The following is a 57,671-nucleotide window of genomic DNA, read 5'->3' on the forward strand; positions in this document are numbered from 1 at the left end:
ATCAAACTCTCCATAAAAGAATTTGAGTAAGCTCAAATTTGCTGGCATCATGTTTGATGTCCAAAATTTTGTTTCTTGTTCAGAAACATTTATTGTTAACGTTTTGCTTGTTCAGTTTTCAAAGTTCATTTTTAATTTGCTTCAACAGCAACCTTTATATCTTAACACTAACCTAAGTTTGTGTCAACAACTTTTTTTAAAAGTTTTTTGTCGTTATCTGCTTTCGATAGTGACTTTTAGTATCATACCATCGACTTTTTATGAAGTCAATGATTTTCTTTAAAACTTTCTTCATGTCTTAGCGACTTACTTATATTAGCACCACCTAATCATATTCGTCAACACTATTTCATAAGTTTTTTTGAGAAACTCATTTCTTTTTAAAATCTGCGCAAAAAAGGAGCATGCTAAACATGCGAAAAGTATTGATATTATTAGGTTTATTTACACTATCATTAGCTGCTTATTATTCTCTTCAAGATATTCGTATTCCCGTATTTTTAATGACAGAGGAGCCTAATGTAATTGTAAAAGGAAATAATGGACAGGTTCTGATAATAGAATTAGATTTTGAACATGATGGACTAGTAGAATTCATTACTTCCCCAAACAGTCGTAATACACTATTTTTGTTAGACGCTGATCTTATTGAACGAGCGGACCATCTTGTGGAGTTATTCAATACCTATCAACGTGCTACTGGATTATTAGGGGAGACGCTTGAAACAGTTGAGGAAGATATAGCTGTCTATGAAAATGCATTCGATAACAAGCCATTATGGTTTATGTTAAAAGGCTATATGTATGAAGACACATTAAAACGCACATTATTTGAACAGCAAATTAATATGATTGCCCCTTCTCTTGTTGTTCGCAACAATGTGTTACCTAAAAAATTGGAAAAAGGGACAATATTATCTTTGCCTGTATATAAGGAGACAAATGTAGATTTTACTCAATTTTCGGATTGGGTGGCTAAACAACAGTTTCTTTCTATAGAAGAAAGTCTATTTGGTTATTCACTTAAAACAAAACGTTATCCTTAAAAGAGACTGACCAGAAGTTGTGGTCAGTCTCTCTTCATTATTAGGATTGTTGCGCTGTTTGCTTTCGTGCTTTGCGGCGCTCCTCTAATTTTTTACGATCTTGCTCTGATTTTTCATTATACTTCGGTAACATTAATAACTGATACGCATTTACTGCGACAAGTGGGAATAATAATAGCGCAACATACATGTTAATATTGTCTTCACGCCCCATTAACGCAATAATCCATTCTAACGATGTAATGACAATCATAAAGAACATCGCTGAAATCAATACGTGTTTTTTGCCAGTCATGTTCACTTTTTTCATAGCAGTTGCAACTGCTGCGCCTACTAAAAATACTAATAAACCTATGTAGAATAGCCAATCTCCTACAGATTTAGCATCTGGTGCAAAGCGGAAAATCACTAAATCCACTAAGACAATGACAATTAAAAGTAATTGTACCCAGTTCCAGAGTGTTAACGTTTTAAAAACACCGACACCAATTTGATGCAGTGTGAGATAAGCAAAAAAACCAGCTTGCGCAATTACACTCATCGTAAAACCAAGTAAAATCATCCATGTAAAGGCAGCAATAAATTCGCCGAATTCACCTGCCACTAAATATGGTTGAAAGAAATTCCAGCGTATAAAAAGGCTTGCTACTGCTGTGACACCACCGCCAATTAGCATAGCTACTACAAAAAACTTAAACCAATTTCGTATCGTCACGACAAATTGTCCTCCGTTTATTCAATTTCCTCATCTTATTTTAACAATGCTTTTGTAAAAAAGCTAATGATGATGTGATTCCATACATATTATTCCCCGAAATGTGAACAATAATTGAAAGAGCGCTTTCACGGAAAGGAAGGGACTTATGCGGCGACTATTCATCTTATGTTGGGTAGCTTTAGTGTTAGTTAGTTGTTCAGGCGAAAATACGTCGACGCTATCTTATGAGGAAGTAAAGAAAATTATGGTAGACGCATTGCAAACAGAAGAAGGAAAAAAAGCGATACGACAATTACTTCAAGATCAAAGTTTTCGTGAACTACTTGTGCTTGAACACAGCGAAGTCGATACGGCGATGAAAAACACACTTCTCTCAAAAGAAGCGGAGGATTTTTGGAAAAAGACATTTGAAGACCCTAAGTTTAAAGAAACATTAGCCAAAAGCATGCAGGAACAGCAAGAAAAATTAATGAAAACTTTAATGAACGATGCCGAATATCAAAAAACATTAATCCAATTTTTTGATCAACCAGATATGCAAAAACAATTCGAGTCCATTTTAAAAGGGACCGAACTTCGAAAACAGATGGAGGACGTTGTAAAAGAAACGATTGAAAATCCATTAATGCAATCTAAATGGCAAGAGTTGATTCGGAAAAGTGGAGAGGAAGGTAGTTCTAAAGCAGGCGAATCTGGTGGCGGTAAAGATGGAAGTGGTGGAAAAGATGGTGGCAGTGGCGGTGGTTAAAACTACTGTATACAACACTTATAAAGTAAGCTGATGGCTGTTATTTACAACGAAGAAATCCCCCTCACTGAAAAATAGGTAGCGATTCTATTCATTAGAATCGCTACCTTTTATATGTAAAAAACTATCCACCCTTTATGGATGGATAGTGTTTAAATACAATTACTTTGTTAGCTTGTCAACGATACGTCCAGCGATTTCTAAATAGATTTTACCTGTTGGATGGTCTTCAGCATAAACAGACGGTGCAAAATCCTCATCTGCCCAGTCTGGTTGGCCTAAAGGAATTTGACCAAGTAAATCGGTACGTAACTCTTCGGCTAATTTTGGACCGCCACCTTGACCAAATACGTATTCACGTTCACCTGTTAGTTTGGACTCGAACCAAGCCATATTTTCGATTACACCAAGAATTTCATGGTTTGTTTGTAATGCCATCGCACCCGCGCGCGCTGCAACAAATGCTGCTGTTGGATGAGGTGTTGTGACAACGATTTCTTTTGAAGCTGGCAACATTTGATGTAAATCAAGCGCTACATCCCCTGTACCTGGTGGTAAATCTAATAATAAGTAGTCTAAATCGCCCCACTCTACATCACGGAAGAACTGATCTAACACTTTCCCTAACATTGGACCACGCCATACGATGGGTGCATTGTTTTCTACGAAGAAGCCCATCGAAATAACTTTTACACCCATGCGGTCGACAGGATAGATCCGGTCATTTTTTACAACCGGCATCTCTGTAATACCCATCATATCTGGTACGCTAAACCCATAAATATCGGCATCGATTAAACCGACTTTTTTACCTAGACGAGACAGCGCTACTGCCATATTGACTGACACCGTTGATTTCCCAACGCCACCTTTACCAGAGGCAATGGCAATAAATTGTACTTTAGATAATGGCGATAAAATATCTTGCGCCTCTGCTTCTGTCGCTTGGCCGCGGAATGCATCTAATACTTCTGGTGATAATTCTTCAAAGCGAATACCTACTGAAGCTGCACCATTTGCTTTTAATACCTCAACGATTTTCATTTGAAGTGTCATTTGTTCTGGTGTGTTTGTTTTTGCAATGGCAATTTTTACGCTAACAAATTGCTTGTCTTCCTTAATTGTTACGCTTAAAATGCCGCCCGTTTGCTCTAACGTTCTATGTAAAAAAGGATCTTCTAATTGTCCCAATAGTTCTCTGACTTGTTGTTCGTTCATCAAATTCATACACTCCCCCAAATTTTATATCCATTGCTAGTATATCACACTGCACTTCTAGTAGTACTGTGAGTTGCTTCACTCATACGACATATCAAAATAGTTTTCAATACCTTCAGCGATGGCGATGGCCATTTTTTCTTGATAGTTTTTATCTGCAAGTAACGCACTTTCTTCCGGGTTGCTCAAGAAGCCTGTCTCCACTAATACAGCAGGTACTTCCGTTTTTTTCAGTAAATATACTTGCTCAATCGCGAGTGCTTCCCTGTTTGTGTTTCCTAAGTCTTCTCGAATCGATGATTGAATCGCTTTAGCTAAGTATTGGCTTTGCTCATGTCCTGTTTTATGATAAAACACTTGCGCACCACGCCACTGACTATCTGGAATGGCATTAGCATGGACTGTGATAAATAAATCTGGTTGTGTGCTTGCAACAATCGATTGTCTTAGAAAGATATCTTGCTTTTTACGCTCTCGCAGTGTTGGATACTCTTCACCTGGTTTATGCTCGCTAATGACATCTCCATCTGTTGTACGTGTCATCACAACTTCCGCTCCAAGACGCGTTAACTGTCTTGCTAACTTTTGTGTAATTTCAAGTGTGACGTCCTTTTCGATGAGATCGCCATTTGTCGCCCCACCATCTATTCCGCCATGCCCAGCATCAAGCACGATTGTCACCCCACCTAGAGGCTCCGGTAAGAAAAAGCGCCTGTCCGATGCACTTGTTTCATACACAACGACGAGCATACAAGTACATAGTAATACAAGTACTGCTAACCAACGTCGCACATGTCCACTCTCCTTTTTCCATACTATACGTAAAAGAGAGTGAGTCTATGCATTATTCCATGGCGAGATGATTTTGTAATGTTGCGTAGAAACCACGTTGCTCCATTAATACATTGTGATTACCTGATTCTAAAATTTGCCCATCTTTTATCACCAGAATTGTGTCTGCATTTTCAATTGTTTTTAATCGGTGGGCAATCACGAAGCTTGTACGCCCCTTCATTAAGTTATTTAAGCCTTTTTGAATGTGTAATTCTGTCATCGTATCTACACTCGATGTCGCCTCATCAAGAATTAAAATATCGGGGTCTTCTAAAATGGCACGCGCAATCGCAATGAGCTGTCGTTGCCCTTGACTTAAATTCATACCACCGCTTGTTAGTAATGTGTCATATTGCTGTGGTAAATATTTAATAAAGTTATGGGCATACGCAATTTTCGCTGCCTGTTCTACTTCTTCATCTGTTGCATCCAGTTGACCGAACCGAATATTTTCACGTATCGTCCCAGAAAATAAGTATGTGTCTTGTAATACGACGCCGACATGGTCACGGACATTGGCCATTTTATAATGCGTAATCGGCTCACCATCCAACAAAATCCGTCCGCCTGTCGCATCATAAAAACGAGTAAGCAGTTGAATAATAGTTGTTTTGCCTGAGCCCGTTGGACCGACAATCGCTACCATTTCTCCCGCACTCACTGTGAAATCAATCCCACGTAGAATAGGTTTCCCTGTTTCATATTCGAATGCTACTTGTTCAAACTGGACATCCCCGTTAAAGCGATTCTTTTCTTTCGCATCTAGTTTGTCCGCCACTTCTTCTTGTTCGTCTAAAATTTCAAATACACGCTCAGAACCAGCAATGGCTGATTGGAATGTATTGAGTAAGTTGGATAACTGATTAATGGGCCGGAAAAATTGACGCGTATAGGTGACAACAGAAGCAATGATCCCAATTGTGACATCACCTTTCACAGCTAAAATGGCCCCTACACCAATGACGAATCCTGTACCCAAGTTATTCATAAAGTTATTCATCGGCCCCATAAAGCCGGAGATAATATCTGCACGCATAGCAGATGTTCGTAAGCGTTCATTCGCCACTGTAAACTCTGCTACCGTTTGCTTTTCTTTGCCAAACAATGTTGTAATATCAGAGTTTGAGATAGTTTCTTCTATATAACTATTTAACTGACCTAAATCACGTTGCCGCGCTATAAAATTAACACTACTACGCTTGATGATTTGTTTTGTTACCCAGACGATGAATGGAATCACTGTTAATGTCACAATGGCTAAAATCCAGTTCAAGTAGAAGAGTACAAAAGCCGTGCCAATAATCATTAATAAAGAAGAAATAATTTGTACAACGCTTTGCGATAATGCGGCATTTAAATTATCAATATCGTTTGTCATACGACTCATTAAATCGCCCTGCTTACGCTTGTCGAAAAATGATAACGGTAAGTTTTGCAGTTTTGAAAATAATTGTTGGCGTAATTGGCGAATTGTTTTCTGTGAAATACGAATCATTACATAGGATTGTAGCCATGTAAATAATGAATACACTGTGTATACAACCGCTAGAACGATGGACATGCGAATCGCACCGCTCACATCGAATGTTAAAATGTATTCATCCGTAATAACACCGACTAAATACGGACCGATTAAGCCAAGTAATGAACCCATCATAACGAGAAAGGTTGCTACAAACATCCCTATTTTTTGCTGGCGTAAATAGCTCCATATACGTAGCAAGGTCTGTTTTTGATTTTTAGGCTTTACGACAGGTCCGTTAAACCTTCCGCCAGGATGCCCCATTGGTGGTGGCGGTCCACCTGGTCGATTATTCACTTACCGTCCCCCCTTTCTCTATTTGTGTGCGTACGATTTCTTGATATAAATCACTTGTTTCGAGTAATGCCTCATGTGTTCCACTCGCAGTAATGCGCCCATCATCCATGACAAAAATTTGATTTGCATGACGAATGGAAGAAACTTTGGATGACACGATAAATTTCGTTGCCTCCGCAAACTCAGATTGAATTGCTTGTTGGATTGTCTTTTCTGAGATACTATCCACTGCACTTGTCACATCATCTAAAATAAGGATGGCCGGCTTCCGAATAAACGCACGTGCCATTGCCAGACGTTGTTTTTGTCCACCCGATAAATTAGTTGCCCCTTGTGTTAGTAGGTGCTCTATGCCTGCTGGTAGCTTCTCCACAAATTCTGTTGCACAAGCAGCTCGTATGCTGTCGGCAATTTGAGCATTTGTTGCAGCTTCCTCTCCGTAGCGGATATTGTCAGCAATCGTTTTGGAGAATAGGGTTGCCTTTTGCGGTGCAAACCCAATCGATTCACGAAGCTGCTGTAAATCGTATTGTTGGATGGGAATCCCGTCAATTTTAATCATTCCTTGATCGGTATCAAATAAACGAGGAATCATTTTTACAAGCGTTGATTTCCCACTACCGGTCATACCGATAATGCCGACTGTTTCTCCTGCTTGCACAGTAAAAGACAGTTCCTTTAGTACAGGTTCTGTTTCTTTACTATAAGAAAAACTTACATTTTCAAACACTACATCTCCACGTACTAAATGATGTACTGGTTGTTGAGGGCTCGTTACTTCTGTTGTTTCTTCTAATACTGAAACGATACGCTCTGCGCTAGGGATAGCACGGGCAAGCTGTACGAGTACCATTGAAGAACTCATTAGCCCATTCATCACCATCATCAAATAGTTTGTAAACGCTAAAATAACGCCAATTTGAATCGTATTATTTTCTATTTTAATAGCACCTAACCATAATGCAGCCACGATACCCATATTAATGACGAACATCGAGAACGGGGCTAAAATCCCAATGATTTGATCCGCATGAATAGTCCGTTTCATCAGCTGTCTATTGATAGTAGCAAACTGTTCCATTTGATGCTGTTTCCGGTTATATGCTTTCACTACACGGATGCCCGCTAAATTTTCTTGCACTTTTGTATTCACTTGATCGACAACCTTTTGGACACGATAAAATAGCTTACCTGATATCATCGTAAAGAAGTACACGCAAATCGCTAAAATCGGTACAACAACGAGTAGAATAGCAAAGAGCTCCCGTGCGGTGAAATATACCATGACAATCGCACCGATAAAGAGCATCGGGCCACGCACAAAAATCTTCAATAACATCGTAAGCGCACGCTGTAGCATTTCTACATCGCTCGTTAAATTTGTAATGAGTTTACCGAGCGTAAATTGATCCTTACTACGATTTGAAAAGTATGTAATCGTTTCATATAAATCATGTCGTATATCCGCAGCAAAATTGATAGCTGCACGTGATGCATAAATGGAACATCCGATACCGCCAATCAGCCCGACAATTGCGGCGCCAATCATGAAACCAAACATGGTCACAATATAAGCTGTATCACGTTGTGCAATGCCGTTATCAATAATTAACTGTAAGATGGTTGGCTGCACTAAATCCATCGAAACTTCTAAAAGCATCATAAGTGGTGCAATAATAGCAAAGACAACATAAGGTCTTAAATACTTTATTAGCTTTAAAACAGCTCGCAAAATGTTTCCCTCCTTTTCCCTTCAAAATGTTTCACGTGAAAAAATCCCTCAAACATCCGCCTGAGAGATTGGATTGTTACAAGTCACTTACTCCTCACTAGTACCTGTATCATCCATGTTACTCTTCTACTGTTTCCTCGATCATTTCAGCTAACGCAAATGCGGCTTTAAAATCGTTCATAATTGCTTCTGTCGCCTTCAATTCACCCGCAATAATTGGATGAATAGACTGTAATTCCACACATTCTAATTGTTTTTTTAATGTGTCCTGTTTTACCATTAACTGCTGATAGAAGGCAAGGGCTCTGCCACGTCGAAACGTTTGCGCACCATGATGCCCCCTTTTCCGCCTACCATGTCTATGTTCTTCTTTAACAAATCCTTCTTCATGTTCTTTTTGCATTACATCGCCTCCTGAATACAATTGTATACAAATGCATTCTTTTGTTCAATAATCCATGCCCTTCTAAGTAAACCTCTATATACAAAATTGCAAACATTCCATATTTAAAGAGCATTTTTGTTATATAGTAGAATTAGTAGATTATTTCACTATTCTTACTAGACTAATATAGAAATGGGGGGATTGCATGAATAGCAAATTAAAAGCCGTTGTGGATTCAATTGATATTTATCAAGCAACCTATCCTGAAGATGCTTGTGTACTCATTTTTGATACAGAAAAAGTCGTTGGGTATAAACGCGGGAAAATGGTCGATTTAAATATTAGAGTCGGGGAAACCATTGACATGCACAAAAACACAACAAGTGTCCGCGCAATGAAAAGCGGACAATTTCTCCGAGAAGAACGAGGGGCGGAACTATTTGGATTTGCCTATATCGCCTCTGCATGCCCTATTTATGATGAGGGCAAAATCGTTGGGGTCGTGACTGGGGTAATTTCGAATGACCGTGTCCATCATATGCGAATTGTCGCAACAGAGCTTTCAAGCGCCGTACAGCAAATGTCCGCTACAACAGAGGAATTAACACAAGCTAGTACCCATGTATCCAAGCGTATGGAAGACTTATCGGCATTTGCTCATACAATGAATAACGATATCCAGCAAATTAACAAAATCGTCAATACTGTGAAAGATATTTCAAGAAAATCACAAATTTTAGGATTAAATGCTTCTATTGAGGCTGCACGCTCAGGCATTCATGGTAAAGGCTTCGCCGTCGTCGCAGAGGAAATTCAAAAAATGGCGCAAAGTAGTACAGAAAGTGCCGAGAGCATTATGAAGGAACTCGAGAACATTACAAAATCGATGAGTTATGTAAATGAATCCACGACACAAATCGTCGCCTTTACACAGCAGTATACAGCAAGTATGCATGAAATGAATGAGGCGTACACAAATATGAACCGGATTGGTACTCAGTTAATGGATTTGAGCGAGGTGGATTAATACAATATAAACACACTACAGCTTATAGCAAAAATAAAGGAGCCATCCTCCACTGGCTTGGATAGCTCCTTTCAACTTATTCACTTCATACTTCGTAAATACCTAAAGAAACACTATTGTCAAACTCCCCTTTGTTTCTCCCCTCACCTAATTCCATCTTTCATACTTTTATAGAGAACCGGTCTTCATTTCTTTCCCAGCTGTTGCGTTCCTTTTTATTACTTTCGCGAGCATCATGCCCCCAACAGAAATAATCAAGCACACAGCAAGGATGCTGTATTGAAAACGAATCGTTGGGATTCCCGCAACCTTACTAATGGAGTCAAGGACGACAGGGGATAAAAATTGCCCGACATAAATCATACTCGATACAATGGAGATGACCCGGTCACTTAATGATGGATCGATACTGCTTAATACTTTGACATTGATTAGCGGGAAAGTGATACCTTGCCCAAAACCAATTAAGCAAACACTAATTAATATGACAGGGATAGAATGCGTAATCGATAAAATACCAAAGGCGACACCCATCGATAAAATCCCTGCTAACATTAAGAAGTTCTTAAATAGTACTTGCAAACGAATGAGAGTCAAGCTCGTAATCATCCCACCTACTGTCGTAAAAGCCATGACTAACCCTGCAGTCTGTGAACTTCCTAACTGGCTCTGTTGGAGGTACAATGCCATATTGGTAGCAATCGCATAGTAAGCGAGCATAATGCCGCATGCAGCAAAGGCTAGCCCAAATACAAATAACGGTATTTTCGCTTTCGCTTCCCCCTGCCTTTGCTCCAATGGCTTATTCTTCGGTAAATATAAGAAGACAAGAAGAAAAATGCCCAATCCCATCCAATACACATTGAACGGCACACGCCAGTTAAAGGACGCAAGATAGCCGGCTAAAAGCATCGTAATGATCCCACCTACATTACTAAACGCTGTGTTGTACCCCATCATTTTCGTTTGTTCTTTCCCTTGAAAATGATCACTGATTAACGTAAAGGAAAGCGGCATCACAAGTCCAACCCCAGCGCCTAATAACATCCGAAATGCCAGGAGTACTTCAATCGTATTTGAAAACTGCGCACCCACACCACTAACAACGTAAATCACAAGCCCTAATAAAACGATGGACCGTTTTGATATTTTCTTCGTTAAATAGCTTGAAAGAAACGAAAAAGGAATAATCATTAATGACGGTACTGTTAAAACAAGTTTAATCAGTATAGGGTCCGCCTCCGAAAAATGTGCAGCAATTAACCCAAGCGCTGGCGAAATGGCCGCTCCAGCCATGACAGTTGCCGTCGCAATAGAAATAATAGTCGGCTTCAACATTCGATTCATTAAATCAACCTCCTTCATTACATTATTTTACTTAACCACTAAATTAGTTAGTACCCTAATTAAATAGTAACCACAAAATAAAATCAAGTTCTTGATTTTATTTTATTTGACGATAAACAGATTCATTAATATAATTAGTACACTAACTAAAAGCAGGAGGCATCACTATGGTAGAAAGGGAGATTCGCGAATTACTACAAACAATCGCCATCCAAACTCGCAAAAGTTACTCCAGTCAACTTCGAGAATTAGGGTTATATATCGGACAAGAACTCGCACTATACCATTTATGGCAGCAGGACGGCATTACGCAATCCCAACTGAGAAATAAGTTAGGATCCGAAGCCTCCACTGTAAGCACCATGCTGAAAAAATTAGAACAGGATAATATCATCTATCGCGAGCATGATGCGACAGATTCTCGAATTAGCAAAGTGTATCTAACCGATAAGGGAAGACAGCTAAAAGAACCCATCACAGCAATCTGGGAAAAGCACGAACAGAAAATGTTAAACGGAATTTTACCAGAGGAGTTATTGCTTATGAGGCGAATTCTACAACAAATGGAAAACAACCTTTCGTCAGCAGAATAAAAAGCGGAAGCTATTGATTCCTTTCATTAAAAAATCACTGCCTTGTCTTGAATAAACATAATGAGGAATAAACCTTGGCATACTATAAAGCATCCGTTCAACTTAAAAATCCTTCTTCCAATTTGAAGAAGGATTTTTATATATAGAAAAAACCTCCCAAGACAAAAGCCTTGAGAGGTTGGAAGTTCTGTATGCGTAAAATTAACGTTTTGAGAACTGAGGTGCACGACGAGCGCCTTTAAGACCGTATTTTTTACGTTCTTTCATACGAGCGTCACGAGTAAGTAAACCAGCAGATTTTAACGCTGGGCGGAAATCTGGGTCAACTTGTAATAATGCACGTGCGATACCGTGACGGATTGCACCAGCTTGACCAGTGAAACCACCACCGTTTACGTTTACGTGGATATCATAGCTACCTAAAGTTTCAGTTGCTACTAATGGTTGTTTAATTACTTCACGTAATGTTGCGAATGGAACGTAATCTTCAACATCGCGTTTGTTGATAACAATTTTGCCTTCGCCTGGTACTAAACGTACGCGAGCTACTGAGCTTTTACGACGACCTGTGCCGATATATTGAACTTGTGCCAAGGGTATATCCTCCTCTTTATATTATATTATCCGCGAAGCGTATAGCTTTCCGGTTTTTGTGCAGCATGTGGGTGCTCTGCTCCAGCGTAAACGTTAAGTTTACCGAACATTTTGCGACCTAAAGAGTTTTTAGGAAGCATACCTTTAACTGCTAACTCAATCATTTGAGTTGGGTATTTTTCTTTCATTTCACCAGCAGTACGTTGTTTTAAACCGCCTGCGAATTGAGTGTGACGGTAGTAAATTTTACCTTCTAATTTGTTACCTGTTAACTCAATTTTGTCAGCGTTGATGATGATTACGTGATCACCAGTATCAACGTTTGGTGTGAAAGTTGGTTTATGTTTACCGCGTAAAATTGCAGCTACTTCAGAAGCTAAACGTCCAAGAGTTTGGCCTTCTGCGTCAACTACTAACCATTTACGCTCTACTTCGTGACCTTTAGCCATGAATGTTGTACGCATGAATATATCCTCCTAATCGATAGTTATTACCGTTATTTTTCATTAGTCTACACTATAAGTTTTCGGGGCTTATTTGTGGTTGGTAATGAAAATACCATACATCATCATATAACGTATTACATGATAAGTCAAGAGATTTAATTAAACACCTGGAGAAGTTGTACTAGCTCTCGTAGAATACCTTTTCGAGGTATAAACCGTGTGCTGGCGCGGTTTTACCTGCTTTGCCACGGTCCATACTGGCAATCGTCTCTTTAACATTTTCTGTATTTCTTTTACCAACACCGACTTCCCACAATGTACCAGCAATAATTCGTACCATATTGTATAAAAAGCCATTGCCTTCAATCGTCATATGCAGTTCCTCATCGTGCCAAGTAAGCTCTAAACAATAAACTGTACGCACTTTATCTATCACACTCGTATTCGCCGCGCAAAAAGCAGAAAAATCATGCGTACCGATTACTGCCTGCGCGGCTGCTTTCATTGCTTCCACATCCGGCTTGACACCGTTTGTTTCGACTGCATAAAAGCGGCGAAACGGACTTGGAATCGTTTCACAGTTCCAAATATAGCGATAACGCTTGCCACTTACACTATAGCGTGCATGGAACTCACTTGCTACTTCTTCTATCGCATGGACACGTATATCACGAGGCAACTGTACATTTAACGCCTTCCTATACTTATCACAAGGAATCCCAAGTGGTGTATCAAAGTGAATGACTTGTCCTGTCGCATGGACACGCGCATCCGTACGTCCACTTGCTGTGACCTTCACTTGCTCTCCCTTATGCATCACCGACAATACTTTCTCCAGCTCTAACTGTACGGTACGTTCCCCAGGTTGTACTTGATAACCTGCAAAGTTCGTGCCATCATAGCTAATTGTCGCCTTTAACCTTCTCATACAACACTCCTAGTTACGGAAATACACAAGTACTACGGCCATCACTACAAGTGATAATAATGCGAGTGTATCACCTGAATCCCATTTTAACTGGCGATAACGTGTACGTCCTTCGCCACCACGATAACCGCGCACTTCCATTGCTGTTGCTAAATCTTCTGCACGCTTAAATGCACTAACAAATAGCGGAACAAGCAATGGAACAATCGCCTTTAAGCGATCTTTTAACGGCCCTGCACTTAAATCGGAGCCACGTGCCATTTGTGCCTTCATAATTTTATCCGTTTCATCCATTAATGTCGGGATGAAACGAAGTGAAATCGACATCATCAATGCTAACTCATGTACAGGCAGCTTAATCTTCTTAAGCGGATTTAATAATGTCTCAATACCGTCCGTAATCGAAATCGGTGATGTTGTTAGTGTTAAAATAGACGTCACAAACACCAAGACTAAGAAACGAATTGAGATGAAAATCCCCTGCTTTAAGCCTTCCTCATAAATTTTAAGGAACCCTACATCGACAATGATATTCCCTTCACGCGTAAATAAAATATGCAGTAGGAAAGTAAAAATCATTAAAAGAATGACAGGCTTTAACCCATTAATTAAGAAATACAAGCGAATGCGGCTCATGAAAATCACAGCAGCCGTAAAGGCTAATAATAACCCATACGTCATGACGTTATTGGCTAAAAATACGATGACAATAAAAGCAAATACAAACATCAATTTTGAACGTGGATCTAAACGATGTACAAAGGAATCGCCCGGAATATAACGTCCAAAAATCATTTTTTCCATCATGAATGATCACGCTCCTTTACAACAAGCGCAATCTGTTGTGCTAGTTCCTCTTCTGTTAAGCATACTTTTGCTAGCTTTATATTCATCATTTTCTCGACACGTTGCTGGAACTTAACAATACGCGGTAATTCTAATCGGTACTCATTCAGTGTTTCCGCATCTGCAAATAGCTCTCGTGGCGTTCCTGTGAGTACACAACGCCCTTCATGCATAATAGCAAGCTGATCAGCGTAGCGTGCCGCATCCTCCATACTGTGCGTCACAAGTATCGTTGTTAAACCACGTTCTCTATGCAACTTGTAAAACATGTCCATAATTTCTTTTTGCCCACGTGGGTCAAGACCTGCAGTTGGTTCATCTAATACAATGACTTCCGGCTCCATGGCCAGTACCCCTGCAATCGCTACACGTCGCATTTGCCCACCGGATAAATCAAATGGCGATTTTTCAAGTACCATTTCTGGAAGACCTACAAGCTGAATGAGCTCTCGTGCACGACGCTCTGCTTCTTGTTCAGATACACCAAAATTCATCGGACCGAACATAATGTCTTTTAGTACGGTTTCTTCGAATAATTGATGCTCTGGAAATTGGAACACAATCCCGACCTTTTGACGAATCGGCTTTAATTCCTTTGCTTTTTTCCCTGCTTCAATCACACGGTCACCAATATGCACCGCTCCTGTAGAAGGCTTTAATAGCCCATTAAAGTGCTGTAGGATGGTAGATTTACCCGAGCCCGTATGACCGATAAGGGCTTGATATGTGCCTGAAGTAATCGCTAAATCGACATCGTAAAGTGCGTACTTTTCAAACGGTGTACCTTTAGAGTACGCATAGCCTACTTGTTGAAGTTTGATGTCCATAAGTCATTCACCAGCTCTTCTTCTGTCATATGTTGCCCTACAAGCTGTACACCTTGCGCTTGTAGTAGCTTCGTCATTTTCATCGCAAATGGTAAGTCTAACCCCAGTTCGACGAGTTGATCACCTAGCGCAAAAATTTCCGCTGGTGTTCCTTCGGCATATTTTTTCCCATCATTCATAAATAACACATGATCCGCAAGCATTGCTTCCTCTAAATCATGTGTAATCGATAGTACTGTTAAGCCAATTTTTGCGCGAAGTGCTTGTACCGTTTGTAATACTTCTTCACGCCCTTGTGGATCTAACATCGATGTTGCTTCATCTAAAATTAAGATTTTAGGATGCATCGCAAGTGCGCCTGCAATGGCTACACGTTGCTTTTGCCCACCTGATAAATGATGAGGCTCATGGTTCAGGAAGTTATCCATTTTCACTTGTTTTAACGACCCGTGTACACGCTCTACCATTTCCTGATAAGGTACCCCGTTATTCTCAAGGGAAAAGGCTACATCATCTTGTACCGTAGCACCTACAAATTGGTTATCTGGATTTTGAAACACCATACCTATATGAGAACGTATCTCCCATAAGTTTTCCTCCGTTAACACTTCACGCATAATGCGCACTTCTCCTGCTTGAGGAAATAACAGACCACTCACCAATTTAGCAAGCGTTGATTTTCCTGACCCATTATGCCCCACAATGGCAATCCATTCGCCTTCATTCACAGCAAATGTGACATCTTGTACTGCTTTGCGTGCATCAGGAACGTCAGGTGTATATGAAAACGTTACGTTATTAAACGATAAAATTTCTGTCATGTTCTCCGCTCCTTACTTCTCTGCTCTACTAATAAAATTACACTTTTTTATATATGTTTGCTACCTTTTTTCAGAAAACTATATCCCGGTACGGTTCATATATAAAAATAAAGCACGTTTGTCTAAAACGTACTTTATTTTTATATATGTATTAAGCTGCACTTTTTAAAGAATAAAAAAGCGCGCACCTCATTCAGAGAAATGCGCTTATCACTACATTAAATCGAACAAGACGGCTGCTCATTTCCGCTTATTCTTTGTGAATGAGGTGCGAGAGCTAGACGAGACGCCTGGAAAATCCACCGCTCATCGTAACGCTCAGCTTATTTATTGTCGTATAAATCTTTTATTTAAAAAAGGGAGTGCCGTTCAACAGGTGAACTAGGCACCCCCTAACCCAAGTTTACGATTAAACTAATTCAATCACAACTACAGGTGCGCCGTCTCCACGACGAGGACCTACTTTAAGGATGCGAGTATAGCCACCTTGACGCTCAGCGTAACGTGGAGCAACCTCATCAAATAACTTTTGAAGTGCGAATGAAGTTGTTTCGTTACCTTCTTCATCAGTTTTCGTTACTAACTCACGACGGATGAATGCAGCCGCTTGACGACGAGCATGTAAATCTCCGCGTTTACCTAAAGTAATCATTTTTTCAACAGCTTTACGAACTTCCTTCGCGCGAGCTTCAGTCGTTTCGATGCGCTCATTGATGATTAAGTCAGTAGCTAAGTCACGTAACATCGCTTTACGTTGAGAACTTGTACGGCCAAGTTTTCTGTAACCCATGGATGTTTCCCTCCTTTATAAATATCTCTGATCTAGCTTATATATTGTAAAATGTGCTTAGTCTTCTTTACGTAATCCTAAACCAAGCTCTTCTAACTTCGCTTTAACTTCTTCTAAAGACTTGCGACCAAGGTTGCGAACTTTCATCATGTCGTCTTCTGATTTATTAGCAAGCTCTAGTACCGTATTGATACCCGCACGCTTTAAACAGTTGTAAGAACGAACAGAAAGATCTAGTTCTTCGATAGTCATCTCTAAAACTTTTTCTTTTTGATCTTCTTCTTTTTCGACCATGATTTCAGCAGTTTGCGCTTCATTCGTCATGCCTACGAAAATGTTTAAATGCTCTGTTAAGATTTTCGCTCCAAGCGAAATCGCCTCTTTTGGACCGATGCTACCATCTGTCCACACATCAAGTGATAACTTATCGTAGTCAGAGTTCTGTCCAACGCGAGTGTTCTCCACTTGGAAGTTGACGCGTGAAACTGGAGTGTAAATAGAGTCGATCGGGATCACGCCGATAGGAAGATCCTCACGTTTGTTTTGATCAGCAGGAGTGTAACCACGACCTCGTTGCGCATACATACGCATACGTAGATGACCGTTTTTAGCAATTGTTGCAATATATAGATCTGGATTTAAAATTTCTACATCACTGTCATGTGTAATGTCAGCAGCAGTAACTACGCCTTCACCTTTTACATCAATCTCAATGACTTTTTCTTCGTCAGAGTAGATTTTTAAAGCAAGCTTTTTGATGTTTAAAATGATTGAAGCAACATCTTCTACTACACCTTCTACAGTAGAGAATTCGTGTAATACGCCATCAATTTGCACTGATGTTACAGCCGCCCCTGGTAATGAAGATAGAAGGATACGACGTAGTGAATTACCCAAAGTGTTTCCATATCCGCGTTCTAACGGTTCTACAACAAATTTACCATGCTTGGCATCATCGCTGATCGTTTCAATCTTTGGTTTTTCAATTTCGATCATTTCAATTTACCCTCCTTCAAAACATCGAATGTATAGGTTATACCATCATAGTATCCGGTCAAATACTGACCTTTCAAAATTGCACAAGACTTTTGCACAAGAAATGATGTTACCTAAGGAATATCCTTAAGTTGCACCCACTACACGCGACGACGTTTTGGCGGACGGCAACCGTTATGAGGAACTGGTGTAACGTCTTTAATTGCAGTTACTTCTAGACCAGCAGCTTGAAGTGCACGGATAGCAGCTTCACGACCTGCACCAGGACCTTTAACAGTTACTTCCAACGTTTTCAGACCATGTTCAAGGGATGCTTTCGCAGCAGTTTCTGCAGCCATTTGAGCAGCAAATGGAGTTGATTTACGTGAACCACGGAAACCAAGTGCACCAGCTGAAGACCAAGAAACAGCGTTACCTTGCATATCTGTAATCGTTACGATTGTATTGTTGAATGTAGAACGAATGTGTGCGATACCAGCTTCGATATTCTTTTTCACACGACGTTTACGAGTTTGTTGTTTACGAGCCATGTTAAGAAGGAACCTCCTTTACTTAATTATTTTTTCTTGTTCGCTACAGTCTTACGAGGACCTTTACGCGTACGCGCGTTGTTCTTCGTATTTTGACCACGAACTGGTAAACCACGACGGTGACGGATACCACGGAATGAAGCGATCTCCATTAAACGTTTGATGTTTAATGAAATTTCACGGCGTAAATCACCTTCAGTTTTATATGTGTCTAATTGTTCACGGATTTGGTTTAATTGATCTTCTGAAAGATCGCGTACGCGGATATTTTCGTCAATACCAGCTGCCGCTAATACTTTTTGAGAAGTCGTTTTACCAATACCGTAAATGTAAGTTAATGAAATTACCACGCGTTTGTCGCGAGGAATGTCAACACCAGCAATACGTGCCATGTACGTTGTGCACCTCCTTAAATATTACCCTTGTTTTTGTTTGTGTTTAGGATTTTCACAGATTACCATTACTTTACCGCGTCGGCGAATTACTTTACATTTTTCGCAGATCGGTTTCACAGATGGTCTCACTTTCATCTAACCTAACCTCCTTAATAGTCCGGAGTGCAAAAGATTATTTAAAACGGTATGTGATACGACCGCGAGTTAAATCATAAGGAGATAACTCAATAGTAACCTTATCTCCAGGTAGGATACGAATAAAGTGCATACGAATCTTTCCAGAAACGTGTGCAAGCACCGTGTGCCCATTTTCTAATTCTACCTTAAACATCGCGTTTGGCAAAGTCTCAACAACTGTCCCTTCGACTTCAATTACATCGTCTTTCGCCATCAACCCTTAGCTCCCTTCTATATGCAATTTCTGATTCCCCTGAGAATCAAAGCAACTGTTTTCTTCTAGTAAGAAGCAACCCATTAACATATGTCCGGATTGTATGAGAGATGTTTGAAAGACGCTCGTCTGGTTTCGCTTCACACAATCCACGGAATAGAACAGGTCCGGTTAAGGAACTGTCTTCCTTATGTTCATACGATAGCCGGAATGTCTAGGATGGACTACCCCCACCCATTTACACAGATGCTTCCACGAAACCCATTATACCTTTTTTCTGAAGTGTCCACACGCCGTAGCGCTCAATTTCGTCTATAAAGATATATACCGGGCACAATATGCTTTTGCAACTCTCAAAAAATTGTTTTCCTGTTGCCTCCGCTTTTGACCTTACGCAGAAGCGTATCTAGCGCCCGGTCAGGTATCAGCTGCGGATGCCCTGTAATAGAGCGTCAAGATCAGCGAATACTTTTTCAATATCCTGCTGTCCATCAATATTCGTTAAAACGCCTTTCGCTTGATAAAAATCAAGTAAAGGTTGTGCTTGATTCATATTTACTTCCAGACGGTTTGTTACCGTTTCAGGATTATCATCTGCACGTGTGTAAAGCTCACCGCCATCTTTATCACATTTTCCTTCCTCTTTTGGAGGATTGAAAACAAGGTGATAAGATGCACCACAAGATTTACAAATACGACGACCACTTAGGCGTGCTACTAGTTCATCTTTTTCTACTTGGATGTTGATTGTATGCTCAACCGGACGACCAAGCTCTTCTAAAATGTGATCTAGTGCTTCTGCTTGCGGAACTGTACGTGGGAATCCATCTAATAAGAATCCTTTTTCACAATCCGCTTGTGAAAGTCGCTCACGAACGATACCAATCGTTACTTCATCTGGAACTAATTGTCCTTGATCCATAAACGATTTAGCTTGTAAGCCTAGTTCTGTGCCTTCTTTAATTGCAGCACGAAACATATCGCCTGTAGAAATATGAGGGATTGCGTACTTCTCAACAATTTTCTCTGCCTGAGTACCTTTACCTGCACCAGGTAGACCCATTAAAACGATATTCATACGTAATTTCTCCCCCTGTAACAAAACTTATCTACTGTGATAGCTGGTTAAGGAAACAAAGACGTTTCCCTAAACCTGCATTATTTCATAAAGCCTTTATAATGACGTTTCACTAGTTGCGATTCTAGTTGTTTCATTGTCTCTAACGCTACACCAACTACGATAATTAAACTCGTACCACCAATCTGCACTGAAGCAGGAAGGTTCATAAAGTTAATAAATAGAATCGGAATAGCTGAGATGACAACAAGGAAAATTGCCCCTACGAAAGTTAAACGGTAAAGAACTTTTGTTAAATAAGTTTGCGTATCATTCCCTGGACGAATGCCTGGAATGTATGCGCCTTGTTTTTTCAAGTTGTCAGCCACATTTTCAGGATTCACTTGAATGAATGCATAGAAGTATGTGAATGCAATGATCAGCGTAACATAGACTATAAAACCAACAGGATGTGTATACTGCAGATTATTTGTAATCCAAGTCGTTACACTATTTTGACCAAAGAATGTAGCAAGCGTTTGAGGTGTTACAAGGAACGCTACTGAGAAGATTACCGGAATAACCCCTGCAGCATTTACTTTTAACGGTAAGTGCGTTTGTTGTCCACCAACCGCCTGACCACGACCGGCAACTCGTTTTGCATATTGAATCGGGATTTTACGTAATGCTTGTTGTACGTAAATGACCCCTACAATAATAGCTAATAGCACTAAAACTAAAAGAGCTAAAATGGCAATGTTAATGAATAACTGTTCACCAGCACCTTCAATTTGTTGTGCATATACTTGGTTCACTGCGTTTGGAATCGCGGCGGCAATACCAGCGAAGATAATAATGGAAATACCATTACCAACACCATACGCAGTAATTTGTTCAGCTAACCACAGAAGGAATGCTGTCCCAGCTGTCAGTACAATGGCAATTGTTAAATAAGATCCAATGCTTGTATCTGTAATCAATGATCCACCGTAGAATTGGTTGAAACCAAACGACATCGCAAATGATTGAATAAAGCCAAGCACGATCGTAAAGTAACGAGTGAATTGCGCGAGTTTACGTCGCCCTACTTCACCTTGCTTTGCCCACTCTGCAAACTTTGGTACAACGTCCATTTGCAATAACTGAACAATGATTGAGGCTGTAATGTACGGCATAATCCCCATCGCAAAGATAGAGAAGTTAGACAGTGCACCACCGCCAAATGTATTGAGGAAGCCAACAAGATTAAACTCGTCAGTCGCCTTTAATACATTTGCGTCAACGTTTGGTACCGGGATAAATGTCCCGATACGAAAAACGATTAACATTAAAAGTGTGAAGATGATTTTATTTCGTATATCTCGAACGCGCATAAAGTTAGAGATCGTCTGAAACATTAAATCACCTCAGTTGTTCCGCCAGCATTCTCGATTGCTTCTTTAGCAGAAGCTGAGAACTTGTGAGCTTTTACAGTAAGCTTCACATTTAAAGTTCCGTTACCTAAAACTTTAATGCCTGCTTTCTCGTTGCTCACTACACCAGTTTCTAATAATAATGCAGGTGTTACTTCTGCACCATCTTCGAAACGGTTTAATGCATCAAGGTTAACGATAGCATACTCTTTACGGTTGATGTTCGTAAAGCCGCGTTTCGGTAAACGACGGAAAAGTGGGTTTTGACCCCCCTCAAATCCTGGGCGAACGCCGCCGCCTGAACGAGCGTTTTGACCTTTATGACCTTTACCTGCAGTTTTACCGTTACCAGAACCGATACCACGACCAACACGGTTACGCTCTTTACGAGATCCTTCTGCTGGTTTTAACTCATGAAGTTTCATTATAGGTGGCACCTCCTTGTTCAATGTTGTTGAAATTAAATTTCTTTTACAGTAACTAAGTGAGCTACTTTTGTTAACATACCGCGAATAGCTGCATTGTCAGCTTGTTCAACAGTTTGGTTTGTTTTACGTAAGCCTAAAGCTTCAATCGTTTTACGCTGTGCCGGTTTAGAACCGATAACAGATTTAGTAAGGGTGATTTGTAATTTAGCCATTATAATTCCCCCCTTATCCTAATAATTCTTCCACTGATTTACCGCGTAGCTTTGCAACGTCCTCTGCGCGTTTTAATTCAGCTAAACCTGCTACAGTTGCACGCACCATATTGATTGGTGTGTTTGAACCTAGAGATTTTGAAAGAATATCAGTAATACCAGCAAGTTCTAGTACGGCACGTACTGGACCACCAGCGATAACTCCTGTACCAGGAGCTGCAGGTTTAATTAAGATTGAACCTGCACCGAAGCGACCTTGCACTAAGTGTGGAGTAGTTCCACCTACGCGTGGTACTTCGATTAAGTTTTTCTTCGCGTCTTCAACAGCTTTGCGGATTGCGTCTGGTACCTCTTGCGCTTTACCAGTACCGAAACCTACATGACCGTTTTTATCTCCAACTACAACTAATGCAGTGAAGCGGAAGCGACGACCACCTTTAACAACTTTAGCAACACGGTTAATTGTAACTACGCGTTCTTCAAGTTCTAATTTGTTTGCGTCAATGCGACTCATGAAGTATGTCCCTCCTTCTTATTAAAATTCTAAGCCGTTTTCACGTGCAGCTTCAGCTAAAGCTTTTACACGTCCATGATATAAGTAACCACCACGGTCAAATACCACAGTAGTAATATTTTTTTCAACAGCGCGTTTTGCGATGATTTCACCGATTTTCGCAGCTGCTTCTACGTTTGAACCAGCACCCTCGAATTCTTTTTCTTGAGTGTTAGCAGAAACTAAAGTTACGCCAGCTACGTCATCGATAAGTTGTGCATAAATGTTCTTGTTTGAACGGAATACGTTTAAACGAGGACGTACAGCAGTACCAGAGATTTTAGCACGAACACGCCCATGACGTTTCTTACGAACTTGATTTTTATCTTGTTTCGTAATCATAGAGGTCACTCCTTTCTAATGCTTATGCAGCATTATTTACCTGTTTTACCTTCTTTACGACGAACGAATTCGCCTTCGTAACGGATACCTTTACCTTTGTATGGCTCTGGTGGACGAACGTCACGAATGTTAGATGCTAATGCACCAACGCGTTCTTTAGAAATACCTTTTACGATAATTTTCGTGTTTGAAGGAACTTCGATCTCTAAGCCTTCTTCTGGTGTGAACTCTACTGGATGAGAGTAACCTACGTTCAGTACAAGCTTTTTACCTTGTAATTGAGCACGGTAACCAACACCGATAAGTTCTAGAGAGCGTGTGAAACCTTCAGAAACACCAGTTACCATGTTAGCTAGTAACGCACGAGTTGTACCGTGGTTTGTACGGTGTTCTTTAGACTCAGAAGGACGAACAACAGTAACGATGTTGCCTTCTTGCTCGATTTTCATATCTTGATGGAATTGACGAGTTAATTCGCCTTTAGGACCTTTCACTGTAACTGTGTTATCAGCAGCGACCGCAATAGTTACACCTGCAGGTACCTCGATAAGTTTTTTACCTACGCGAGACATTTAGTTGCACCTCCATTCTTTTTGTTGCTAATTACCAAACGTATGCTAAGATTTCTCCGCCAACTTTTTTAGCGCGAGCTTCTTTGTCAGTTAATAAACCTTGTGAAGTTGATACTAAAGCGATACCAAGACCGTTTAATACTTTTGGCACTTCATCAGTTTTAGCGTATACACGTAAACCTGGTTTAGAAATACGTTTTAAGCCAGTGATAACGCGCTCGTTATCCTTACCGTATTTTAAGAAGATACGGATGATACCTTGCTTGTTGTCTTCTACGTACTCTACGTCACGGATGAAACCTTCACGCTTTAAGATTTCAGCGATTTGTTTTTTAAGGTTAGAAGCCGGAACCTCTAACTTCTCGTGACGAACCATGTTCGCATTACGGATGCGAGTAAGCATATCTGCAATCGGATCAGTCATTGTCATGAAAATTTACCTCCTTCCCAAATTAGGGGATTACCAGCTGGCTTTTTTAACGCCAGGAATTTGTCCCTTATATGCAAGTTCACGGAAACAAATACGGCAAAGTTTAAATTTGCGGTATACAGAATGTGGACGACCACAGCGTTCACAGCGTGTATATTCTTGAACTTTAAACTTTTGCTTACGTTGTTGTTTAACGATCATTGATTTTTTAGCCACGTTTTCGCCCTCCTTGTTTTAATTACTTTTGGAACGGCATACCGAATTGTGTCAATAACTCGCGAGCTTCTTCATCAGAATTCGCAGTCGTTACGATCACGATGTCCATACCGCGTACTTTCGAAACTTTATCGTAATCGATTTCAGGGAAAATTAGTTGCTCTTTCACACCTAAAGTGTAGTTACCGCGACCATCGAATGCTTTTTTAGAAACACCACGGAAGTCACGTACACGTGGAAGTGCGATAGCGATTAATTTATCCAAGAATTCATACATACGCTCACCGCGTAATGTAACTTTAGCACCGATAGGCATACCTTCACGTAAACGGAAACCTGCGATCGATTTTTTCGCTTTAGTTACTACTGGTTTTTGACCAGTGATAATTGTTAATTCTTCAACAGCTGCATCTAGAGCTTTAGAGTTTTGAACTGCGTCACCAACACCCATGTTGATTACGATTTTCTCAACTTTTGGCAATTGCATAACTGATTTATAACCGAATTTGCTCATAAGAGCTGGAGAAACTTCATTTAAATATTTTTCTTTAAGGCGGCTCATGTAGTTTTACCTCCCTTCATGGTTTACTATTAGTCGATTACTACACCGGATTTTTTTGCAACACGAACTTTTTTGCCGTTTTCGATTTTGTAACCTACACGAGTCGGCTCGCCAGATTTTGGATCGATTAGCATTACGTTCGAAACGTGGATTGCAGCTTCTTGAGATACAATACCACCTTGTGGGTTAAGTTGGTTAGGTTTAACGTGTTTCTTAACGATGTTTACACCTTCAACAAGAACGCGGTCTTGTTTAGGATAAGCAGCTAAGATAACGCCCTCTTTACCTTTATCTTTACCAGTAATTACTTTTACTTTGTCGCCCTTTTTAACATGCATTATGTGTCGCACCTCCTTGATTGGTACTGTCATGAAATTAAAGAACTTCTGGAGCTAGAGAAACGATCTTCATGAAGTTGCTATCACGTAATTCACGTGCAACAGGTCCGAAAATACGAGTTCCGCGTGGAGACTTATCATCTTTGATGATTACGCAAGCGTTCTCGTCAAACTTGATATAAGTACCGTCTTTACGACGTACACCCGATTTTGTGCGAACGATAACAGCCTTAACAACGTCACCTTTCTTGACAACGCCACCTGGTGTTGCTTTCTTAACTGTACATACGACGATATCGCCGATGTTAGCAGTTTTACGTCCAGAACCACCAAGTACTTTAATTGTTAATACTTCACGTGCACCTGAGTTGTCAGCAACTTTCATACGACTTTCTTGTTGGATCACTTAGGTTACCTCCCTCCGGAATTTGGTTTATTTCCGAAATAGTTATTAGATAATAACCGCTTTTTCTACAACTTCCACTACGCGGAAACGTTTAGTAGCTGATAGCGGGCGAGTTTCCATGATACGTACGATATCACCGATTTTCGCTGTGTTTAACTCATCATGAGCTTTAAACTTTTTAGAGTACTTTACACGCTTACCGTATAATTTGTGCTTCTTATATGTTTCAACAAGAACAGTAACTGTTTTGTCCATTTTGTCAGAAACAACACGGCCAGTGTAAACTTTGCGTTGATTACGCTCAGTCATGCCTGAAAACCTCCTTTATCAGTTTTATTGTGCACTGATTTCTCTTTCACGAATCACAGTTTTCATACGCGCAATCGCTTTACGAACTTCACGAATGCGAGCTGTGTTTTCTAATTGACCAGTCGCCAATTGGAAGCGAAGGTTGAAAAGCTCTTCTTTCAGTGATTTCACTTTTAATTCAATTTCAGAAGTGGCAAGGTCACGGATTTCATTAGCTTTCATTAGATTCACCACCAGTTTCTTGACGTTTTACGATCTTACATTTAACAGGAAGTTTGTGTGATGCTAAACGAAGTGCTTCGCGTGCGATTTCTTCAGATACGCCAGCGATTTCGAACATTACTTTTCCTGGTTTTACTACTGCTACCCAGCCTTCAGGAGAACCTTTACCAGAACCCATGCGGACTTCTAGAGGCTTTTTAGTGTAAGGCTTATGCGGGAAGATTTTAATCCAAACTTTACCGCCACGTTTCATGTAACGTGTCATAGCAATACGGGCAGATTCGATTTGACGGTTTGTAATCCAAGATGCTGTAGTAGCTTGTAAGCCCCACTCACCGAAAACTACTTCTTTACCGCCTTTCGCTTCACCACGCATGTTACCACGGTGTTCACGACGATATTTAACGCGTTTAGGTAATAACATAATTATTTGCCTCCTTCCTCAGAGTTCTTCTTAGTCGGAAGGACTTCACCACGGTAGATCCATACTTTAACACCTAACTTACCATAAGTAGTATCAGCTTCAGCGTGTGCATAGTCGATGTCAGCACGTAAAGTATGAAGTGGAACAGTTCCTTCAGAATAGTGTTCAGCACGCGCGATATCAGCGCCACCTAAACGACCAGATACTTGAGTTTTGATACCTTTTGCACCAGCGCGCATTGAGCGTTGGATTGCTTGCTTTTGAGCACGGCGGAATGATACGCGGTTCTCAAGTTGACGAGCGATATTTTCAGCTACTAAACGAGCATCTAAATCCGCTTTTTTGATTTCAACGATGTTGATGTGTACACGCTTGCCAGTTAAATCAGATAAGTATTTACGTAAGTTTTCAACTTCCGTACCGCCTTTACCGATTACCATACCTGGTTTCGCAGTGTGAATTGTGATGTTTACGCGGTTTGCAGCGCGTTCGATTTCAACTTTAGATACAGATGCATCTTTCAGTGAAGTCTCGATATATTTACGAACTTTGATGTCTTCGTGTAAAAGATCAGCATAGTCTTTTTCAGCGTACCATTTTGACTCCCAGTCACGAATAACACCAACGCGTAGTCCTATTGGATGTACTTTTTGACCCACGGATTAAACCTCCTTCTTCTCAGATACCACTACAGTAATGTGGCTTGTGCGTTTGTTAATTGCGCTTGCACGTCCTTGAGCACGTGGACGGAAACGTTTTAATGTTGGACCTTCGTCAACAAAAACTTCAGAAACAACTAGGTTGTTAATATCTAACTCATAGTTGTGTTCGGCGTTAGCAACTGCAGATTTTAATACTTTCTCAACGACTGGAGACGCCGCTTTTGGAGTATGACGTAAAATTGCAACTGCTTCACCAACTTGCTTACCTCGGATTAAGTCTACAACTAGACGTACTTTACGAGGAGCGATACGAACTGTACGAGCGATAGCTTTAGCTTGTGTCATTAGGATTTACCTCCTCTCAAAATTAGCGTCTTGTTTTCTTGTCATCTGCACCGTGACCTTTATAAGCACGTGTCGGTGCGAACTCACCAAGCTTATGACCTACCATATCTTCAGTGATGTATACAGGTACGTGTTTACGTCCGTCGTATACAGCGATCGTTAAACCGATGAAGTTCGGGAAGATAGTAGAACGGCGAGACCAAGTTTTAATCACTTGTTTTTTCTCAGAAGCCTCTTGCGCTTCCACCTTTTTCATTAGGTGGTCATCGACAAAAGGTCCTTTCTTTAAGCTGCGACCCATTTAGGAACCTCCCTCCGTGATTCCACCACGGCTCTCCGTGCGAACCGTAGTTTAACCACATTATTTTTTACGACTACGAATAATAAACTTAGAAGTTTTATTTTTCTTTTTGCGTGTTTTATAACCAAGAGCTGGTTTACCCCATGGTGTCATTGGAGATTTACGTCCGATTGGAGAACGTCCTTCACCACCACCGTGTGGGTGATCGTTAGGGTTCATTACAGAACCACGTACAGTTGGGCGTTTACCTAACCAACGAGAGCGACCTGCTTTACCGATGTTAATAAGTTCGTGTTGCTCGTTACCAACTTGACCAATTGTAGCACGGCAAGTAGCTAATACTAAGCGAACTTCACCAGATTGAAGACGAACGATTACGTATTTACCTTCACGACCAAGTACTTGTGCAGAAGTACCAGCAGAACGTACTAATTGTCCACCTTTACCAGGTTTTAACTCGATGTTGTGTACTGTTGTACCCATTGGAATGTTTGCTAATGGTAATGCGTTACCTACTTTAATGTCAGCCTCTGGACCAGAGTAAATCGTTTGACCTACTTCAAGACCTTTCGGAGCTAAGATGTAACGTTTTTCACCGTCAGCGTAGTTAATTAATGCGATATTCGCAGAGCGGTTTGGATCATATTCGATAGTAGCAACGCGTCCTGGAATGCCGTCTTTAAGACGTTTGAAGTCAATTACGCGGTATTGCTTCTTATGACCACCACCATGATGACGAACAGTAATTTTACCTTGGTTGTTACGACCAGCTTTGCGTTTGATTGGTGCTAATAAAGACTTTTCAGGCTTATTAGTTGTAATTTCAGCAAAGTCAGATGACGTCATATTACGACGACCATTTGATGTTGGTTTATACTTTTTAATCGCCATGTGTTTTCCCTCCTTTTATATTGTGCAATGTAACCCGAACTGGATTAGATTTCGAATAATTCGATTTCTTTTGACTCAGCAGTTAATTTAACAATCGCTTTACGACGTTTGTTAGTGTAACCACCAAATTTACCAACGCGTTTGAATTTACCTTTGTAGTTCATGATGTTTACTTTCTCAACTTGAACGCCGAAGATTTCTTCAATTGCATCTTTAACTTGAGTTTTGTTAGCGCGAGTGTCTACTTCGAAAGTATACTTTTTCTCTGCCATAATTTCAGAAGAACGCTCAGTAATGACCGGACGTTTGATGATATCACGTGCTTCCATTATCCAAGCACCTCCTCAACTTTAGTTACTGCATCTTTAGTGAATACAACTTTTTCGTGACCTAAAAGATCAAGAACGTTGATTCCAGCTGCAGTTAAAACAGTAACACCAGGGATGTTACGTGCAGATAACGCTACGTTTTCGTTAAGCTCAGCTGTTACGAAAAGCGCTTTTTTGTTGATTTCTAATGCTTTTAAAATAGCAGCGAAATCTTTTGTTTTTGGTGCATCTAAGTTTAATGCATCAAGAACTAAGAAGTTTTGTTCTAACACTTTAGCTGATAAAGCTGATTTAAGAGCTAAGCGACGAACTTTCTTCGGTAATTTGTAAGAGTAGCTACGTGGAGTTGGACCGAATACGATACCACCACCGCGCCATTGTGGAGAGCGGATCGAACCTTGACGAGCACGACCAGTTCCTTTTTGACGCCATGGCTTACGACCACCACCAGCAACTTCAGAACGGTTTTTAACTTTGTGATTACCTTGACGTAGAGAAGCGCGTTGAGCGATTACTGCGTCGAATAATACTGCTTCGTTTGGCTCGATTCCGAAGATCGCATCGTTTAATTCGATTTCGCCAACTGAAGCACCTGTTTGACTAAGTACAGATACCTTTGTCATTCCTGTGTCCTCCTTTCTTCAGAGAATTATTTAGATTTTACTGCAGTTTTTACTGCAACAAGAGCTTTTTTAGAACCAGGAACATTACCTTTAACTAGTAATAAGTTGCGTTCAGCATCAACCTTAACGATTTCAAGGTTTTGGATTGTTACAACATTACCACCCATTTGACCAGGTAATTTCTTTTGTTTGAATACGCGGTTCGGAGCAACAGGACCCATTGAACCAACACGACGGTGGTAACGAGAACCGTGAGACATAGGACCACGAGATTGTCCGTGACGCTTGATAGCACCTTGGAAACCTTTACCTTTAGTCACACCTGTTACATCAACTACATCGCCTTCTGCGAAAATTTCTACTTTGACTTCTTGACCAACTTCGTATTCTGCCACGTTAACGTTGCGGAACTCACGAATGAAGCGCTTAGGAGCAGTATTTGCTTTAGCTACATGACCTTTTGCTGGTTTGTTAGCAAGCTTTTCGCGTTTGTCTTCGAAACCAACTTGAATTGCTTCGTAACCGTCAGTTTCAACAGTTTTCTTTTGAAGAACTACGTTTGCAGAAGCTTCGATTACTGTTACTGGGATTAAATCGCCGTTTTCAGCGAAAACTTGAGTCATGCCAATTTTTCTACCTAAGATTCCTTTAGCCATTCGTCACACCTCCTATAAATTTTGAAAAGTTATATTTGTTTTTACCATTAAAGTTTGATTTCGATATCAACGCCAGATGGTAAGTCAAGTTTCATTAACGCATCAACAGTTTGTGGTGTTGGGTTAACGATATCGATTAGACGTTTATGCGTACGCATTTCGAATTGCTCACGAGAATCTTTGTACTTGTGAACAGCACGTAGGATTGTGTACACAGACTTTTCAGTTGGTAACGGAATCGGACCTGACACGCTAGCACCTGAACGTTTAGCTGTTTCTACGATTTTTTCAGCAGATTGATCAAGGATACGGTGATCATACGCTTTTAAACGAATACGAATCTTTTGTTTTGCCATAATTTTCCCTCCTTCTCGCCTATTTTCTAGACATTCTCCACGAAAATTTCCCACACACTCGCCATGGCAAAGCGGCCGGGTGTGTCGGCAACCTCTCGCTTCATCGCAGTCAAAGACCAACATTCAACATTATATACAATAAAAAAGAAGTTCGCAAGTGTTTTAGCAAAATTCTTTTTTTATCATCTATAACATTATATCTTTATATGCATTCGCTCTTTTTGAGCCGTTACCTAGTATATAAGAGTATCAAAGCGAAAGCAACCCAAAAGGGAGCAAAGTGCTGTAGATAAAATATTCAGAATACTAAGCGTATATAAATTCTCTTTACTTTAAACAGAGACGTTTATATTAAATAGGAAGATTATATGGATGTATTCAACCGGATACTTTCCTTCCCACTAGAAAAACCGCCAATTTAAAAAATTGACGGCTTTTCTTTGCCTAGTAGGAAATCGTTTACTTATCTAAAAACAAAAAACCGGTTATCGCATCTAACCAGTTTTTTATTATGATTGCTTCGTTGTTTTGTCAAAGTCACATAAATCAATCCATTGTAAAATCGCCTGAATCACTCCATTGAACGCTAAGCCGTTGGGTGTTAGCTCATATTCCACTTTTTTAATAGAAGAGTCTATCAATTTTTTATTGACTAAACCTGTATCTACAAGCTCATTTAGACGTTCTGTTAATAAACGATCTGAAATTCCTGGGATCATGGCGTGAATTTCGTGGTACCTTTTGGGTCCTGGTAATAAGGTATATACAATCATGCCCATCCATCGTTTCCCTATAAATTCTATCGCTTGATGATAGCTACTACATTTATGTGTACAATTCGGTTGAGTCATCTAATAACCTCCCGTCTGTGATTGCAATTTCTCTTATTATAACATAGAAACTTTTTTTGTTTGACGCACTAACTTACTAATGGTAATATTCTATTCAACAACTTACCTTAAGTAAGTTTTAGGAGGAATTATTATGTTAACAACAACAGCATCAAATCTATATACAATCATGGAAGAAAGAAAATCTGTTCGTAAATACGACCCTGCTTTTAAAATGACACAAGCAGAACTGGCAGAAATTATTACGAAAGCAACTAGTGCACCATCTTCAAGTAATCTTCAACCATGGAGATTTCTTGTGATCCAAGATGAGGCTATAAAAAAAGAACTTCGCGAAATTGCTAACAATCAAGAGCAAATTGAAACATCTGCAGCAGTAATTGCCGTTTTAGGGGATGCTGACATGTATAAAAATGTTGAAAAGATTTACACACAAAATGTAGCTGAAGGTCATATGGGAGAAGAACAGAAAAATATGATGATTACGAATTCGCTCCGCATGTACCCTTCTGCACCATTCGAAATCAGAAAAAACATTGCAACTTTTGATGCAGGATTAATTTCAATGCAACTCATGCTGATTGCTAAAGAAAAAGGCCTTGATACAGTAACAATGGGCGGTTTTGATAAAGTAAAATTTGCTGAGCGTTTTGAATTACCTGAAAATCAATTTCCTATCGTACTCATCGCCATTGGTAAAGCGGCTGCACCAGCATATGGTTCTTCCCGTTTACCTTTAGAAGACATTGCCCGTTTTATCTAAAACAAAAACTCAGCCGACGTCCAAATGGAGTCTGCTGAGTTTTTCACTTTATTATGTGTAAATGATTTTTTCAATAAAAATCAAATGTATTTTTTAAGGGGAATACAGTTAGCCATCTCTAGGCTTTCGTTAAGCTATCTAGCTGCGAAAGTTGAGTTATTTATAAAGATTGCTTGATCACCTTTTTGTAATAACTGATGGATAATACAGCAAATAGAATATACATCGCTATATACAAGCTCATTGTAATCAGTAATGGAGCCACTAATTCTGAGCCGAATAAAAACCAACCTGACTTCACTGCAAAGTAGCTGTGCAGTAATCCAATGAACAGCGGTACACCGAAGTTAAACGCCTGTTTTGCATAAATGCCGCGCATAATGTCCTGCTGCGAGAAACCGATTTTACGCAAAATCGTATACGATGGTAGCTCCTCATCCGCCTCAGACATTTGCTTAAAGTATAAAATGCTACCTGTTGCAAGTAAGAAAGCTAAGCCAAGGAAGGCAGTAGTGAAAATGATGACCCCCATCGATTTAATCGTTGCACTACGAGCTTGTTCAAATGAAGGTTGGGAAATGGTTTCAACAACCATTTCATCACTTTCTTCATCAAGAACTTCCCTAGAAAGCTTGTTCAGATTCATTGCCTTGTAAAGTGATTCTGCACGTTCTTCATATTCTTCTGTTACCTCAACAGAAATTTGCTTTGCAAAAGGCATCGTTGCTACTGTTGGAATTTCCTCAAATTGTGTATCTGTTACAATAAAGACTGGGGCTCCACCACCAATAGCTAATCCGGCCAACAAATCTTCCCGTACTTCTGTAATACGCATTTCAAAAAGCTGCTCATCTGCCTGTACAGTTGGTACACTCTCTACTTTGATAGGAAGCATTTGTGCCAACATACCTACATGATTGGTCACTAACACGTCTCCCTCTACAAGAGTATACTCTGGTACGATTTGCTGAAAATCAGAAAGTGGTATGACAGTTGTTTCAGCATCTAAATTTATAAGCGGGCTATTTTTTAAATTGACATCTACTATTTCGCTCACATTGACCTTTACCTGCTTTAAGCGATAAGTTGTTGTTTCATAAGGAATATTATTCATTTCAAGCGCCGCTAAAAACTGATCCCCCTCCTCATCAAATACAGTAAAATCGGTAGGTGAAGTAACTCTAGCCTGACTAGCTGCCGAATAATAAGTGATATACGAAAGTGTTGTAATCGCTAGAGACACCGCTGTAAGTACTGTAATGAGCGTTAATGACTTTGCATTCCCCTTCATCCGATGCATAATTGGCGTCAAAGCCAGTACATCAGTCGACTTTAAATGCCCATTTTTCTTTAAACGTATTAAGTTTATAACAAACGAAACAGAAAAACGGAACACTAAAAACGTACCGCCAATGGTCATTACTAAAATGATGATCATATTTAAAAATAAATTGTTCGCACTTTCTAAATCAAATAGTTTTGTTGAAGCATAATAGCCATATACAATTAAACCAATTCCAATCGCTCCAACAACCATTTGTACTACACTAAAGCGCTTCACTCGCTCATCAGCCTGTTTAGACGCTGTGAATAATGATAGTAACGATACACGACGAATGATAAATGCCATTTGAATTAAAATGACGATTAATAAAACCCCAAAAATAAGTGCTGTTCGAACAATCGCTTCCGTACTAAATGTCATGCTGACGACTGCATCATAATCCAACACCTTTAATAAAATCATCGCAAAAATACGAGAGCTTAAAAACCCGACGCTCATTCCAATGACAACTGCTCCGACAAATAAAAGCATATTTTCTAATGCAATTAATCGAACAATTAGCCCTTTCGTCATCCCAATTAACTGATAAAGCCCGATTTCTTTACTGCGGCGCTTCATAAATAAATGATTGGCATATAACACGAAAAACGTCACGATAAAATACAGTAAATACGATGCCGCATCAAATCCAGCTGTAGCTGTACCGCTGTTTTCTGCGGCTTTTAATACAGAGTCATTAAATTGCAACGTAATAAATGAAAAATAGAGCGTGACACTAAAAATAAGCGCGAAAAAGTATAAATAATAATGCTTAATATTTTTTTGCATACTACGTAGGACAAGTTGGCTAAGCGTCATAGCCATCACCACCTAGCACACTTTGCGTATTTAAAATTTGTTGGAAAAATTCATTCCGTGATTTCTCGCCTTTATAAAGCTCCGTATAAATTTGCCCGTCCTTTAAAAATAGCACGCGACTGCAAAAGCTTGCGGCAACAGCATCATGTGTCACCATCATAATCGTTGCCTGCTTTTCTTTATTGATCTTCTCTAAATTTGCAAGTAGCGCCGTAGCCGATTTAGAGTCAAGTGCGCCAGTCGGTTCGTCCGCAAATATAATAGAAGGATTTGAAATGAGGGCACGTGCTGCAGACGTTCGCTGCTTTTGCCCTCCTGAAATTTCATTTGGATATTTACTAATAATATCTTCAATTCCTAAAATCTTCACAAGCTCTTTAAATCTAGCTTCTGCTGCTGCCTTTGGAATTTTACTGATTGACAAGGGAAGCAAAATATTTTCCTTTACCGTTAATGTATCGAGTAAATTATAATCTTGGAATATAAAGCCTAGTTGCTCGCGTCGGAAGTTGGCGAGTACTTTTTCTTTCATCCCTTGTAATTTTTGTCCGTTGATTTCCACTAGTCCTTCTGAAACAGCATCAATCGAACATAGCACATTTAATAACGTCGTTTTCCCCGACCCTGAAGGCCCCATAATGCCGACGAATTCCCCTTTGTTGACTTCTAAATCTATTCCCTTTAATACTTCCTGTTGTAATGCACGTTTACCATACGTTTTACGAATTTTCCTTGCGATTAAAATCGGCATCTCTCTCATCCTTTACTTCAACTTGTTGCTTTTATTTTATCTTGTTCATCTTTTCGTTTCGTTCGTTTTACATGACAAATAAAAACGGTACATGACATTTTCGTCACATACCGTACGATTTATGATATTCATTGTCCATTGGAAACTGCATGGTCACCGTTGTTCCTACATTGACTTGTGACGTCATCTGAAGGCGAATCCCTAATTTCTCGGCAGATTGCTTCGCTAAATAGAGGCCCATCCCTGTGGCAGTCATCGTTTCTCGGCCAATGGTACCCGTATACGATTTTTGAAAGACACGTGGTAAATCTTCCGCTGCAATCCCACAACCAACATCTTGCACGTGCAAACACATATGCCCTTGTGTATCTTGTTCTGTATAAATATGAATTTCCGTATTCGGTTTACTGTACTTCACCGCATTCGAGAAAATTTGTCTAAAAATAAACCCAAGCCATTTGGCATCCGTTGTCACTACTTCCTCTAACTCGCCTATTTCGATCCCAATGCCTTTTTCTAAGCACCACGAACGCAGCTCGCGTATTTCTTTATAAATAACCGATTGCAATACAACTTTCTCTAACCGATTATCCTTTTCAATCGTAGATAGGCGTGTCGCATGGAGTTGCTGATCCAGTAATAAATAAATGCGGAGCCATTCATATTCGATCCGCTCTTTTAATGTCTCTTGTTCTATTTGATCGGTCATTAGCTTCAGCGCGGTCATTGGGGATTTCATTTCATGTACCCAAGCAAGAATTTCATCATGTCGCTCTAATGCATCTAGCTTTTGCTTGTTCATTTGTTGCTCTAGTTCATGTATTGTTTTATTCACGTGCTGTAACATTTGTCGCTGAAATGGCGAGACTTCATCCTCCACTGCAGCCCCACTACAAAAAGTGCGCAACTGCTTTGATTCTTTTACATAACGCCAGCTAAAGAAAATGAGGAAAAGCAGTACGTTTATTAGGTTGATGTACCGTATCGATACATCGGAAAAGCCATCATCTAAAAAGAATAAAATATTCATCCATAGTTGCAGACAGATAAAAAAAACAATCCATGCAAGCCGTTCTTTCAAAAATAGCCACATCATTGTGACACCGCCATATAACCGAGCCCTTTTTTCGTCACAATGACATCTTCTAAACCAATTTCCTCAAGTCGTTGACGCAGTCGATTCACATTGACCGTTAAAGTATTGTCGTTAACGAAGCGTTCATCATCCCAAAGCTTTCGCATCAATTCATCCCGCGACACAATTTGTCCACTCGATTTAAGCAACACCTTCAAAATAAATAGCTCATTTTTCGTTAACTCAATGTGCTTCCCATCATATTCAACCGTTGCACGATCATAATCAATGATAGCCCCGTTCCACCGTAGCATTTCAGTTGGTTGTTCTTGATAGTCATATGTACGTCGAAGTAATGCCTGTACTTTTGCTAATAATACTTCCATATGAAAGGGCTTTTGCACAAAATCATCCGCCCCCATTTGCATCGCCATCACCATATCCATCGGGTGATCTCGTGAGGATAAAAATAAAATCGGCACTTTGGAAATCGCTCGTATTTCTCGGCACCAATGAAACCCATCAAAGGCCGGTAATTGAATATCAATAATGACCAGTTGCGGCTGCTCCGCTAAAAAATCATCTAGTACGCGCTGAAAGTCGGCTGGTCCTATTACGTCAATCGACCACTGTGCGAAGCGTTCCCTAATGACTTCGAAAATCGATTCATCATCTTCTATTAAATATACTTTCACGTCTCCCGCCCCTCTCAAGAAATGTTCATCTATTATTATACACTTTTTGTAAAATACCAATATATACAAGTATGTAACAAAATAGCAAAGTATTTTGATTTTGTTGTTGATTTCTAATATTTCCGATTAATTGTATAATGAGTAGTAATTGTGTTTTACATTCATATAAATACTTTTATATGAAACATCTTCTATATTGCTATAACAATTAATTTATTTCTGTTTATAAGGAGGGCTTGTTTTGGACATTCGTCAAATTGAATACTTTGCAGAGGTTGCGAGACATCTAAGTTTTACAAAAGCTGCTTCTACTTTACATGTATCACAGCCTTCTATTAGTAAAGCTATTCAAAATTTAGAAGCCGAGTTAGGTGTACCGTTATTTTATCGCTCATCTAAGCAGTTAGAGCTAACAGATGCAGGGCAGGCGGTGTTAGTGAATGCGAAGCAAGTATTAGAAGCATTTAAAAATTTACGCTCTGAGTTAACCGACTTAATGGATTTAAAAAAAGGCCAAATCCGTATCGGCATTCCACCGATTGTCGGTGCAGAGTTTTTCACAAAATTAGTAAGTCAGTATAAGGAGCAATACCCTTATATTGAAATTATCTTATCTGAGGTGGGGACGAAAAAGATTCGCGAAGGGGTGGAAGCAGGGGAATTAGATATTGGCCTAATTTGCAATTTATGCATCGCGACTAATCAATTGGAAACGATTAGTATATTAAAGGACCCACTAATGTTAATTGTTCATCCGGATCATCCACTAGCTACTCGTCCTTTTATCAAATTATCTGAGCTAAAAAAAGAAACATTTGTCATGTACCGTAAAGACTTCACTTTATATGACCGTATCGTGGAAGAATGCGCTAAATACGGTTTTGTTCCTAACATTGCTTGTGAAACATCACAGAAAGATTTAATTATTGAAATGGTCGCAGCTAAGCTAGGGATTGCTTTACTTCCTAAAAAAATTTGTGAGAAAATAAAGGATGATACAATTGTAGCTATCCCATTTGATGAAGAACATATCTTCTTAGAACTAGGGATGGCGTGGAAAAAAAATAAATATTTATCCTATGCTGTACGGGAGTTTATTGCACTGACGCACGATTTTATTTCTGACTAAACAAAAAGACACATCTCTAAGTGAGATTGTGTCTTTTTTAATGCAGTGTATTGCTTAAGCGTTTACTGTGCTACCGTATTTCGCTTTTGCTTCTAAACGTTTTTTGTGTAGGATTGGCTCTGTATAGCCGTTTGGTTGATCGTAGCCTTTAAATACTAACTCACAAGCTGCTTGGAATGCGACAGATTCTTCGTAGTTTGGCGCCATTGGACGGTATGTTGCATCGCCCGCATTTTGCTCATCTACGACTTTCGCCATGCGCTCCATTGTTTCAACAACTTGTTCTTCTGTACAAATCCCGTGATGTAACCAGTTTGCCACGTGTTGACTAGAAATACGAAGCGTTGCACGGTCTTCCATCAGGCCGATGTCGTTGATGTCAGGTACTTTCGAACAACCTACCCCTTGTTCTACCCAGCGTACAACATAGCCTAAAATACCTTGCGCATTATTATCTAATTCTTGTTGGATTTCCTCTGGGCTCCAGTCTGTTGTTGGTGAAACTGGAATTTGTAAAATCGAATCTGTGAAGTCCTCTGAGCTCGATAAACCTTTTTGTACGTCTTTTACGTTTACTTGATGATAGTGTGTTGCGTGTAATGTCGCAGCTGTTGGTGATGGTACCCAAGCCGTGTTTGCCCCTGCTTGTGGATGGCCGATTTTTTGCTTTAACATTTCCGCCATTAAATCTGGCATTGCCCACATACCTTTACCGATTTGCGCGCGACCTTGTAAGCCCGCATCAAGCCCTACTACTACGTTTGATTTTTCATACGCTTGTAACCAAGTAGAAGATTTGATTTCATTTTTGCGAATCATTGGGCCAACTTCCATTGATGTATGGATTTCATCACCTGTACGATCTAGGAAGCCTGTGTTAATGAATACAACACGGTCTTTTACTTCTTTAATACATGCTTTTAAATTTAATGATGTACGGCGCTCTTCATCCATTACACCAATTTTTAGTGTGAATCGCTCTAAGCCAAGTAAATCTTCTACGCGACCAAATAGTTTGTTAGCAAATGCCACTTCTTGTGGACCATGCATTTTTGGTTTTACGATATAAATAGAGCCTTTTTGAGAGTTTTTATGTTGGCCATTACCTAATAGCTCATGTTTTGAGATTAAGCTTGTCATAACGCCATCTAAAATTCCTTCCGGTACTTCATTTCCATCTTTATCCAAAATAGCGCTATTTGTCATTAAGTGCCCAACGTTACGCACAAACATTAATGAACGACCTGATAATGTAATTGTTTCACCGTTTACCCCTGTATATGTGCGGTCAGGATTTAATGTACGTTCTACTGTTTTGGAACCTTTTTGGAACGTAGCGACTAAATCACCTTTCATTAAACCTAACCAGTTGCTGTATACTAATACTTTATCTTCTGCATCCACCGCTGCAACAGAGTCTTCACAGTCCATAATTGTTGTAACAGCTGATTCTAATACGATATCTTTCACACCTGCTGCATCCGTCTTGCCGATAGGATGCTCACGGTCGATTTGAATTTCGATGTGTAAATCATTGTTTTTTACTAACACAACTGTTGGCTCTTCAAGTGTGCCTTGATAGCCTACTAATTTTGAAGCATCTTCAAGACCAGTAGTTTCACCGTTTTGTAATGTAGCGACTAACTCGCCATCTACAATTGCATATTTTACTACATCTGTATGTGAAGCACCTTTCAGCGCCACCGCTTGATCTAATACATTTTTAGAATAAGCAATTACCTTTTCCCCACGAACAGGATTGTAGCCTTTGCCTTTTTCAGCACCGTCTTCTTCACTAATTGCGTCTGTACCATATAACGCATCATATAGACTTCCCCAACGAGCATTCGCTGCATTGATAGCATAACGAGCGTTGTTTACTGGTACTACTAATTGTGGACCCGCTTGCACAGCAATCGCATCATCTACATTTTCAGTTGAAACTTTGAATGGTTCCACTTTTGGCTCAAGGTACCCAATTTCTTGTAGGAATGATTTGTATGCATTAAAATCAAAGTTCTCTTTGTTTTCCTTATGCCAGTTATTAATTAGTTCTTGTAGCTCATCACGACGTGCTAAAAGTGCTTTATTTTCCGGTGCTAAATCGTGAATTAATGTATCAAATCCAGCCCAAAATTGCGCTTGCTCTACACCGCTTTCTGGAAGCGCTTTTGTATTTACAAAATCATAAAGCTCAGAAGCTACTTGAAGATTTCCTACTTGAATATACTTTGTCATAAATAAATCCCCCTTGTGACTACTCACTAATAAGAGAAAACTCTCTCCCCTTGCGTACCCTCATTATAAATCGATTCCCCTTTAGAAATGAAATACATATTTTGAATAGTCATTATTCGATTTAGTTATATAACAATTTTAAATAATCAAAATTGTTATATAACTGAAAGGGTTGCAGTCTTATAGATAAATAAGTAGGACGTATTTTAGCTAGAGTAGGGCAATGTAAATACCTTTAAAAAGCTAATATATATTGGCAAGCGTGCTTATTTACCTTTTACTGTTAATAAACGGGTGTGAAACATTGATTTCCACCGGGCATACTTCAGTTATACTCGCTACCCTTCGCTTTTAGATCGTTATTTTTTTAAGAAAAAGTATATTTTCCAAAAACAACAAAAAAACCTTGAGAGCGTCCCCTCAAGGTTTTTAGAAAATTAGCGTTAGCTAAAATTATTTTTGGATAGAAGCAACTACGCCAGCGCCTACAGTACGGCCACCCTCACGGATAGAGAATTTAGTACCTTCTTCAAGAGCGATTGGAGCGATAAGTTCTACTGTCATTTCGATGTTATCGCCAGGCATTACCATTTCAACGCCTTCTGGTAAGTTACAGATACCTGTTACGTCAGTTGTACGGAAGTAGAACTGAGGACGGTAGTTAGAGAAGAATGGAGTATGACGGCCACCCTCTTCTTTTGATAAAACGTAAACTTCAGCTTTGAAGTTTGTGTGTGGAGTAATTGAACCTGGTTTAGCTAATACTTGACCACGTTGGATATCTTCACGAGCTACACCACGAAGTAAAGCACCGATGTTGTCTCCAGCTTCAGCGTAGTCTAATAATTTACGGAACATTTCTACACCAGTAACAGTTGTAGATTTTGCTTCTTCTTGAAGACCAACGATCTCAACTACGTCACCAACTTTAACTTGACCACGTTCAACACGGCCAGTTGCTACTGTACCACGACCAGTGATAGAGAATACGTCCTCTACTGGCATCATGAATGGTTTGTCAGTTTGACGCTCTGGAGTTGGGATGTAAGAATCTACAGCATCCATTAATTCAACGATTTTTTCTTCCCATTGAGCTTCGCCTTCAAGAGCTTTAAGAGCAGAACCTTTGATTACAGGAATATCATCGCCTGGGAAGTCATATTCAGAAAGTAGGTCACGGATTTCCATTTCTACTAATTCTAATAATTCTTCGTCGTCAACCATATCACATTTGTTCATGAATACTACTAAGTAAGGAACACCTACTTGACGAGATAAAAGGATGTGCTCACGAGTTTGTGGCATTGGGCCGTCAGCAGCAGATACTACTAAGATACCGCCGTCCATTTGAGCAGCACCAGTGATCATGTTTTTAACATAGTCAGCGTGTCCTGGGCAGTCAACGTGTGCATAGTGACGAGTTTCAGTTTCATATTCTACGTGAGAAGTATTGATTGTAATACCACGCTCTTTTTCTTCTGGAGCGTTATCGATGTCAGCGTAAGATTTAGCTTCGCCACCCATTTTTTTAGATAATACTGTTGCGATAGCAGCAGTTAAAGTTGTTTTACCATGGTCAACGTGTCCGATTGTACCAATGTTAGCATGCGTTTTCGAACGGTCAAATTTTTCTTTAGCCATTAGAGAAAGCCTCCTAAATATATGTTTTAGTTTTTTTATGTTATAACTGCATGGCAAGCAAGGGCCCTTCCTTGCCATGTCAATCATAGCTTACAAGTTATTTATACTTGATACAAGATGAAAATTCAATTATTCACCTTTATTTTTTTTGATGATATCTTCAGCAATTGATTTTGGTACTTCTTCATAATGATCGAATACCATTGAGAATGTACCGCGACCTTGTGTTGCTGAACGTAAAGTTGTAGCATATCCGAACATTTCAGATAGTGGAACCATTGCACGTACTACTTGAGAGTTACCGCGAGCTTCCATACCCTCAACGCGTCCGCGACGAGCAGTAATGTTACCCATGATATCACCAAGGTACTCTTCTGGCATTACAACTTCAACTTTCATCATTGGCTCTAAAATAACTGGGCTACATTTAGATGCAGCAGCTTTTAGTGCCATAGAAGCAGCGATTTTGAACGCCATTTCGTTTGAGTCAACATCATGGTAAGAACCATCGAATAATTTCGCTTTGATGTCGATTAATGGGTAACCAGCAACTACACCGCGGTCAAGCGAGTCACGAAGACCTGCTTCAACTGCTGGAATGTATTCACGTGGTACTACACCACCAACGATAGCATTTTCAAATTCAAAGCCTGCGCCCTCTTCGTTTGGAGAGAACTCGATCCATACGTCACCGTATTGACCACGACCACCTGATTGACGAGTAAATTTACCTTGAACTTGTGCAGAACCACGGAATGTTTCACGGTAAGATACCATTGGCGCACCAACGTTACATTCAACTTTGAATTCACGTTTCATACGGTCAACAAGGATGTCTAAGTGTAACTCACCCATACCAGAGATGATTGTTTGACCAGTCTCTTGGTCAGTGTGAGCACGGAATGTTGGATCTTCTTCTTGTAATTTTTGTAAAGCTTGACCCATTTTATCTTGGTCAGCTTTTGATTTAGGCTCTACAGATAAAGAGATAACTGGCTCTGGGAATTCCATAGACTCTAGGATAACAAGGTTTTTCTCGTCACATAGAGTATCACCAGTAGTCGTATCTTTAAGACCTACAGCAGCAGCGATGTCACCAGCGAATACTTTAGAAATTTCTTCACGGCTGTTCGCGTGCATTTGTAGGATACGACCTACACGTTCACGTTTACCTTTTGTAGAGTTTTGTACGTATGAACCAGAATCTAAAGTACCTGAGTACACACGGAAGAATGTTAATTTACCTACGAATGGATCAGTCATAACTTTAAACGCAAGCGCTGAGAACGGCTGGTCGTCTGAAGAATGACGTACGATTTCTTCGTCACCATCAACAGAAGTACCTTTGATTGCTGGTACGTCAGTTGGCGCTGGAAGGTAATCAACTGCTGCATCTAGCATTTTACGAACACCTTTGTGTTTGAATGCTGTACCGCAAAGTACTGGGTAGAACTCTACCGCGATTGTTGCTTTACGGATAGCTGCTTTCAGGTCAGCTACAGTGATTTCTTCACCTTCTAAGTATTTCTCCATAAGATCTTCATCAACGCTTGCTACAGCATCGATTAATTTCTCACGGTACTCTTCAGCTTGGTCTTGGAATTCTGCTGGAATTTCGCCTACAGTAAGCGCTGTACCTTCGTCGTTTCCATAGAATGTTGCGTTCATTTCTACTAAGTCAATGATGCCTTTGAATTCATCTTCAGCACCGATTGGTAATTGGATTGGGTGAGCGTTTGCTTGTAAGCGCTCATGTAAAGTACCTACAGAGTATAAGAAGTCTGCACCCATTTTATCCATTTTGTTGATGAATACGATACGTGGTACGCCGTAAGTTGTAGCTTGACGCCATACTGTTTCAGTTTGAGGCTCAACACCAGATTGAGCATCAAGTACTGTTACCGCACCATCAAGTACACGTAGTGAACGTTCTACTTCTACTGTGAAGTCTACGTGACCTGGAGTATCGATGATGTTAATACGGTGACCTGCCCATTGAGCTGTTGTTGCAGCAGAAGTGATTGTAATACCACGTTCTTGCTCTTGCTCCATCCAGTCCATTTGAGCTCCACCATCGTGAGTTTCACCAATTTTGTGAATCTTACCAGTGTAATAAAGGATACGCTCAGTTGTTGTTGTTTTACCAGCATCAATGTGAGCCATGATCCCAATATTACGTGTATTCTCTAGAGAGAATTCGCGTTTCATCGGAAATTGCTCCTTCCATATTGGGTTTAGACTATATAAAACCTTGTACTGACCAAATTAGTCAGTACATAGGTTATATTACCAGCGGTAGTGAGCGAATGCTTTGTTCGCTTCTGCCATTTTGTGCATATCTTCACGTTTCTTAACTGAAGCACCAGTGTTGTTTGATGCATCTAAGATTTCGTTAGCTAAACGCTCTTCCATCGTTTTTTCACCACGAAGACGAGAGTAGTTTACTAAGTAACGAAGACCTAAAGTTGTACGGCGTTCTGGACGAACTTCAACCGGTACTTGGTAGTTAGAACCACCAACACGACGAGCGCGTACTTCAAGAACTGGCATTACATTGTTTAATGCCGCTTCGAATACTTCTAGAGGATCTTGACCTGAACGTTCTTTCACAAGTTCGAACGCACCGTATAAAATCTTTTGAGAAGTACCTTTTTTACCGTCAATCATCATTTTATTAACTAAACGAGTTACTAGTTTTGAATTATAAATTGGATCTGGTAACACGTCACGTTTGGAAACAGGACCTTTACGAGGCATGTGTTTTCCTCCTTTCAGATGAATATCTATTTTAGAATTTGTAGTTTAAATTATTTTTTCTCTTTTGGACGTTTTGTACCATATAGAGAACGAGATTGCATACGGCCGTTAACACCAGCAGTGTCAAGTGCACCACGAACGATGTGATAACGTACCCCTGGTAAGTCTTTTACACGACCGCCACGGATAAGAACAACACTGTGCTCTTGTAAGTTGTGGCCTTCACCAGGAATGTAAGCTGTAACCTCGATTTGGTTAGTTAAACGTACACGAGCGTATTTACGTAACGCTGAGTTAGGTTTTTTAGGCGTCATAGTACCTACACGAGTACAAACACCACGTTTTTGTGGAGATTTAACATCAGTTAAAGATTTTTTAAATGAGTTATATCCTTTGTTTAACGCTGGTGAGTCTGATTTCGTGATTTTAGATTTACGAGGCTTACGTACCAATTGGTTAATTGTAGGCATCGATTTTTCCTCCCTTCATTGGATCCTTGTAATACCACACATCCAGGTGGTTCATTTTTTGGGTAAAAACAAAGTCTTTGTGTACTATACACAAAAACTACATCGCAGTAACCGCAACAACTGCAGCTCCAACTTGAATGCCGCAAGCTTTCCCAAGTTCTTTTTTCGACTCAACGAGATGAACTGGTATCCCGATTTCTTTCGCGAGAAGAATGGCCGGATCGGTTACCCAACTGTCTGCATCAAGTGCAATAAAAACTTCGGTCACTTGTCCAGCACGCATCGCTTTCACTGCCTGCTTTGTACCTATGATTGTTTGACTAGCCTGTGTTACTTTATCATAAGACATTTTCATATCCTCCGAAGTACAGACAGTTAACTATCAACCTTGAATATATTATCATCCCTAATACTGAGTGTCAACTAATATCTTTAAAAATCCCGGGTAGGAACACGCCTACCCGGAATACATCATTTATTCAAATGCAGTTAATTCTTCTTCCGTTGCATCGATATCATCTGCAATGCGGATTTGACGGTAACGTTGCATACCAGTACCTGCAGGAACAAGTTTACCGATAATTACGTTTTCCTTCAGACCAAGGAGCTCATCACGCTTACCTTTAATCGCTGCATCCGTTAACACACGTGTTGTTTCTTGGAATGATGCAGCAGATAAGAACGATTCTGTTTCAAGAGACGCTTTTGTAATACCAAGGATTACTGGGCGACATGTTGCAGGGTTTTTCCCACTTAAAACAGCCTCTACGTTTGCCTCAGCAAATTGATGCACATCTAGTAATGAACCTGGTAATAGCTCTGTATCGCCCGCTTCAATTACGCGCACTTTACGAAGCATTTGGCGAACCATTACCTCGATGTGCTTGTCACCAATTTCTACCCCTTGCATACGGTATACTTTTTGTACTTCTTTCAACAGATACTCTTGCACTGTTGCTACATCTTTTACTTTTAATAATTGTTTTGGATCGATAGAACCTTCTGTCAGAATTTGACCAGGTTTCACTTCATCACCTAGTACTACTTTCAGACGTGCATTGTATGGCGCCTGATATTTACGTGTTTCTACTTCACCTGTAATTGTAATTTCTTTTAAGCCTTCGCGAATTTCCTCGATATCTGTCACCGAACCTGAGATTTCAGAAATAACCGCCTGCCCTTTCGGATTACGCGCCTCAAAAATCTCTTGGATACGCGGAAGACCTTGTGTAATATCGTTTCCGGCTACCCCACCTGTATGGAATGTACGCATCGTTAACTGCGTACCTGGCTCACCAATCGATTGAGCAGCGATAATACCAACCGCTTCCCCAACCTCTACTTCGTCGCCAGTAGCTAAGTTCATACCGTAACATTTTTTACATACACCATGCTTTGTATTACATGTGAATGCAGAACGGATAGTTACTTGCTCGATACCAGCTTCTTCAATAACTTTTGCGATATCTTGTGTAATTAATCCATCACGTTCTAAAACAACCGCCCCTGTTTCAGGGTGTAGGATTGTTTTCTTCGTATAACGACCTACGATACGCTCATCTAGTGCTTCGATAACCTCGTTACCTTCCATTAACGCACCGATTGTTAAACCACGGTCCGTACCACAATCATCTTCACGAACGATTACGTCTTGTGCAACGTCTACTAGACGACGCGTTAAGTAACCTGAATCGGCCGTTTTTAACGCTGTATCGGCAAGACCTTTACGCGCACCGTGAGTCGAGATGAAGTATTCTAATACCGTTAAACCTTCACGGAACGAAGATTTGATTGGTAACTCGATAATACGACCAGCTGGGTTGGCCATCAGACCACGCATACCAGCAAGCTGTGTAAAGTTCGATGCGTTACCACGGGCACCAGAGTCAGACATCATAAAGATTGGGTTTGTTTTTTGTAAAGAGTCCATCAGCTTGCCTTGGATAACATCCTTCGCTTTTGACCAGATCTCAATTACGCGATCATAGCGCTCTTCCTCTGTGATTAAACCACGACGGAATTGCTTCATCACTTTGTCTACTTTTCCTTGTGCTTCCTCAAGGATTTTACCTTTATCAGGTAATACCTCGATATCCGATACACCTACTGTAATACCAGCACGAGTTGAGTATTTGAAACCTAAGTCTTTCATGCGGTCAAGCATTTTAGACGTTTCCGTAATTTTAAACTGCTTAAATACTTGTGCGATAACGTTTCCTAAGAATTTCTTACGGAATGGTGACACCGCTGGAATCGAAGCAAAATGCTTACGTAATACAGCTTGGCGTTGCGCTTGGATTTGTTCATCTTCTGATAATGACGCATATCCTTCCGTTGCTTCCACCTCTGCAAGTGCTTCTGCATCAATTGTTAATTTTACAAAATACTTCTCAGGTGTTTTATCTTCTAAGTTTGTATCTGTTGGCTCATTAATATAAGGGAATGATGCCGGTAAAATTTCGTTGAAGATTACCTTACCAACAGTCGTTAATAAGAACATGCTATTTTGCTCTTCTGTAAACGTCGGGTTGTTTAATGAAGAAGCTTTAATCGCAATACGTGTGTGTAAATGCACATGACCTGTTTGATATGCAATTAACACTTCATCTGGACCGTAGAAGATAGCGCCTTCACCACGTGCACCTTCACGCTCAAGCGTTAAGTAGTAGTTACCTAGTACCATATCTTGAGACGGTGTTACAACTGGTTTACCATCTTTCGGGTTCAGGATGTTTTGAGCTGCTAACATCAGTAGGCGAGCTTCTGCTTGTGCTTCTGCTGATAATGGTACGTGGACCGCCATTTGGTCACCATCAAAGTCAGCGTTGTAAGCTGTACATACTAATGGGTGAAGACGAATAGCACGACCTTCTACTAATGTCGGCTCGAATGCTTGAATACCAAGACGGTGAAGCGTCGGGGCACGGTTAAGTAATACCGGATGCTCACGAATAACGTCTTCTAAAACGTCCCATACTTCATTGTGCATACGCTCGATTTTACGCTTTGCACTCTTAATATTATGTGCAAGACCACGTTCTACCAGTTCTTTCATAACAAAAGGCTTGAATAACTCAATCGCCATTTCTTTTGGTAGACCACATTGGTACATTTTTAAGTTTGGACCTACTACGATAACGGAACGACCAGAGTAGTCTACACGTTTACCAAGTAAGTTTTGACGGAAACGACCTTGTTTCCCTTTCAGCATATGTGAAAGCGATTTTAACGGACGGTTACCAGGACCTGTTACCGGACGACCACGACGACCGTTGTCAATTAAAGCATCGACTGCTTCTTGTAACATACGTTTTTCGTTTTGTACGATAATGCTTGGTGCACCAAGATCCAGTAAACGTTTTAAACGGTTGTTACGGTTAATAACACGACGGTATAAATCATTTAAGTCAGAAGTGGCGAAACGACCACCATCTAATTGCACCATTGGACGAAGCTCTGGTGGAATAACAGGTAGTACATCAAGAATCATCCAAGATGGCTTGTTGCCTGAGTTACGGAATGATTCTACTACTTCAAGGCGTTTAATCGCACGTGTACGGCGTTGTCCTTGAGCAGTTTTTAACTCTTCTTTTAACATGACTGTTTCTTCTTCTAAGTCGATTTGTTCAAGAAGCTTTTTAATCGCTTCTGCGCCCATCGCCGCTTCGAATGTATTACCGAATTTTTCACGGTATGCACGGTATTCTTTTTCAGAAAGTAGTTGTTTATGTTCTAAATTTGTACCTGCAGCATCAATTACTACATAAGATGCAAAGTAAATGACTTCCTCAAGTGCACGTGGTGACATATCTAAAATCAGCCCCATACGACTTGGGATACCTTTGAAGTACCAAATATGCGAGACAGGAGCAGCTAATTCAATATGCCCCATACGCTCACGGCGAACCTTTGCACGTGTTACTTCCACACCACAACGGTCACAAACTACACCTTTATAACGAACACGTTTGTATTTACCACAGTGACATTCCCAATCTTTTGTTGGTCCAAAGATTCGTTCACAGAAAAGACCATCTTTTTCTGGTTTTAATGTACGGTAGTTGATTGTTTCCGGCTTTTTCACTTCACCATAAGACCAAGAACGAATCTTGTCTGGAGAAGCTAAACCAATTTTCATATATTCAAATTCATTAACGTCTATCAAGGAGCCTACCTCCCTTTAGTATAAGTCCTTTAATGACTTTTCCGTAGCTCGACATATAATGGCAAAAAAAGTTTAAACGCTATCCGATTAAACTTTTTGCACAGGAAAATTACATAAGTAATACATGTGGGCAGGCAATACCTGCCCATGAAATGTATGACTTTGCTAAAACATTTAGTACATTTTATTATTCAAATGATTCTACTGGCTCTTCTTCCGCAACTGGCGCAATATTTAATGCATCTGCCGGTTGAAGATCGTCTTCATCATCTAAATCACGAAGCTCTACCTCTTCATCATTGATTGTTAACATCTTAACATCCATACCTAAAGATTGAAGCTCTTTGATTAATACTTTAAATGATTCTGGTACACCTGGTTCTGGTACACTCTCACCTTTTACGATTGCTTCATATGTTTTCACACGACCTACAACATCATCTGATTTTACAGTTAAAATCTCTTGTAATGTGTAAGCAGCACCGTAAGCTTCAAGTGCCCATACCTCCATCTCACCGAAGCGCTGACCACCGAATTGTGCTTTACCACCAAGCGGTTGTTGCGTTACTAATGAGTATGGACCTGTTGAACGTGCATGTAGTTTATCGTCAACCATGTGCGCTAGTTTGATCATATACATAACACCAACAGATACACGGTTGTCAAATGGCTCACCTGAACGTCCATCATAAAGAATCGTTTTACCATCACGGTTCATACCAGCTTCTTCCATCGTATCCCAAACATCTTCCTCATTAGCGCCGTCAAATACAGGCGTAGCCATGTATTCACCTAAGTAGCGTGCAGCCATTCCTAAGTGTAGCTCTAATACTTGTCCGATGTTCATACGAGAAGGTACCCCAAGTGGGTTTAACATAATGTCAACTGGTGTGCCGTCTGGCATAAACGGCATATCTTCTTCCGGTAAGATGCGAGAGATAACCCCTTTGTTACCGTGACGTCCGGCCATTTTGTCCCCAACGCGAATTTTACGTTTTTGAACAATATATACACGAACTAATTGGTTTACACCCGGTGGTAATTCATCGCCATCTTCACGATTGAATACTTTTACATCTAGAACGATACCGCCAGCTCCGTGAGGTACTTTTAATGATGTATCACGTACTTCACGTGCTTTCTCACCGAAGATTGCATGAAGTAGTCGTTCTTCAGCCGTTAACTCCGTAACCCCTTTAGGTGTTACTTTCCCTACTAAGATATCGCCATCGCGAACTTCCGCACCAATACGGATGATTCCGCGTTCGTCTAAGTTACGCAGTGCATCTTCCCCAACGTTTGGAATATCACGTGTGATTTCTTCAGGTCCTAGCTTTGTATCACGAGACTCTGATTCATATTCTTCAATATGAACAGATGTATATACATCGTCTTTTACAAGGCGCTCACTCATAATAACCGCATCCTCGTAGTTAAAGCCATCCCATGTCATGAACGCAACAAGTACGTTACGACCAAGTGCTAATTCGCCACTTTCCATTGATGGACCGTCAGCTAAAATATCACGTGGTTTTACACGGTCGCCCACTTTTACGATCGGACGTTGGTTATACGATGTACCTTGGTTTGAACGAATGAATTTTTGTAATTTGTATTTTACTAAGTCGCCTTTTACCTCTTTGCCGTCAACCGTTTCAATTGTACGAACGTGGATTGAACGAGCTTCTACATGCTCCACAATCCCATGGTATTTAGCGACAACAGCAGCACCAGAGTCACGCGCGTCAACGTGCTCCATACCAGTACCAACAAATGGTGCCTCTGGATTTAATAATGGAACCGCTTGACGTTGCATGTTCGCACCCATCAGCGCACGGTTTGAGTCATCGTTCTCTAAGAACGGAATACAAGCTGTGGCAGCAGATACGACTTGCTTTGGTGATACATCCATGTAGTCAATAACGTCACGTTTGAACACCGTGTTATCACCACGGAAACGTCCTACTACTTCTTCGTTAGCAAACGTTTTATCTGGGCTTAATATAGAGTTCGCTTGTGCGACTACATAGTTATCTTCTTCATCCGCCGTTAAGTAATCGATTTGCTCTGTTACTTGACCAGTTTCAGGGTCTACACGACGGTAAGGCGTTTCGATAAAGCCAAATTTATTTACTTTTGCGAACGATGAAAGCGAGTTAATCAGACCGATGTTTGGTCCCTCAGGCGTTTCAATCGGACACATACGACCATAGTGAGAGTAGTGAACGTCACGTACTTCCATACCAGCACGTTCTCGTGTTAAACCACCAGGTCCTAATGCAGATAAACGACGTTTGTGCGTTAACTCTGCTAATGGGTTTGTTTGATCCATGAATTGCGATAATTGTGAGCTACCAAAGAACTCTTTAATCGATGCAATCACTGGACGGATATTGATTAGCTGTTGTGGTACGATAGCTGCTGTGTCATTGATGGACATACGCTCACGTACGACACGCTCCATACGAGATAAACCGATACGGAATTGGTTTTGCAGTAGCTCACCAACAGAACGTAAACGACGGTTACCTAAATGGTCGATATCATCCGTATTACCTACACCATATAATAAGTCAAAGAAGTATGAAACCGATGCTAAAATATCAGCTGGTGTAAGATTTTTTACTTCTTCATCGATATATGCATTAGAAATTACATTAATTTCTTTTTGTGATTCATCATTTGGGGCATAAATTTTAATCGATTGTACCGTAATATCATCCTCTAACACGCCACCTACTTGTGATAGCGTACGGAAACCAACACCTTTTTCTAAATAAGGTATTAATTTATCCAATGTACGACGATCGATTAACGTTCCCTTTTCAACTAAAACTTCACCAGTTTCTGGATCAGCTAATGTTTCTGCAATCGTTTGATTGAATAAACGATTTTTGATATGCAGCTTTTTATTCATTTTATAGCGACCAACATTCGCTAAATCATAACGTTTTGCATCGAAGAAACGAGAGTAAAGTAAACTTTTCGCACTTTCAACTGTTGGCGGCTCACCTGGACGTAGACGCTCGTAAATTTCAAGAAGCGCTTTTTCAGTGCTTTCTGTATTATCCTTTTCAAGCGTATTACGTAAGTACTCGTTATCACCGATAATATCGATAATTTCTTGGTCTGAGCCAAAACCTAACGCACGTAACAATACAGTGACCGGTAGTTTACGTGTACGATCAATACGAACGTATACAACATCCTTTGCATCCGTTTCGTATTCAAGCCATGCTCCACGGTTCGGAATGACCGTAGCACCGAAGCCTTTTTTACCGTTTTTGTCCGTTTTATCATGGAAGTAAACACTTGGAGAACGAACTAACTGCGAAACGATAACACGCTCAGCACCGTTAATAATAAACGTACCTGTTTCTGTCATTAATGGGAAATCACCCATAAACACATCTTGCTCTTTTACTTCATCTGTTTCTTTGTTGTGTAAACGCACTTTTACGCGTAATGGCGCAGCAAAAGTTACGTCACGTTCTTTACATTCATCAACATCATACTTCGGCTCACCTAATGTATAGTCGACAAATTCAAGTGAAAGATTACCTGTAAAATCTTCGATTGGAGAAATGTCGTGGAACATCTCGCGCAATCCTTCTTCAAGGAACCACTCATAAGATGCTGTTTGAATTTCGATTAAGTTCGGAAGCTCCAGCACCTCATTAATACGCGCAAAGCTTCTACGCTGGCGGTGTTGTCCGTACTGAACTAGTTGACCTGTCAACTCATTCACCCCTCAATAAAGCGATAATAGGTCTTTGCAAAATCCACCAAATGGTGTATGATTTCGAAAGACAAAAAGAAAACGAGACACAAGTTTGATCTCATTTTCGGTTAAACTAAACTTATTTTTGAGCAGTCTGCCCTAAAAATCTACTTTTTAATACAAAAGGGCATACTTCTTCAAAATAATAATTTTGCATTTTATTATGTTATCACATTCAATTTGTCAAGTCAATATTTACAGTTATGTTCGCTATTTTTTCGCGCGAATAATCCAATAACCTTTTTTCTTCTCAACAATATCTACTTCTGAAAACATTTCTTCTAAATAACTTACTGTCGATGGTGCCCCTTGCTTTTTTTGAATGACAACCCAAAGCTCACCTGCTTCAACTAACTTTTCATACGATTCATTGTAAAATTTAAAAATCGTCTCTTTCCCCGCACGAATAGGCGGATTTGTTAGAATCGCTGCCGCTTTCACATCACCAACCGTAGCAAGTCCATCACTTTCAAAAATTCGTACATTTTGAATCCCGTTCAATTGCGCATTCTTTTGAGCCAGTGCAATGGCACGGGTATTAATGTCCATCATATGGACGAAACGCTCTGGATGCGCCTTTGCAATCGACAACCCAATCGGACCATAGCCACAACCAACATCCAATATATCACCTGCTACTTCTGGTATTTCAAAAGCTTCGATTAATACACGGGAACCAAAATCTACTTCGCTTTTACTAAATACGCCCGCATCTGTTTCAAATGTAAACACAGACCCTAGTAAAGTAAACTTCCATTGGCGTGGCTTGCTTTCCGTTTGAGGTTTGTTGGAATAATAATGTTCAGACATAATACAACACGCCTCCGTTCATTTATAAATGATTAGTCAAAAATAAATCTCTATTTACTTTGATTAAAATACTATCTTTTTCATGCGGATGTCTACAAAGCTTTAAGCTTTTCTATCTCTAAAAAGAAAAGCCCGTCACATTGACGAGCTTTTCATACAACTAGAGTTAAAATTACTTAACTTCTACAGTTGCGCCAACTTCTTCAAGTTTAGCTTTGATTTCTTCAGCCTCTTCTTTAGAAGCGCCTTCTTTAAGAGCTTTAGGAGCGTTATCTACTACTTCTTTAGCTTCTTTTAAGCCAAGACCAGTGATTTCGCGTACTACTTTGATAACTTTGATTTTTTCAGCACCAGCGCTAGCTAATACTACATCAAATTCAGTTTGTTCTTCAGCTGCTGCAGCACCGCCTGCAACTACAGCTACAGGAGCTGCTGCTGTTACACCGAATTCTTCTTCGATAGCTTTTACTAAATCGTTTAATTCAAGAACTGTCATAGCTTTAACAGCTTCTAAGATTTGCTCTTTTGTCATTTTAATTTCCTCCTATGGAATGTTTTATAATTTAAAGTTTAGGCCGTTAAGCCGAGATTCGAAGTTTGGGGTGAATTAAGCACCTTGTTCTTCTTTTTGTTCTGCAACTGCTTTTGTTGCAAGCGCAAGATTGCGGATTGGCGCTTGAAGTACAGATAAAAGCATAGAAAGTAGACCTTCGCGTGATGGAAGTTCTGCAAGAGCTTTAACATCAGCTTCAGATGCAACCGTACCTTCGATAATACCAGCTTTAATTTCTAACGCGTCGTTTTTCTTAGCGAACTCGTTGATAATTTTTGCTGGAGCTACTACGTCTTCGTTAGAGAACGCAACAGCGTTTGGACCAGTTAAGAATTCGTTGATAGCTTCTACACCAGCAACTTCTGCAGCACGACGAGTTAAAGTGTTTTTGTATACTTTGAACTCTACGCCAGCTTCACGAAGTTGTTTACGTAATTCTGTAACTTGAGCAACGGTTAAACCGCGGTAATCAACTACTACTACAGATGCAGCAGCAGAGAATTTATCAGCGATTTCTTGTACTTGAACCTTTTTAGTTTCAACTGCTTTGCTCATTTATGACACCTCCTATTAGAATGAGTCATTTATACCGACAAAAGAAAGCCCTTATGCCAAAGTAGACATAAGGGCAGAAAGTCATCATCTTAAAAGAATCCGAACTCCGATGTCCTCGGTAGGATCATTAAGTGACAAGTCACTCCTACTGTCTACGGTACAAATGGATGATTCACAACAGCAACAATCTTACCAAGTAAGCGAAGCATTGTCAACCAAATTTAAATAAAATTATTTAATCACTACTGATTGAGTATCCACTTTAACAGCTGGACCCATTGTAGTTGTTACGTTTACAGACTTCATATAAGTACCTTTAGCTGCAGCTGGTTTAGCTTTTTGTACTACATCGAATACTGTTAAGAAGTTTTCTACTAATTTTTCTGTTTCGAAAGAAACTTTACCGATAGGAGCGTGGATAATACCCGCTTTGTCAGCACGGTATTCTACTTTACCAGCTTTGATTTCTTCGATTGCTTTTGTTACGTCAAATGTAACTGTACCAGTTTTAGGGTTTGGCATTAAACCTTTAGGACCTAATACACGACCAAGTTTACCAACTTCACCCATCATATCTGGAGTTGCAACGATTACATCGAACTCAAACCAACCTTGTTGGATTTTTGTGATGTACTCTGCATCGCCTACATAGTCAGCGCCAGCAGCTTCTGCTTCTTTAAGTTTTTCACCTTTAGCGAATACTAATACGCGTTGTGTTTTACCAGTACCGTTTGGAAGCACTACTGCACCACGGATTTGTTGGTCGTTTTTACGAGTATCGATTCCTAATTTGAAAGCAACTTCTACAGTAGCGTCAAAGTTTACTGTGCTTGTTTTTTGAGCTAAAGCGATTGCTTCTGCTGCTTCATATAATTTAGAACGGTCTACTAATTTAGCCGCATCTTGTAACTTTTTACCTTTTTTAGCCATTGTTAATTTCCTCCTTGATTGTGGTTGTAGCGGAATGAACCTCCCACGAATAAAGGTTGCGCCCTCAACAGAGTGCAGCAACCTTCCAAAAACAAATGCATCATCAAGTCTTTGAAGATGGGATTAGTCTTCGATAACAATACCCATGCTTCGTGCAGTACCTTCAACCATTAACATTGCAGCTTCTACAGATGCAGCGTTTAGGTCTGGCATTTTTTGTTCAGCGATTTCGCGAACTTTATCACGTTTAACCGTTGCAACTTTCTTACGGTTTGGTTCACCAGATCCAGATTGGATACCAGCAGCTACTTTAAGTAATACTGCAGCTGGTGGAGTTTTTGTAATGAAAGTGAACGAACGGTCTTCGAATACTGAAATTTCAACCGGAATGATTAGACCAGCTTGATCAGCAGTACGAGCGTTGAACTCCTTACAGAATCCCATGATGTTAACACCTGCTTGACCTAGTGCAGGACCAACCGGTGGAGCTGGGTTAGCTTTACCAGCAGGAATTTGAAGTTTTACAACTTTAATTACTTTTTTAGCCACGAGACACACCTCCTTAAGTCCGTGATGTGGTAATTGGGTTGCCCCTCCCACTCAATATCTGTCTGTCGGCTTAAAATCCGATAACATTAAAAATGAAATGATGTATCAAACTGAAATAAATTGACAGTCTGACCTATGAAATGATAACACTTTTATTTTGTTAACGCAAGTAGAAATAATTCTATATTTTGCGAATTTGTGTAAAGTCCAGTTCCATCTTCGTCTCACGGCCGAACATATCAACCGTTACTTTTATCTTACCTTTTTCTACATCAATTTCTTCCACTCTACCTTGGAAGTGCGCGAATGGTCCTTCTAACACTTCAACCACTTCGCCTACTGTCACAGCCACTTCACCAATTGCTGTTTCATTCATACCCATTTGAGCAAGTAAGCGCTCTGCTTCTTCCGGTAATAATGGTGTTGGTTTTGCTCCTCCACCTGATGAGCCGATGAAACCTGTCACACCCGGTGTATTACGTACAACATACCACGAATCATCCGTCATGATTAACTCCACTAATACATAACCAGGGAATACTTTACGCATGACCGTACGCTTTTTACCATCTTCTTTAATATCGATTTCTTCATGTTCAGGAACGATTACACGGAAGATTTTATCTTGCATGCCCATTGTTTCAACACGTTTTTCAAGATTTGCTTTTACACGGTTTTCATAACCTGAATAAGTATGCACTACATACCAATTTTTCTCCATAATTCACGGAGCCCTCCTTCTAGTACTTGTGATGCATTATTGTACGCCACACAAATTTTTAGCCAAATGAAAAAACCCGTTGTTTCTAAAGGATACGGGCTATTTCATCAATATACTATTTTTACAGTTCTAAGAACCAACGCAATGCCTCTGAAACACCTAAATCCACTACCGTAAAGTATAAAGCAAAGAAAATGACAGTGGCAATAACAACAACTGTATATTTTGTTAACTCTTTACTTTTAGGCCAGCTTGTTTTACGCATTTCTGAGCCGACTTCACTTAAAAAATTTGTAATCTTGCTCATTTTCTAGCTTAACCTCCGCACCAATCGCTTCTTTAGCTGATCCATCAATTTATAACGTTTGTTTGTGCATCGTATGTTCATTACAATACGAACAAAACTTTTTTAACTCA

The 57,671-nt window shown here is 40.0% G+C and carries 69 protein-coding genes and 1 other annotated feature (1 of these 70 running past the window's edge); of the genes, 6 read left to right on the forward strand and 63 right to left on the reverse strand.

The genetic code is table 11. The annotated features are described in order from the left end of the window. The first annotated feature begins 413 nt into the window (after positions 1–413). Entirely contained in the window at positions 414–1,046 is a 633-nt protein-coding gene (locus tag AC3II9_RS06705; protein ID WP_489154249.1) for a hypothetical protein, read from the forward strand. Between the two features lie 40 nt (positions 1,047–1,086). Here the strand turns inward: AC3II9_RS06705 and AC3II9_RS06710 are convergent, their stop codons facing one another. After that, positions 1,087–1,761, reverse strand: coding sequence for a KinB-signaling pathway activation protein (locus AC3II9_RS06710; protein WP_489154251.1), 675 nt, complete (start codon positions 1,759–1,761; stop codon positions 1,087–1,089). Between the two features lie 148 nt (positions 1,762–1,909). On the opposite strand from AC3II9_RS06710, the gene gerD reads away from it, so the two are divergent. Further along, entirely contained in the window at positions 1,910–2,512 is a 603-nt protein-coding gene (gene gerD, locus AC3II9_RS06715; protein ID WP_489154253.1) for a spore germination lipoprotein GerD, read from the forward strand. Positions 2,513–2,674: 162 nt separating this feature from the next. Here gerD and AC3II9_RS06720 read toward each other — a convergent pair whose 3' ends face one another. The 5 genes from AC3II9_RS06720 to AC3II9_RS06740 all read right to left on the reverse strand — a co-directional run bounded on the left by AC3II9_RS06720 (position 2,675) and on the right by AC3II9_RS06740 (position 8,518). Further along, a complete protein-coding gene (locus AC3II9_RS06720; RefSeq protein ID WP_489154455.1) occupies positions 2,675–3,733 on the reverse strand; it encodes an Mrp/NBP35 family ATP-binding protein in 1,059 nt (352 codons plus the stop codon). 75 nt (positions 3,734–3,808) lie between these two features. Beyond that, complete coding sequence (locus AC3II9_RS06725) at positions 3,809–4,522, reverse strand: N-acetylmuramoyl-L-alanine amidase (RefSeq protein ID WP_489154255.1); 714 nt, start codon at positions 4,520–4,522, stop codon at positions 3,809–3,811. A 52-nt stretch (positions 4,523–4,574) separates the two neighbouring features. Continuing rightward, positions 4,575–6,350, reverse strand: a complete 1,776-nt coding sequence (locus AC3II9_RS06730) for an ABC transporter ATP-binding protein (protein WP_489154457.1) — start codon at positions 6,348–6,350, stop codon at positions 4,575–4,577. Positions 6,351–6,375: 25 nt separating this feature from the next. Next, positions 6,376–8,115, reverse strand: a complete 1,740-nt coding sequence (locus tag AC3II9_RS06735) for an ABC transporter ATP-binding protein (protein WP_489154257.1) — start codon at positions 8,113–8,115, stop codon at positions 6,376–6,378. A gap of 118 nt (positions 8,116–8,233) precedes the next feature. Next, a complete protein-coding gene (locus AC3II9_RS06740; RefSeq protein ID WP_489154259.1) occupies positions 8,234–8,518 on the reverse strand; it encodes a 2-keto-3-deoxygluconate kinase in 285 nt (94 codons plus the stop codon). A gap of 187 nt (positions 8,519–8,705) precedes the next feature. Between AC3II9_RS06740 and AC3II9_RS06745 the strand changes: the two genes are divergently transcribed. Next, positions 8,706–9,527, forward strand: a complete 822-nt coding sequence (locus AC3II9_RS06745; protein ID WP_489154261.1) for a methyl-accepting chemotaxis protein — start codon at positions 8,706–8,708, stop codon at positions 9,525–9,527. Between the two features lie 168 nt (positions 9,528–9,695). On the opposite strand, the gene AC3II9_RS06750 is transcribed toward AC3II9_RS06745, so the two are convergent. Then, the gene (locus AC3II9_RS06750; RefSeq protein ID WP_489154263.1) at positions 9,696–10,874 is read right to left on the reverse strand and encodes an MFS transporter; all 1,179 of its coding nucleotides are present in this window, start codon (positions 10,872–10,874) and stop codon (positions 9,696–9,698) included. 167 nt (positions 10,875–11,041) lie between these two features. Between AC3II9_RS06750 and AC3II9_RS06755 the strand changes: the two genes are divergently transcribed. Continuing rightward, a complete protein-coding gene (locus tag AC3II9_RS06755) occupies positions 11,042–11,467 on the forward strand; it encodes a MarR family winged helix-turn-helix transcriptional regulator (RefSeq protein WP_489154265.1) in 426 nt (141 codons plus the stop codon). Positions 11,468–11,668: 201 nt separating this feature from the next. Here AC3II9_RS06755 and rpsI read toward each other — a convergent pair whose 3' ends face one another. The 36 genes from rpsI to AC3II9_RS06935 form a co-directional block, all read right to left on the reverse strand. After that, entirely contained in the window at positions 11,669–12,061 is a 393-nt protein-coding gene (gene rpsI, locus AC3II9_RS06760; protein WP_391374238.1) for a 30S ribosomal protein S9, read from the reverse strand. Between the two features lie 26 nt (positions 12,062–12,087). Beyond that, positions 12,088–12,525 (reverse strand): 50S ribosomal protein L13, encoded by a 438-nt coding sequence (gene rplM, locus AC3II9_RS06765; RefSeq protein WP_489154267.1) that lies wholly within the window; start codon positions 12,523–12,525, stop codon positions 12,088–12,090. A 163-nt stretch (positions 12,526–12,688) separates the two neighbouring features. After that, complete coding sequence (gene truA / locus AC3II9_RS06770; protein WP_489154269.1) at positions 12,689–13,435, reverse strand: tRNA pseudouridine(38-40) synthase TruA; 747 nt, start codon at positions 13,433–13,435, stop codon at positions 12,689–12,691. 9 nt (positions 13,436–13,444) lie between these two features. Then, positions 13,445–14,242 carry an energy-coupling factor transporter transmembrane component T family protein gene (locus AC3II9_RS06775; protein ID WP_489154271.1) on the reverse strand — a complete coding sequence of 266 codons (798 nt, stop codon included), beginning with the start codon at positions 14,240–14,242 and terminating at the stop codon, positions 13,445–13,447. Next, positions 14,239–15,108 (reverse strand): energy-coupling factor ABC transporter ATP-binding protein, encoded by an 870-nt coding sequence (locus AC3II9_RS06780; protein WP_489154273.1) that lies wholly within the window; start codon positions 15,106–15,108, stop codon positions 14,239–14,241. Before AC3II9_RS06780 ends, AC3II9_RS06775 begins: the two co-directional genes overlap by 4 nt. Then, complete coding sequence (locus tag AC3II9_RS06785; protein ID WP_489154275.1) at positions 15,084–15,929, reverse strand: energy-coupling factor ABC transporter ATP-binding protein; 846 nt, start codon at positions 15,927–15,929, stop codon at positions 15,084–15,086. Before AC3II9_RS06785 ends, AC3II9_RS06780 begins: the two co-directional genes overlap by 25 nt. A gap of 409 nt (positions 15,930–16,338) precedes the next feature. Further along, entirely contained in the window at positions 16,339–16,719 is a 381-nt protein-coding gene (gene rplQ / locus AC3II9_RS06790; RefSeq protein WP_036151908.1) for a 50S ribosomal protein L17, read from the reverse strand. A 57-nt stretch (positions 16,720–16,776) separates the two neighbouring features. After that, positions 16,777–17,715 carry a DNA-directed RNA polymerase subunit alpha gene (locus AC3II9_RS06795; RefSeq protein ID WP_391374254.1) on the reverse strand — a complete coding sequence of 313 codons (939 nt, stop codon included), beginning with the start codon at positions 17,713–17,715 and terminating at the stop codon, positions 16,777–16,779. 140 nt (positions 17,716–17,855) lie between these two features. Continuing rightward, a complete protein-coding gene (gene rpsK / locus AC3II9_RS06800) occupies positions 17,856–18,245 on the reverse strand; it encodes a 30S ribosomal protein S11 (protein WP_053997247.1) in 390 nt (129 codons plus the stop codon). A gap of 26 nt (positions 18,246–18,271) precedes the next feature. Then, positions 18,272–18,637 carry a 30S ribosomal protein S13 gene (rpsM, locus tag AC3II9_RS06805; RefSeq protein ID WP_391374258.1) on the reverse strand — a complete coding sequence of 122 codons (366 nt, stop codon included), beginning with the start codon at positions 18,635–18,637 and terminating at the stop codon, positions 18,272–18,274. Between the two features lie 24 nt (positions 18,638–18,661). After that, a complete protein-coding gene (rpmJ, locus tag AC3II9_RS06810) occupies positions 18,662–18,775 on the reverse strand; it encodes a 50S ribosomal protein L36 (RefSeq protein WP_000868344.1) in 114 nt (37 codons plus the stop codon). A 37-nt stretch (positions 18,776–18,812) separates the two neighbouring features. Further along, on the reverse strand, positions 18,813–19,031 hold the full coding sequence (infA, locus tag AC3II9_RS06815; RefSeq protein ID WP_016839390.1) for a translation initiation factor IF-1: 219 nt from the start codon (positions 19,029–19,031) through the stop codon (positions 18,813–18,815). A 424-nt stretch (positions 19,032–19,455) separates the two neighbouring features. Continuing rightward, entirely contained in the window at positions 19,456–20,109 is a 654-nt protein-coding gene (locus AC3II9_RS06820) for an adenylate kinase (protein ID WP_391374264.1), read from the reverse strand. Between the two features lie 80 nt (positions 20,110–20,189). Next, the gene (gene secY, locus AC3II9_RS06825; RefSeq protein ID WP_489154277.1) at positions 20,190–21,485 is read right to left on the reverse strand and encodes a preprotein translocase subunit SecY; all 1,296 of its coding nucleotides are present in this window, start codon (positions 21,483–21,485) and stop codon (positions 20,190–20,192) included. Beyond that, positions 21,485–21,925: a 50S ribosomal protein L15 gene (gene rplO, locus AC3II9_RS06830; RefSeq protein WP_036151926.1), complete on the reverse strand. Its 441-nt coding sequence runs from the start codon at positions 21,923–21,925 to the stop codon at positions 21,485–21,487. Before rplO ends, secY begins: the two co-directional genes overlap by 1 nt. Before the next feature lie 35 nt (positions 21,926–21,960). Beyond that, a complete protein-coding gene (gene rpmD / locus AC3II9_RS06835; RefSeq protein WP_425325067.1) occupies positions 21,961–22,143 on the reverse strand; it encodes a 50S ribosomal protein L30 in 183 nt (60 codons plus the stop codon). 10 nt (positions 22,144–22,153) lie between these two features. After that, complete coding sequence (rpsE, locus tag AC3II9_RS06840) at positions 22,154–22,654, reverse strand: 30S ribosomal protein S5 (protein ID WP_391374273.1); 501 nt, start codon at positions 22,652–22,654, stop codon at positions 22,154–22,156. Positions 22,655–22,675: 21 nt separating this feature from the next. After that, positions 22,676–23,035, reverse strand: a complete 360-nt coding sequence (rplR, locus tag AC3II9_RS06845; RefSeq protein WP_431028425.1) for a 50S ribosomal protein L18 — start codon at positions 23,033–23,035, stop codon at positions 22,676–22,678. Positions 23,036–23,067: 32 nt separating this feature from the next. After that, the gene (rplF, locus tag AC3II9_RS06850; RefSeq protein WP_391374278.1) at positions 23,068–23,607 is read right to left on the reverse strand and encodes a 50S ribosomal protein L6; all 540 of its coding nucleotides are present in this window, start codon (positions 23,605–23,607) and stop codon (positions 23,068–23,070) included. 31 nt (positions 23,608–23,638) lie between these two features. Next, positions 23,639–24,037 (reverse strand): 30S ribosomal protein S8, encoded by a 399-nt coding sequence (gene rpsH / locus AC3II9_RS06855; protein ID WP_391374281.1) that lies wholly within the window; start codon positions 24,035–24,037, stop codon positions 23,639–23,641. Between the two features lie 30 nt (positions 24,038–24,067). Then, positions 24,068–24,253: a type Z 30S ribosomal protein S14 gene (locus AC3II9_RS06860; protein ID WP_004233656.1), complete on the reverse strand. Its 186-nt coding sequence runs from the start codon at positions 24,251–24,253 to the stop codon at positions 24,068–24,070. Positions 24,254–24,275: 22 nt separating this feature from the next. Then, positions 24,276–24,815, reverse strand: a complete 540-nt coding sequence (gene rplE / locus AC3II9_RS06865; RefSeq protein ID WP_391374284.1) for a 50S ribosomal protein L5 — start codon at positions 24,813–24,815, stop codon at positions 24,276–24,278. A gap of 29 nt (positions 24,816–24,844) precedes the next feature. Continuing rightward, positions 24,845–25,153, reverse strand: coding sequence for a 50S ribosomal protein L24 (gene rplX / locus AC3II9_RS06870; protein WP_431028427.1), 309 nt, complete (start codon positions 25,151–25,153; stop codon positions 24,845–24,847). Between the two features lie 37 nt (positions 25,154–25,190). After that, positions 25,191–25,559, reverse strand: coding sequence for a 50S ribosomal protein L14 (rplN, locus tag AC3II9_RS06875; protein WP_042478646.1), 369 nt, complete (start codon positions 25,557–25,559; stop codon positions 25,191–25,193). Positions 25,560–25,604: 45 nt separating this feature from the next. Next, a complete protein-coding gene (gene rpsQ / locus AC3II9_RS06880; RefSeq protein ID WP_391374291.1) occupies positions 25,605–25,868 on the reverse strand; it encodes a 30S ribosomal protein S17 in 264 nt (87 codons plus the stop codon). A 24-nt stretch (positions 25,869–25,892) separates the two neighbouring features. After that, positions 25,893–26,090, reverse strand: a complete 198-nt coding sequence (rpmC, locus tag AC3II9_RS06885; protein ID WP_042478642.1) for a 50S ribosomal protein L29 — start codon at positions 26,088–26,090, stop codon at positions 25,893–25,895. Then, positions 26,080–26,514, reverse strand: a complete 435-nt coding sequence (gene rplP / locus AC3II9_RS06890) for a 50S ribosomal protein L16 (protein WP_391374294.1) — start codon at positions 26,512–26,514, stop codon at positions 26,080–26,082. The genes rpmC and rplP overlap by 11 nt, the downstream gene beginning before the upstream one ends. A 2-nt stretch (positions 26,515–26,516) precedes the next feature. Beyond that, complete coding sequence (gene rpsC, locus AC3II9_RS06895) at positions 26,517–27,173, reverse strand: 30S ribosomal protein S3 (RefSeq protein WP_391374298.1); 657 nt, start codon at positions 27,171–27,173, stop codon at positions 26,517–26,519. A 3-nt stretch (positions 27,174–27,176) separates the two neighbouring features. Beyond that, positions 27,177–27,521, reverse strand: coding sequence for a 50S ribosomal protein L22 (gene rplV, locus AC3II9_RS06900; RefSeq protein WP_391374299.1), 345 nt, complete (start codon positions 27,519–27,521; stop codon positions 27,177–27,179). Between the two features lie 22 nt (positions 27,522–27,543). Next, positions 27,544–27,822 (reverse strand): 30S ribosomal protein S19, encoded by a 279-nt coding sequence (rpsS, locus tag AC3II9_RS06905; protein WP_391374302.1) that lies wholly within the window; start codon positions 27,820–27,822, stop codon positions 27,544–27,546. Positions 27,823–27,882: 60 nt separating this feature from the next. Then, the gene (rplB, locus tag AC3II9_RS06910; protein WP_391374304.1) at positions 27,883–28,713 is read right to left on the reverse strand and encodes a 50S ribosomal protein L2; all 831 of its coding nucleotides are present in this window, start codon (positions 28,711–28,713) and stop codon (positions 27,883–27,885) included. A gap of 44 nt (positions 28,714–28,757) precedes the next feature. Beyond that, entirely contained in the window at positions 28,758–29,042 is a 285-nt protein-coding gene (rplW, locus tag AC3II9_RS06915) for a 50S ribosomal protein L23 (RefSeq protein WP_391374307.1), read from the reverse strand. Next, positions 29,042–29,665, reverse strand: a complete 624-nt coding sequence (rplD, locus tag AC3II9_RS06920) for a 50S ribosomal protein L4 (protein WP_431028431.1) — start codon at positions 29,663–29,665, stop codon at positions 29,042–29,044. Before rplD ends, rplW begins: the two co-directional genes overlap by 1 nt. 26 nt (positions 29,666–29,691) lie before the next feature. Next, positions 29,692–30,321 (reverse strand): 50S ribosomal protein L3, encoded by a 630-nt coding sequence (gene rplC / locus AC3II9_RS06925; RefSeq protein WP_391374313.1) that lies wholly within the window; start codon positions 30,319–30,321, stop codon positions 29,692–29,694. Between the two features lie 47 nt (positions 30,322–30,368). Next, positions 30,369–30,677: a 30S ribosomal protein S10 gene (gene rpsJ, locus AC3II9_RS06930; protein WP_004233624.1), complete on the reverse strand. Its 309-nt coding sequence runs from the start codon at positions 30,675–30,677 to the stop codon at positions 30,369–30,371. A 509-nt stretch (positions 30,678–31,186) separates the two neighbouring features. After that, the gene (locus AC3II9_RS06935; RefSeq protein ID WP_489154279.1) at positions 31,187–31,528 is read right to left on the reverse strand and encodes a winged helix-turn-helix transcriptional regulator; all 342 of its coding nucleotides are present in this window, start codon (positions 31,526–31,528) and stop codon (positions 31,187–31,189) included. Positions 31,529–31,661: 133 nt separating this feature from the next. Between AC3II9_RS06935 and AC3II9_RS06940 the strand changes: the two genes are divergently transcribed. After that, positions 31,662–32,291, forward strand: a complete 630-nt coding sequence (locus AC3II9_RS06940; RefSeq protein WP_489154281.1) for a nitroreductase family protein — start codon at positions 31,662–31,664, stop codon at positions 32,289–32,291. A gap of 160 nt (positions 32,292–32,451) precedes the next feature. Here the strand turns inward: AC3II9_RS06940 and AC3II9_RS06945 are convergent, their stop codons facing one another. From AC3II9_RS06945 to AC3II9_RS06960, 4 genes are all read right to left on the reverse strand, one after another. Next, the gene (locus AC3II9_RS06945; RefSeq protein ID WP_489154283.1) at positions 32,452–34,434 is read right to left on the reverse strand and encodes an FtsX-like permease family protein; all 1,983 of its coding nucleotides are present in this window, start codon (positions 34,432–34,434) and stop codon (positions 32,452–32,454) included. After that, a complete protein-coding gene (locus AC3II9_RS06950) occupies positions 34,424–35,185 on the reverse strand; it encodes an ABC transporter ATP-binding protein (RefSeq protein WP_489154285.1) in 762 nt (253 codons plus the stop codon). The genes AC3II9_RS06945 and AC3II9_RS06950 overlap by 11 nt, the downstream gene beginning before the upstream one ends. A 103-nt stretch (positions 35,186–35,288) precedes the next feature. Then, positions 35,289–36,281, reverse strand: a complete 993-nt coding sequence (locus AC3II9_RS06955) for a sensor histidine kinase (RefSeq protein ID WP_489154287.1) — start codon at positions 36,279–36,281, stop codon at positions 35,289–35,291. Continuing rightward, entirely contained in the window at positions 36,278–36,955 is a 678-nt protein-coding gene (locus AC3II9_RS06960) for a response regulator transcription factor (protein WP_489154289.1), read from the reverse strand. Before AC3II9_RS06960 ends, AC3II9_RS06955 begins: the two co-directional genes overlap by 4 nt. A gap of 241 nt (positions 36,956–37,196) precedes the next feature. On the opposite strand from AC3II9_RS06960, the gene AC3II9_RS06965 reads away from it, so the two are divergent. Then, on the forward strand, positions 37,197–38,084 hold the full coding sequence (locus AC3II9_RS06965) for a LysR family transcriptional regulator (RefSeq protein WP_489154291.1): 888 nt from the start codon (positions 37,197–37,199) through the stop codon (positions 38,082–38,084). Between the two features lie 54 nt (positions 38,085–38,138). Here AC3II9_RS06965 and AC3II9_RS06970 read toward each other — a convergent pair whose 3' ends face one another. From AC3II9_RS06970 to rpmG, 16 genes are all read right to left on the reverse strand, one after another. After that, positions 38,139–40,322: a malate synthase G gene (locus AC3II9_RS06970; RefSeq protein ID WP_489154293.1), complete on the reverse strand. Its 2,184-nt coding sequence runs from the start codon at positions 40,320–40,322 to the stop codon at positions 38,139–38,141. Between the two features lie 453 nt (positions 40,323–40,775). Beyond that, positions 40,776–41,963, reverse strand: coding sequence for an elongation factor Tu (tuf, locus tag AC3II9_RS06975; RefSeq protein ID WP_391374339.1), 1,188 nt, complete (start codon positions 41,961–41,963; stop codon positions 40,776–40,778). Positions 41,964–42,092: 129 nt separating this feature from the next. Next, complete coding sequence (gene fusA / locus AC3II9_RS06980; protein WP_391374341.1) at positions 42,093–44,171, reverse strand: elongation factor G; 2,079 nt, start codon at positions 44,169–44,171, stop codon at positions 42,093–42,095. 78 nt (positions 44,172–44,249) lie between these two features. Then, complete coding sequence (gene rpsG, locus AC3II9_RS06985) at positions 44,250–44,720, reverse strand: 30S ribosomal protein S7 (RefSeq protein ID WP_332649144.1); 471 nt, start codon at positions 44,718–44,720, stop codon at positions 44,250–44,252. A gap of 50 nt (positions 44,721–44,770) precedes the next feature. After that, positions 44,771–45,190 carry a 30S ribosomal protein S12 gene (rpsL, locus tag AC3II9_RS06990; protein WP_391374344.1) on the reverse strand — a complete coding sequence of 140 codons (420 nt, stop codon included), beginning with the start codon at positions 45,188–45,190 and terminating at the stop codon, positions 44,771–44,773. A 97-nt stretch (positions 45,191–45,287) separates the two neighbouring features. Then, the gene (locus tag AC3II9_RS06995) at positions 45,288–45,539 is read right to left on the reverse strand and encodes a ribosomal L7Ae/L30e/S12e/Gadd45 family protein (RefSeq protein WP_391374346.1); all 252 of its coding nucleotides are present in this window, start codon (positions 45,537–45,539) and stop codon (positions 45,288–45,290) included. Positions 45,540–45,665: 126 nt separating this feature from the next. Next, on the reverse strand, positions 45,666–49,355 hold the full coding sequence (gene rpoC / locus AC3II9_RS07000) for a DNA-directed RNA polymerase subunit beta' (RefSeq protein WP_489154295.1): 3,690 nt from the start codon (positions 49,353–49,355) through the stop codon (positions 45,666–45,668). A gap of 187 nt (positions 49,356–49,542) precedes the next feature. Then, the gene (gene rpoB, locus AC3II9_RS07005) at positions 49,543–53,103 is read right to left on the reverse strand and encodes a DNA-directed RNA polymerase subunit beta (protein ID WP_489154297.1); all 3,561 of its coding nucleotides are present in this window, start codon (positions 53,101–53,103) and stop codon (positions 49,543–49,545) included. Between the two features lie 243 nt (positions 53,104–53,346). Continuing rightward, positions 53,347–53,946, reverse strand: coding sequence for a class I SAM-dependent methyltransferase (locus AC3II9_RS07010; protein WP_489154299.1), 600 nt, complete (start codon positions 53,944–53,946; stop codon positions 53,347–53,349). 172 nt (positions 53,947–54,118) lie between these two features. Further along, a complete protein-coding gene (gene rplL, locus AC3II9_RS07015) occupies positions 54,119–54,478 on the reverse strand; it encodes a 50S ribosomal protein L7/L12 (protein WP_489154301.1) in 360 nt (119 codons plus the stop codon). 75 nt (positions 54,479–54,553) lie between these two features. Then, a complete protein-coding gene (gene rplJ / locus AC3II9_RS07020) occupies positions 54,554–55,054 on the reverse strand; it encodes a 50S ribosomal protein L10 (RefSeq protein ID WP_489154303.1) in 501 nt (166 codons plus the stop codon). Between the two features lie 33 nt (positions 55,055–55,087). Beyond that, positions 55,088–55,230: a sequence feature (ribosomal protein L10 leader region), on the reverse strand. Between the two features lie 55 nt (positions 55,231–55,285). Further along, complete coding sequence (gene rplA, locus AC3II9_RS07025) at positions 55,286–55,984, reverse strand: 50S ribosomal protein L1 (protein ID WP_489154305.1); 699 nt, start codon at positions 55,982–55,984, stop codon at positions 55,286–55,288. A 123-nt stretch (positions 55,985–56,107) separates the two neighbouring features. Next, a complete protein-coding gene (gene rplK, locus AC3II9_RS07030; RefSeq protein ID WP_042478596.1) occupies positions 56,108–56,533 on the reverse strand; it encodes a 50S ribosomal protein L11 in 426 nt (141 codons plus the stop codon). A gap of 181 nt (positions 56,534–56,714) precedes the next feature. Further along, positions 56,715–57,254 (reverse strand): transcription termination/antitermination protein NusG, encoded by a 540-nt coding sequence (gene nusG, locus AC3II9_RS07035; protein WP_489154306.1) that lies wholly within the window; start codon positions 57,252–57,254, stop codon positions 56,715–56,717. Positions 57,255–57,375: 121 nt separating this feature from the next. Further along, positions 57,376–57,561: a preprotein translocase subunit SecE gene (gene secE, locus AC3II9_RS07040; protein ID WP_391374367.1), complete on the reverse strand. Its 186-nt coding sequence runs from the start codon at positions 57,559–57,561 to the stop codon at positions 57,376–57,378. Positions 57,562–57,610: 49 nt separating this feature from the next. Next, positions 57,611–57,671, reverse strand: partial view of a 50S ribosomal protein L33 gene (rpmG, locus tag AC3II9_RS07045; protein ID WP_489154308.1) — the 3' portion only. Its footprint extends 89 nt past the window's final position; the window shows 61 of its 150 coding nt (coding positions 90–150); its start codon lies beyond the right edge, outside the window; it ends in the stop codon at positions 57,611–57,613.

This window comes from Lysinibacillus sp. RU7 (assembly GCF_057837305.1).

Bases quoted from the DNA above. Each gene is read 5' to 3' on its own strand.
- AC3II9_RS06745 (WP_489154261.1), top strand. From the start codon at position 8,706: ATGAATAGCAAATTAAAAGCCGTTGTGGATTCAATTGATATTTATCAA.
- rplM (WP_489154267.1), bottom strand. From the start codon at position 12,525: ATGCGTACAACATTCATGGCTAAAGGTCACGAAGTAGAGCGTAAATGG.
- AC3II9_RS06750 (WP_489154263.1), bottom strand. From the start codon at position 10,874: ATGAATCGAATGTTGAAGCCGACTATTATTTCTATTGCGACGGCAACT.
- secE (WP_391374367.1), bottom strand. From the start codon at position 57,561: ATGAGCAAGATTACAAATTTTTTAAGTGAAGTCGGCTCAGAAATGCGT.
- AC3II9_RS06935 (WP_489154279.1), bottom strand. From the start codon at position 31,528: ATGACTCAACCGAATTGTACACATAAATGTAGTAGCTATCATCAAGCG.
- rpsH (WP_391374281.1), bottom strand. From the start codon at position 24,037: ATGACAATGACTGATCCGATTGCAGATATGCTTACTCGCATCCGTAAT.
- rplR (WP_431028425.1), bottom strand. From the start codon at position 23,035: ATGATTACGAAACAAGATAAAAATCAAGTTCGTAAGAAACGTCATGGG.
- rplE (WP_391374284.1), bottom strand. From the start codon at position 24,815: ATGAGCCGCCTTAAAGAAAAATATTTAAATGAAGTTTCTCCAGCTCTT.
- nusG (WP_489154306.1), bottom strand. From the start codon at position 57,254: ATGGAGAAAAATTGGTATGTAGTGCATACTTATTCAGGTTATGAAAAC.
- AC3II9_RS06945 (WP_489154283.1), bottom strand. From the start codon at position 34,434: ATGACGCTTAGCCAACTTGTCCTACGTAGTATGCAAAAAAATATTAAG.
- AC3II9_RS07010 (WP_489154299.1), bottom strand. From the start codon at position 53,946: ATGTCTGAACATTATTATTCCAACAAACCTCAAACGGAAAGCAAGCCA.
- gerD (WP_489154253.1), top strand. From the start codon at position 1,910: ATGCGGCGACTATTCATCTTATGTTGGGTAGCTTTAGTGTTAGTTAGT.
- rplB (WP_391374304.1), bottom strand. From the start codon at position 28,713: ATGGCGATTAAAAAGTATAAACCAACATCAAATGGTCGTCGTAATATG.
- AC3II9_RS06820 (WP_391374264.1), bottom strand. From the start codon at position 20,109: ATGAATATCGTTTTAATGGGTCTACCTGGTGCAGGTAAAGGTACTCAG.
- AC3II9_RS06730 (WP_489154457.1), bottom strand. From the start codon at position 6,350: ATGGGGCATCCTGGCGGAAGGTTTAACGGACCTGTCGTAAAGCCTAAA.
- rplD (WP_431028431.1), bottom strand. From the start codon at position 29,665: ATGACAAAGGTATCTGTACTTAGTCAAACAGGTGCTTCAGTTGGCGAA.
- rpsM (WP_391374258.1), bottom strand. From the start codon at position 18,637: ATGGCACGTATTGCTGGTGTTGACATTCCTCGCGACAAACGCGTGGTA.
- rpsK (WP_053997247.1), bottom strand. From the start codon at position 18,245: ATGGCTCGTAAACAACAAACTCGTAAACGTCGTGTGAAAAAGAATATC.
- fusA (WP_391374341.1), bottom strand. From the start codon at position 44,171: ATGAAACGCGAATTCTCTCTAGAGAATACACGTAATATTGGGATCATG.
- AC3II9_RS06705 (WP_489154249.1), top strand. From the start codon at position 414: ATGCGAAAAGTATTGATATTATTAGGTTTATTTACACTATCATTAGCT.
- rpsQ (WP_391374291.1), bottom strand. From the start codon at position 25,868: ATGACTGAGCGTAATCAACGCAAAGTTTACACTGGCCGTGTTGTTTCT.
- truA (WP_489154269.1), bottom strand. From the start codon at position 13,435: ATGAGAAGGTTAAAGGCGACAATTAGCTATGATGGCACGAACTTTGCA.
- AC3II9_RS06795 (WP_391374254.1), bottom strand. From the start codon at position 17,715: ATGATCGAAATTGAAAAACCAAAGATTGAAACGATCAGCGATGATGCC.
- infA (WP_016839390.1), bottom strand. From the start codon at position 19,031: ATGGCGAAAGACGATGTAATTGAAGTCGAAGGGACAGTTGTTGAGACT.
- rplP (WP_391374294.1), bottom strand. From the start codon at position 26,514: ATGTTATTACCTAAACGCGTTAAATATCGTCGTGAACACCGTGGTAAC.
- AC3II9_RS06955 (WP_489154287.1), bottom strand. From the start codon at position 36,281: ATGATGTGGCTATTTTTGAAAGAACGGCTTGCATGGATTGTTTTTTTT.
- rplL (WP_489154301.1), bottom strand. From the start codon at position 54,478: ATGACAAAAGAGCAAATCTTAGAAGCTGTTAAAGCTATGACAGTTCTT.
- rplO (WP_036151926.1), bottom strand. From the start codon at position 21,925: ATGAAACTTCATGAGTTAAAACCAGCAGAAGGATCTCGTAAAGAGCGT.
- rpsS (WP_391374302.1), bottom strand. From the start codon at position 27,822: ATGGGTCGCAGCTTAAAGAAAGGACCTTTTGTCGATGACCACCTAATG.
- rplJ (WP_489154303.1), bottom strand. From the start codon at position 55,054: ATGAGCAAAGCAGTTGAAACTAAAAAGGTTCAAGTACAAGAAATCGCT.
- rplV (WP_391374299.1), bottom strand. From the start codon at position 27,521: ATGACACAAGCTAAAGCTATCGCTCGTACAGTTCGTATCGCTCCTCGT.
- AC3II9_RS06950 (WP_489154285.1), bottom strand. From the start codon at position 35,185: ATGCCGATTTTAATCGCAAGGAAAATTCGTAAAACGTATGGTAAACGT.
- rpmJ (WP_000868344.1), bottom strand. From the start codon at position 18,775: ATGAAAGTGAGACCATCTGTGAAACCGATCTGCGAAAAATGTAAAGTA.
- rplW (WP_391374307.1), bottom strand. From the start codon at position 29,042: ATGGAAGCACGTGATATCATCAAACGTCCGGTCATTACTGAGCGTTCT.
- rpmC (WP_042478642.1), bottom strand. From the start codon at position 26,090: ATGAAAGCTAATGAAATCCGTGACCTTGCCACTTCTGAAATTGAATTA.
- AC3II9_RS06755 (WP_489154265.1), top strand. From the start codon at position 11,042: ATGGTAGAAAGGGAGATTCGCGAATTACTACAAACAATCGCCATCCAA.
- rplF (WP_391374278.1), bottom strand. From the start codon at position 23,607: ATGTCTCGCGTAGGTAAAAAACTTATCGAGGTACCTGCAGGTGTAACT.
- AC3II9_RS06775 (WP_489154271.1), bottom strand. From the start codon at position 14,242: ATGATGGAAAAAATGATTTTTGGACGTTATATTCCGGGCGATTCCTTT.
- rpsG (WP_332649144.1), bottom strand. From the start codon at position 44,720: ATGCCTCGTAAAGGTCCTGTTTCCAAACGTGACGTGTTACCAGATCCA.
- tuf (WP_391374339.1), bottom strand. From the start codon at position 41,963: ATGGCTAAAGAAAAATTTGACCGTTCGAAAACGCATGCTAACATTGGT.
- AC3II9_RS06970 (WP_489154293.1), bottom strand. From the start codon at position 40,322: ATGACAAAGTATATTCAAGTAGGAAATCTTCAAGTAGCTTCTGAGCTT.
- rpsE (WP_391374273.1), bottom strand. From the start codon at position 22,654: ATGAGTCGCATTGACGCAAACAAATTAGAACTTGAAGAACGCGTAGTT.
- AC3II9_RS06940 (WP_489154281.1), top strand. From the start codon at position 31,662: ATGTTAACAACAACAGCATCAAATCTATATACAATCATGGAAGAAAGA.
- AC3II9_RS06995 (WP_391374346.1), bottom strand. From the start codon at position 45,539: ATGTCTTATGATAAAGTAACACAGGCTAGTCAAACAATCATAGGTACA.
- AC3II9_RS06740 (WP_489154259.1), bottom strand. From the start codon at position 8,518: ATGCAAAAAGAACATGAAGAAGGATTTGTTAAAGAAGAACATAGACAT.
- rplC (WP_391374313.1), bottom strand. From the start codon at position 30,321: ATGGCTAAAGGAATCTTAGGTAGAAAAATTGGCATGACTCAAGTTTTC.
- rplQ (WP_036151908.1), bottom strand. From the start codon at position 16,719: ATGGGTTACAGAAAACTTGGCCGTACAAGTTCTCAACGTAAAGCGATG.
- rplA (WP_489154305.1), bottom strand. From the start codon at position 55,984: ATGGCTAAAAAAGGTAAAAAGTTACAAGATGCGGCTAAATTAGTAGAC.
- rplX (WP_431028427.1), bottom strand. From the start codon at position 25,153: ATGCATGTTAAAAAGGGCGACAAAGTAAAAGTAATTACTGGTAAAGAT.
- secY (WP_489154277.1), bottom strand. From the start codon at position 21,485: ATGTTTCAGACGATCTCTAACTTTATGCGCGTTCGAGATATACGAAAT.
- AC3II9_RS06780 (WP_489154273.1), bottom strand. From the start codon at position 15,108: ATGGACATCAAACTTCAACAAGTAGGCTATGCGTACTCTAAAGGTACA.
- AC3II9_RS06785 (WP_489154275.1), bottom strand. From the start codon at position 15,929: ATGACAGAAATTTTATCGTTTAATAACGTAACGTTTTCATATACACCT.
- rpsJ (WP_004233624.1), bottom strand. From the start codon at position 30,677: ATGGCAAAACAAAAGATTCGTATTCGTTTAAAAGCGTATGATCACCGT.
- rpsL (WP_391374344.1), bottom strand. From the start codon at position 45,190: ATGCCTACAATTAACCAATTGGTACGTAAGCCTCGTAAATCTAAAATC.